This is a genomic window from Nonomuraea recticatena (genome assembly GCF_039533245.1).
Lineage (GTDB): Bacteria > Actinomycetota > Actinomycetes > Streptosporangiales > Streptosporangiaceae > Nonomuraea > Nonomuraea roseola.
Map to the genome: position 1 here is coordinate 54,536 of NZ_BAAATE010000026.1, position 56,615 is coordinate 111,150.

The 56,615-nt window shown below is 70.8% G+C and carries 49 protein-coding genes and 1 tRNA gene (1 of these 50 cut by a window edge); 21 read left to right on the forward strand and 29 right to left on the reverse strand.

The features are described from left to right. The first annotated feature begins 82 nt into the window (after positions 1-82). Positions 83-925, forward strand: a complete 843-nt coding sequence (locus ABFX50_RS36330; RefSeq protein WP_346152944.1) for an SMI1/KNR4 family protein — start codon at positions 83-85, stop codon at positions 923-925. A gap of 126 nt (positions 926-1,051) precedes the next feature. Here the strand turns inward: ABFX50_RS36330 and ABFX50_RS36335 are convergent, their stop codons facing one another. From ABFX50_RS36335 to ABFX50_RS36365, 7 genes are read right to left on the reverse strand one after another with little or no spacing between them, the layout of a single operon-like run. Beyond that, positions 1,052-2,200 (reverse strand): M6 family metalloprotease domain-containing protein, encoded by a 1,149-nt coding sequence (locus ABFX50_RS36335; RefSeq protein WP_346152946.1) that lies wholly within the window; start codon positions 2,198-2,200, stop codon positions 1,052-1,054. A 10-nt stretch (positions 2,201-2,210) separates the two neighbouring features. Further along, positions 2,211-3,446: an alpha/beta fold hydrolase gene (locus tag ABFX50_RS36340; protein ID WP_346152948.1), complete on the reverse strand. Its 1,236-nt coding sequence runs from the start codon at positions 3,444-3,446 to the stop codon at positions 2,211-2,213. 29 nt (positions 3,447-3,475) lie between these two features. Next, positions 3,476-4,474 (reverse strand): ABC transporter ATP-binding protein, encoded by a 999-nt coding sequence (locus ABFX50_RS36345; protein WP_346152951.1) that lies wholly within the window; start codon positions 4,472-4,474, stop codon positions 3,476-3,478. Then, entirely contained in the window at positions 4,471-5,268 is a 798-nt protein-coding gene (locus ABFX50_RS36350; protein WP_346152952.1) for an ABC transporter ATP-binding protein, read from the reverse strand. The genes ABFX50_RS36345 and ABFX50_RS36350 overlap by 4 nt, the downstream gene beginning before the upstream one ends. Then, complete coding sequence (locus ABFX50_RS36355) at positions 5,265-6,260, reverse strand: ABC transporter permease (RefSeq protein WP_346152954.1); 996 nt, start codon at positions 6,258-6,260, stop codon at positions 5,265-5,267. Before ABFX50_RS36355 ends, ABFX50_RS36350 begins: the two co-directional genes overlap by 4 nt. Next, positions 6,257-7,180, reverse strand: coding sequence for an ABC transporter permease (locus ABFX50_RS36360; protein ID WP_346152956.1), 924 nt, complete (start codon positions 7,178-7,180; stop codon positions 6,257-6,259). Before ABFX50_RS36360 ends, ABFX50_RS36355 begins: the two co-directional genes overlap by 4 nt. Continuing rightward, entirely contained in the window at positions 7,177-8,850 is a 1,674-nt protein-coding gene (locus ABFX50_RS36365; protein WP_346152958.1) for an ABC transporter substrate-binding protein, read from the reverse strand. Before ABFX50_RS36365 ends, ABFX50_RS36360 begins: the two co-directional genes overlap by 4 nt. Positions 8,851-8,981: 131 nt before the next feature. Between ABFX50_RS36365 and ABFX50_RS36370 the strand changes: the two genes are divergently transcribed. Next, positions 8,982-9,914, forward strand: a complete 933-nt coding sequence (locus ABFX50_RS36370; protein WP_346152960.1) for a LysR family transcriptional regulator — start codon at positions 8,982-8,984, stop codon at positions 9,912-9,914. 179 nt (positions 9,915-10,093) lie between these two features. Here ABFX50_RS36370 and ABFX50_RS36375 read toward each other — a convergent pair whose 3' ends face one another. Further along, positions 10,094-10,486 (reverse strand): hypothetical protein, encoded by a 393-nt coding sequence (locus ABFX50_RS36375; RefSeq protein WP_346152962.1) that lies wholly within the window; start codon positions 10,484-10,486, stop codon positions 10,094-10,096. A 404-nt stretch (positions 10,487-10,890) separates the two neighbouring features. After that, on the reverse strand, positions 10,891-11,172 hold the full coding sequence (locus ABFX50_RS36380; protein WP_346152964.1) for a GntR family transcriptional regulator: 282 nt from the start codon (positions 11,170-11,172) through the stop codon (positions 10,891-10,893). 118 nt (positions 11,173-11,290) lie between these two features. On the opposite strand from ABFX50_RS36380, the gene ABFX50_RS36385 reads away from it, so the two are divergent. Then, positions 11,291-11,578: a hypothetical protein gene (locus tag ABFX50_RS36385; RefSeq protein ID WP_346152966.1), complete on the forward strand. Its 288-nt coding sequence runs from the start codon at positions 11,291-11,293 to the stop codon at positions 11,576-11,578. 357 nt (positions 11,579-11,935) lie between these two features. Here ABFX50_RS36385 and ABFX50_RS36390 read toward each other — a convergent pair whose 3' ends face one another. Next, positions 11,936-12,538, reverse strand: coding sequence for a DUF2314 domain-containing protein (locus ABFX50_RS36390; protein ID WP_346152967.1), 603 nt, complete (start codon positions 12,536-12,538; stop codon positions 11,936-11,938). Next, a complete protein-coding gene (locus ABFX50_RS51505) occupies positions 12,535-12,840 on the reverse strand; it encodes a PadR family transcriptional regulator (RefSeq protein WP_379505885.1) in 306 nt (101 codons plus the stop codon). The genes ABFX50_RS36390 and ABFX50_RS51505 overlap by 4 nt, the downstream gene beginning before the upstream one ends. A gap of 758 nt (positions 12,841-13,598) precedes the next feature. On the opposite strand from ABFX50_RS51505, the gene ABFX50_RS36395 reads away from it, so the two are divergent. Beyond that, on the forward strand, positions 13,599-13,991 hold the full coding sequence (locus tag ABFX50_RS36395) for a hypothetical protein (RefSeq protein WP_346152969.1): 393 nt from the start codon (positions 13,599-13,601) through the stop codon (positions 13,989-13,991). 243 nt (positions 13,992-14,234) lie between these two features. Here ABFX50_RS36395 and ABFX50_RS36400 read toward each other — a convergent pair whose 3' ends face one another. Further along, positions 14,235-15,134, reverse strand: coding sequence for a GntR family transcriptional regulator (locus tag ABFX50_RS36400; RefSeq protein WP_346152971.1), 900 nt, complete (start codon positions 15,132-15,134; stop codon positions 14,235-14,237). A 145-nt stretch (positions 15,135-15,279) separates the two neighbouring features. Between ABFX50_RS36400 and ABFX50_RS36405 the strand changes: the two genes are divergently transcribed. Genes ABFX50_RS36405 through ABFX50_RS36415 form a run of 3 tightly spaced genes read left to right on the forward strand, consistent with a single transcriptional unit; the run spans position 15,280 to position 18,052 of the window. Beyond that, the gene (locus ABFX50_RS36405; RefSeq protein WP_346152973.1) at positions 15,280-16,713 is read left to right on the forward strand and encodes a replication initiator; all 1,434 of its coding nucleotides are present in this window, start codon (positions 15,280-15,282) and stop codon (positions 16,711-16,713) included. Beyond that, the gene (locus ABFX50_RS36410; RefSeq protein ID WP_346152975.1) at positions 16,710-16,910 is read left to right on the forward strand and encodes a helix-turn-helix domain-containing protein; all 201 of its coding nucleotides are present in this window, start codon (positions 16,710-16,712) and stop codon (positions 16,908-16,910) included. The genes ABFX50_RS36405 and ABFX50_RS36410 overlap by 4 nt, the downstream gene beginning before the upstream one ends. Next, complete coding sequence (locus tag ABFX50_RS36415; protein WP_346152977.1) at positions 16,907-18,052, forward strand: site-specific integrase; 1,146 nt, start codon at positions 16,907-16,909, stop codon at positions 18,050-18,052. Before ABFX50_RS36410 ends, ABFX50_RS36415 begins: the two co-directional genes overlap by 4 nt. A 75-nt stretch (positions 18,053-18,127) precedes the next feature. On the opposite strand, the gene ABFX50_RS36420 is transcribed toward ABFX50_RS36415, so the two are convergent. Then, positions 18,128-18,204, reverse strand: a tRNA-Pro gene (locus ABFX50_RS36420). Positions 18,205-18,527: 323 nt separating this feature from the next. On the opposite strand from ABFX50_RS36420, the gene ABFX50_RS36425 reads away from it, so the two are divergent. Next, positions 18,528-20,261, forward strand: coding sequence for a GMC oxidoreductase (locus ABFX50_RS36425; protein ID WP_346152979.1), 1,734 nt, complete (start codon positions 18,528-18,530; stop codon positions 20,259-20,261). On the opposite strand, the gene ABFX50_RS36430 is transcribed toward ABFX50_RS36425, so the two are convergent. Further along, positions 20,251-22,188 carry an alpha-amylase family glycosyl hydrolase gene (locus ABFX50_RS36430; protein WP_346152981.1) on the reverse strand — a complete coding sequence of 646 codons (1,938 nt, stop codon included), beginning with the start codon at positions 22,186-22,188 and terminating at the stop codon, positions 20,251-20,253. The two genes, ABFX50_RS36425 and ABFX50_RS36430, sit on opposite strands and share 11 nt — an antisense overlap. Before the next feature lie 87 nt (positions 22,189-22,275). Between ABFX50_RS36430 and fxsT the strand changes: the two genes are divergently transcribed. From fxsT to ABFX50_RS36445, 3 genes are read left to right on the forward strand one after another with little or no spacing between them, the layout of a single operon-like run. Next, a complete protein-coding gene (gene fxsT, locus ABFX50_RS36435; RefSeq protein WP_346152983.1) occupies positions 22,276-25,374 on the forward strand; it encodes an FxSxx-COOH system tetratricopeptide repeat protein in 3,099 nt (1,032 codons plus the stop codon). 28 nt (positions 25,375-25,402) lie between these two features. After that, on the forward strand, positions 25,403-26,116 hold the full coding sequence (locus ABFX50_RS36440; protein ID WP_346152985.1) for a DUF72 domain-containing protein: 714 nt from the start codon (positions 25,403-25,405) through the stop codon (positions 26,114-26,116). Positions 26,117-26,127: 11 nt separating this feature from the next. Beyond that, the gene (locus ABFX50_RS36445) at positions 26,128-27,093 is read left to right on the forward strand and encodes a magnesium transporter CorA family protein (protein ID WP_346152987.1); all 966 of its coding nucleotides are present in this window, start codon (positions 26,128-26,130) and stop codon (positions 27,091-27,093) included. Here ABFX50_RS36445 and thrS read toward each other — a convergent pair. After that, positions 27,071-28,270, reverse strand: a complete 1,200-nt coding sequence (gene thrS / locus ABFX50_RS36450) for a threonine--tRNA ligase (protein ID WP_346152989.1) — start codon at positions 28,268-28,270, stop codon at positions 27,071-27,073. The genes ABFX50_RS36445 and thrS overlap by 23 nt on opposite strands. A gap of 121 nt (positions 28,271-28,391) precedes the next feature. Continuing rightward, the gene (locus ABFX50_RS36455; RefSeq protein ID WP_346152991.1) at positions 28,392-28,856 is read right to left on the reverse strand and encodes an adenylyltransferase/cytidyltransferase family protein; all 465 of its coding nucleotides are present in this window, start codon (positions 28,854-28,856) and stop codon (positions 28,392-28,394) included. Between the two features lie 94 nt (positions 28,857-28,950). On the opposite strand from ABFX50_RS36455, the gene ABFX50_RS36460 reads away from it, so the two are divergent. Together ABFX50_RS36460 and ABFX50_RS36465 are read left to right on the forward strand one after the other, a co-directional pair. Beyond that, complete coding sequence (locus tag ABFX50_RS36460) at positions 28,951-29,679, forward strand: DUF1206 domain-containing protein (RefSeq protein ID WP_183659520.1); 729 nt, start codon at positions 28,951-28,953, stop codon at positions 29,677-29,679. Between the two features lie 98 nt (positions 29,680-29,777). Beyond that, a complete protein-coding gene (locus ABFX50_RS36465; protein WP_346152993.1) occupies positions 29,778-30,200 on the forward strand; it encodes an ATP-binding protein in 423 nt (140 codons plus the stop codon). Here ABFX50_RS36465 and ABFX50_RS36470 read toward each other — a convergent pair. Beyond that, entirely contained in the window at positions 30,197-31,099 is a 903-nt protein-coding gene (locus ABFX50_RS36470) for a helix-turn-helix transcriptional regulator (RefSeq protein WP_346152994.1), read from the reverse strand. The two genes, ABFX50_RS36465 and ABFX50_RS36470, sit on opposite strands and share 4 nt — an antisense overlap. A 153-nt stretch (positions 31,100-31,252) precedes the next feature. Between ABFX50_RS36470 and ABFX50_RS36475 the strand changes: the two genes are divergently transcribed. Beyond that, entirely contained in the window at positions 31,253-31,822 is a 570-nt protein-coding gene (locus ABFX50_RS36475) for a hypothetical protein (RefSeq protein ID WP_346152996.1), read from the forward strand. A 16-nt stretch (positions 31,823-31,838) separates the two neighbouring features. Here the strand turns inward: ABFX50_RS36475 and ABFX50_RS36480 are convergent, their stop codons facing one another. The 7 genes from ABFX50_RS36480 to ABFX50_RS36510 all read right to left on the reverse strand — a co-directional run bounded on the left by ABFX50_RS36480 (position 31,839) and on the right by ABFX50_RS36510 (position 40,842). Beyond that, positions 31,839-33,353 carry a class I adenylate-forming enzyme family protein gene (locus ABFX50_RS36480; protein ID WP_346152998.1) on the reverse strand — a complete coding sequence of 505 codons (1,515 nt, stop codon included), beginning with the start codon at positions 33,351-33,353 and terminating at the stop codon, positions 31,839-31,841. Beyond that, the gene (locus ABFX50_RS36485; RefSeq protein ID WP_346153000.1) at positions 33,350-34,576 is read right to left on the reverse strand and encodes a cytochrome P450 family protein; all 1,227 of its coding nucleotides are present in this window, start codon (positions 34,574-34,576) and stop codon (positions 33,350-33,352) included. Before ABFX50_RS36485 ends, ABFX50_RS36480 begins: the two co-directional genes overlap by 4 nt. Positions 34,577-34,578: 2 nt before the next feature. Continuing rightward, positions 34,579-35,670 (reverse strand): NAD(P)/FAD-dependent oxidoreductase, encoded by a 1,092-nt coding sequence (locus tag ABFX50_RS36490; RefSeq protein WP_346153002.1) that lies wholly within the window; start codon positions 35,668-35,670, stop codon positions 34,579-34,581. Beyond that, positions 35,667-36,614: a cucumopine synthase-related protein gene (locus ABFX50_RS36495; protein WP_346153004.1), complete on the reverse strand. Its 948-nt coding sequence runs from the start codon at positions 36,612-36,614 to the stop codon at positions 35,667-35,669. Before ABFX50_RS36495 ends, ABFX50_RS36490 begins: the two co-directional genes overlap by 4 nt. A gap of 75 nt (positions 36,615-36,689) precedes the next feature. Further along, entirely contained in the window at positions 36,690-37,958 is a 1,269-nt protein-coding gene (locus ABFX50_RS36500) for a M20/M25/M40 family metallo-hydrolase (RefSeq protein ID WP_346153006.1), read from the reverse strand. Position 37,959: 1 nt separating this feature from the next. After that, positions 37,960-39,765: a S9 family peptidase gene (locus tag ABFX50_RS36505; protein WP_346153008.1), complete on the reverse strand. Its 1,806-nt coding sequence runs from the start codon at positions 39,763-39,765 to the stop codon at positions 37,960-37,962. A 3-nt stretch (positions 39,766-39,768) separates the two neighbouring features. Beyond that, entirely contained in the window at positions 39,769-40,842 is a 1,074-nt protein-coding gene (locus tag ABFX50_RS36510) for a C39 family peptidase (protein ID WP_346153010.1), read from the reverse strand. 201 nt (positions 40,843-41,043) lie between these two features. Between ABFX50_RS36510 and ABFX50_RS36515 the strand changes: the two genes are divergently transcribed. Beyond that, a complete protein-coding gene (locus ABFX50_RS36515) occupies positions 41,044-42,393 on the forward strand; it encodes a hypothetical protein (protein ID WP_346153012.1) in 1,350 nt (449 codons plus the stop codon). 427 nt (positions 42,394-42,820) lie between these two features. Here ABFX50_RS36515 and ABFX50_RS36520 read toward each other — a convergent pair whose 3' ends face one another. The 4 genes from ABFX50_RS36520 to ABFX50_RS36535 form a co-directional block, all read right to left on the reverse strand. Next, positions 42,821-43,759 (reverse strand): hypothetical protein, encoded by a 939-nt coding sequence (locus ABFX50_RS36520; protein ID WP_346153014.1) that lies wholly within the window; start codon positions 43,757-43,759, stop codon positions 42,821-42,823. Between the two features lie 376 nt (positions 43,760-44,135). Continuing rightward, a complete protein-coding gene (locus ABFX50_RS36525; protein WP_346153015.1) occupies positions 44,136-44,774 on the reverse strand; it encodes a DUF6461 domain-containing protein in 639 nt (212 codons plus the stop codon). 37 nt (positions 44,775-44,811) lie between these two features. After that, a complete protein-coding gene (locus ABFX50_RS36530) occupies positions 44,812-44,967 on the reverse strand; it encodes a hypothetical protein (RefSeq protein ID WP_346153017.1) in 156 nt (51 codons plus the stop codon). A 9-nt stretch (positions 44,968-44,976) separates the two neighbouring features. After that, positions 44,977-45,660: a GntR family transcriptional regulator gene (locus ABFX50_RS36535; protein WP_346153018.1), complete on the reverse strand. Its 684-nt coding sequence runs from the start codon at positions 45,658-45,660 to the stop codon at positions 44,977-44,979. Between the two features lie 116 nt (positions 45,661-45,776). Here ABFX50_RS36535 and ABFX50_RS36540 point away from each other — a divergent pair, with 116 nt between their 5' ends. The 6 genes from ABFX50_RS36540 (at position 45,777) to meaB (ending at position 55,492) form a co-directional block, all read left to right on the forward strand. Next, positions 45,777-47,609, forward strand: a complete 1,833-nt coding sequence (locus ABFX50_RS36540; protein ID WP_428834719.1) for a CASTOR/POLLUX-related putative ion channel — start codon at positions 45,777-45,779, stop codon at positions 47,607-47,609. A 188-nt stretch (positions 47,610-47,797) separates the two neighbouring features. Beyond that, positions 47,798-48,736: an S-methyl-5-thioribose-1-phosphate isomerase gene (mtnA, locus tag ABFX50_RS36545; protein WP_346153022.1), complete on the forward strand. Its 939-nt coding sequence runs from the start codon at positions 47,798-47,800 to the stop codon at positions 48,734-48,736. Between the two features lie 85 nt (positions 48,737-48,821). Then, entirely contained in the window at positions 48,822-50,693 is a 1,872-nt protein-coding gene (locus tag ABFX50_RS36550) for a peptidoglycan-binding protein (protein WP_346153023.1), read from the forward strand. A gap of 67 nt (positions 50,694-50,760) precedes the next feature. Beyond that, positions 50,761-52,410 (forward strand): methylmalonyl-CoA mutase subunit beta, encoded by a 1,650-nt coding sequence (locus ABFX50_RS36555; RefSeq protein WP_346153025.1) that lies wholly within the window; start codon positions 50,761-50,763, stop codon positions 52,408-52,410. Further along, entirely contained in the window at positions 52,407-54,536 is a 2,130-nt protein-coding gene (gene scpA / locus ABFX50_RS36560; RefSeq protein WP_346153027.1) for a methylmalonyl-CoA mutase, read from the forward strand. Before ABFX50_RS36555 ends, scpA begins: the two co-directional genes overlap by 4 nt. After that, positions 54,533-55,492 carry a methylmalonyl Co-A mutase-associated GTPase MeaB gene (gene meaB / locus ABFX50_RS36565; protein ID WP_346121297.1) on the forward strand — a complete coding sequence of 320 codons (960 nt, stop codon included), beginning with the start codon at positions 54,533-54,535 and terminating at the stop codon, positions 55,490-55,492. The genes scpA and meaB overlap by 4 nt, the downstream gene beginning before the upstream one ends. On the opposite strand, the gene ABFX50_RS36570 is transcribed toward meaB, so the two are convergent. After that, positions 55,479-56,615, reverse strand: partial view of a CehA/McbA family metallohydrolase gene (locus ABFX50_RS36570; protein ID WP_346153029.1) — the 3' portion only. The gene runs 894 nt beyond the window's last position; only the last 1,137 of its 2,031 coding nucleotides appear in the window; its start codon lies beyond the right edge, outside the window — the gene reads right to left on this strand; it ends in the stop codon at positions 55,479-55,481. The two genes, meaB and ABFX50_RS36570, sit on opposite strands and share 14 nt — an antisense overlap.

Consider the following 56,615-nt stretch of genomic DNA (forward strand, 5'->3'; position numbering starts at 1 on the left):
GCGCGACAGGGCGTCGACCGCCTCGTCCGCCCTGGGCCGCGGCCGATCTCGGACGCGTGCGGCCTCGGTAGACTCGCGGGCCATGACGACGATCGACGACCTGGTCGCTCTCGTCCCGCCGCCCACCGAACCGGTCGACGCGCGAGGCGACTGGCATGAGGTCGAAGCGGCTCTCGGACTCGCGCTGCCCGCCGACTTCAAGGCGCTCATCGAGCGATACGGGCTCGGCCAGTTCGTCGACCACATCACGCCGCTCACCCCGTTCGGCGCCCACGGCCTGCTGATCGAGCGCGCTCAGGGACTGCTCGGCAGAGAGCGGCCCTTCCGCGAGAAGTATCCGGCCGAATGTCCTTACCCCTTCTATCCCGAGCCCGGCGGACTGCTGGAATGGGCCGGCACCGACAACGGCGACGCGCTGTGCTGGCTGACCGAGGGAGAGCCCGACGACTGGCGCGTCGTGGTCTGGAATCCACGCGCCGTCGCCTACGACGAGCACGAGGCAGGCGCGGCGCGCTTCCTCCACGGCTGGTTGGGCGGGCGGATCTCCACGCGGATCCTGTCCGACGAGTTCAGGCAGGCGGGGCTGTGGTTCGAGCCGTTCCGCGTCCGCGAGCACGTCACCCTGACGCTGTCGGACAGCGCGCTGCCGTACGACGAACGGCTGCGGATCCTGCGCGAGGCGCTCGCGCCCACGGAGCACAGAGGCGGCTACGAGGACGAGGACGGCGACCGGCAGGACCACTTCGCCGCCACGCACCTCGGGTGGCGCCTGACCTACGCGTCGGACTTCGACCACCAGATCCTGGCCGCCTTTCCGCCCGAGGACGAGCAGCGGGCCAGGGTCACGCTGTACGACACCGCTCGCCGTATGGGCTGCAGGGTACTGTCGGCCACCACGCGCCTCGGAGAGCCTGTCTGGACCTAGCGGCGCCTGCTGGGCGTCATGGCGGCCGATCCAGAAGCTCGGGCGTAGCGGCCACCCGGCCAGCGAGATGATCGACAGATTGAGTCGTGGCAAGTGCGGAGAGTCGCCCCACGTGGGTGACAGGGGTTACGCACGAAGCCGCTCGACACGCACGACGTCGCCCCTGACCTCGACGCGCACCTTCGCCGACCCGTCGGTGAAGACCTCGCCCGAGCCGTAGGCGCCGTCGTCGAGGGCGTGGCAACCGGCCGAGGGGATGGCGTCGGGCTTGGCGTCCATCACGCGGATGGGCCCCTCTCCCGTGGCTACCGCCGAGTCGATCTTGTAGATCACCATCCCGCCCGAGCACGCGCTTCCCTTTCGCGACTCGATCGCGTAAGCGCTCGTCTCGCCGGTCTTGACCACGACGAGCTTGCGCCCGCCAGGCCGCTCGACGGGGGTGAGCCGGTAGCTTCCGCCGGAGGCGGGCACGCACGCCACCTGGCCGTCGGAGATCCAGCCGAGCTTCCACGCGTGCCACGCGAAGGGCTGCGGCGACGGGCCGCTGATCAGCCCCATCACGTCCCAGCCGCCGACGAAGCGGTGATAGTCCGGTCCGGCGAAGGAGTAGAGGTCGGGCAGGCCGAAGATGTGGCCGGTCTCGTGCGCGAGCACCTTGTGCCCCCAGCGCCACATGTCCTGGCCGAACGTGACGCCCCACTTCACCTCGGCGCCGTCGGCGACCACGCCGCTCTGGGCCGGGTCCCACAGGTAGGTCGGCGAGAAGGTCACCGCCGCTGCGTTCCGTGAAGGGACGATGTAGACGATGTCGTAGAGAGAGAAGTCCACGTCGGCGTCGGCCGCGGCCACCGCCTGCCGGACGTAGAGCCGGTGCTGTTCGTAGCTGATGCCCCTCTCGAAGCCGTAGGTGGTGCTGTCCTGCGGCATTCTGAACCACTTGCGCACGGGGGTGATGCTCAGCCGCGCCTTGCCGTACGAAGCGGCGGCGAGCCACTGCTGGGCGGGCGCGAAGTGATCGGCGTACTGCGCGGTGCCGCTCTCGGCGGGCGCGTCGGGGAAGTCGACGAACAGCATGACGGACCTGATCCGGCCGGTCGCGGCGCGGAACTGCCGGTGGTCGGTGTCGTGGCCCTCGTCGGTCCAGCCGGTACGGCCGGGCAGAGCGCAATCCGCGGCGCGGGCCTCGGTGGCTTGGGGCTCGGCGCCGTGGGCGGACGCGGGGAGGGCGAGGACGGACGCGGCGAGCGCGGTCGCCAGCACTAATGGACGCAGCATCGGAGGCCTTTCAGATCGCTAGTTCCATGAGACGGGCGAGCACCCGCTCGCCCGAGGCGGTGACCCCGTCGTGCTCCCACTCGTTGGTGACCCAGGCGCGCACGTTGCCGACGGCCTGGACGGTCTCCAGCGACAGGCCGGCGTCGACGTACATGTCGTCGTGGTAGACCACGGCTGCGACCGGCACCTGGTTGGTGGCCAACCGGTCGAGGTCGTAGAGCGCGGGCCAGTCATCCACACGGGCGAGCTGGTCGGCGGCCTCGGCGAAGGGGCGCAGCGCCGCCACCTCCTCGAACATCCAGGGGTAGATCATCTCTCCGGTGAACAGCAGCGAGTCGGCGGCACGGCCGAAGTGGGGGAAGTCGGCCAGGGCCCGCTCGGCCGCCCAGGCGGTGGGCTTGGCGCCCTGGCCGTAGATGCTCTCCTGCAGCACCGCGAAGAGCGGGTTGCCGGTGAAGCCAGTGAGCTGCATGACCTGGTAGAGGAAGTCGTGCGACAGCTCGTCGCCGTCGAAGGCGTCCTCGACCAGCCAGTGCACCCGTTCGAACCCGTTTCCCATGCCGAAGGCCAGGCCGAGCGTCCTGAACCTGTGCGGGGTGAGCAGGTCGCCGTCGGGCAACCTGACCCCGCCCTCGTGCAGCCGGTCGAGGATGCGCCTGACCCGGCCGGTGTCGGCGGGATAGCGGGAGTAGTACTGCCTGACCTTGGCCGCGACCCTCGGGTAGGTACAGGCGTAGACCTCGTCGGCGGTGGCGGTCAGGCCGGGCAGCCCGCCTGTGACGTAGCAGGCCTTCAGCGCCTCGGGCGCCGTCGACAGGTATGTCATCGTCAGGAAGCCGCCGTAGCTCTGGCCCAGTGTCTCCCACCGCTCGACGCCGAGCCGCCGGCGGATCAGCTCGCAGTCGGCCACGATCGAGTCGGCCCTGAAGTGCCGCAGGTACCCGGCCAGGTCGCCGACCCGCTCAGGGGTGCGCGGGGTGGCAGGGGTACTGCGTCCCGTGCCGCGCTGGTCGAGCAGCAGCACCCGGTGCGTCCTGAGCGCGTGACCGAGCCAGCCGTCCGCGCCCAGCGGCCTGGGCGAGCGACCACCTGGACCGCCCTGCAGGTAGAGCAGCCATGGCAGGTTCTCCCCTGCCCGCGCGGCGTCGGCCACCTCGCGGGCGAACACCTCGATCGAAGGGCCGCCGGGATCGGTGTGGTCGAGCGGGACGGGGAAGACGTGGTCGGCCAGGTGAAGCCTGGTCACGGGGCTCCTTTCGCCGGTTGCGGACCCGCTCATCGGGCTCCGTCGCGGGAGAGATCGACAGAGGTGTCGAGGGGGAAATGACAGGCGACCCGATGGCCGGGCGCGCCTTCTGCCAGCGCGGGCCGCTCCAGCGCGCATCTCTCGGCCGCTCTCGGGCACCGGGTGCGGAAAGGGCAGCCGCTGGGCGGGTTCGCAGGGCTGGGCAGGTCACCGGAGAGCACGACGCGGGGCCTGGCCCGCTCGATCCTCGGGTCGGGGATCGGTACCGCGGCCAGCAGCGCGGCCGTGTACGGGTGGGCCGGATGAGCGAACAGCTCGTCACGGTCGGCGATCTCCACGACCGTGCCGAGGTACATCACCGCGATCCTGCCGCACACCTGGCGCACGGCGCCGAGGTCGTGGGCGATGAACACGTAGCTGAGCTCGAACTCCTCCTGCAGGTCGCGCAGCAGGTTGAGGATCTGTGCCTGTACGGAGACGTCGAGTGCGGACACCGGCTCGTCGCAGACGACCAGCTTCGGGTGAAGGGCCAGCGCGCGGGCGATGCCGATCCGCTGGGCCTGGCCGCCGGAGAACTGGTGGGGCAGCCGTTCGGCGTGCTCCGGGCGCAGCCCCACCCGTCGCAGCAGCTCGGCGATCTGGCCTGGCTCGGGCTTGAGGCCCTGGTAACGGAAGGGCGCCGACAGGATCGTTTCGACGGTCATGCGGGGGTTCAGAGAGGAGAACGGATCCTGAAAGATCATCTGTAGGTCGCGGCGGACCGGGCGCAGGGTGGCCTCGCCCATCGTGGTGATGTCGCGCCCGTCGAAGCGGATCGTGCCTCCGGTCGGATCGGCCAGCCGGGTGATCAGCCTGGCCGTGCTCGACTTGCCGCAGCCGGACTCGCCGACCAGGCCGAGCGTCTCGCCCCGCCGTACGGTCAGGGAGACGCCGTCGACCGCGGTCAGGTGGCCGGTGACGCGGCGGGTCAGTGGGTGGCGTATGGGGAAGCGCTTGACCAGGCCTTCGGCTTCCAGCAGGGGGGTCACAGGGTCTCCAGACGGTCGGGCACGGGCCGGTCGATCCTGGGGACGGCGGCCAGCAGGCGGCGGGTGTACGGCTCACGCGGGTCCTCGAACAGCGCGTGCACCTCGCCCCGTTCGACGGCCCGCCCGCCGTACATGACGACGACCTCGTCGGCCGTCCCCGCGACCACGCCGAGGTCGTGCGTGATCAGCAGGACGGCGGTGCCGTACTCCGCGCGCAGCGTGTCGAGCAGAGCGAGAATCTGCGCCTGCACGGTCACGTCGAGCGCGGTCGTCGGCTCGTCGGCGATGATCAGCTCGGGCTCCAGGCACAGTGCCATCGCGATCATCACGCGCTGCCGCATGCCCCCGGAGAACTGGTGCGGGTAGTCGCGGGCGCGCCGCTCCGCTTCGGGGATCCCGACGCGATCCAGCATCCGGACCACGGTCGCCCGCGCCTGCTTCCTGCTGGTACGGCGGTGCGCCCGGTAGGCCTCGGCGATCTGGAAGCCGACCGGGTAGTAGGGGTTGAGCGACGACAGCGGATCCTGGAAGATCATCGCCAGCCGGTCGCCGCGCAGCCTGCGGACGGCCCGCCGGTCGCTCCCGAGTAGTTCCTGGCCGTCGAACCAGATCTCACCGCTGGTCGTGGCGCCGTTGAGCAGCCCCATGACGGCGAGGCTGGTCACCGACTTGCCGCAGCCCGACTCGCCGACCAGGCCGAGCACGCGTCCTCGTTCCAGGCTGAAGGACAGGCCGTCCACGGCCCTGGTCTCGCCGAAGGAGACCCTGAGGTCCTTGACGTCGAGCAGTGTCATGAGGTCCCCAGCCTGATCCGCGGGTCGAGCACCGCGTAGAGCAGGTCCACGATCACGTTCGCGAAGACGATGAAGGCCGCGGCGAACAGCGTCACGCCGAGGATCACCGGCTGGTCCGAGCTGTTGATCGCGTCGGCGGCCAGCTTGCCCACACCGGGCAGGCCGAACACCGACTCGGTGATCAGCGCGCCACCGAGCAGCGCGCCGAGGTCCATGCCGAAGACGGTCACGATCGGGGTGAGCGTGGGCCGCAGCGCGTGGCGCCGTACGACGGTGCGTTCGGGCAGGCCCTTGGCCCGGGCGGTGCGGACGAAGTTCTGGTTCAGCGCGCCGATCAGCTCCGTGCGCGTCAGCCGGGCGTACATGCCCGCGTAGAGCGCGGCCAGCGCGATCCACGGCATCAGCATCGAGGCGAACCAGCCGGCCGGATCCTCCAGCAGGCCGACCGCCCTCGGATAGGGCAGGACTTCGAACACCACGACGAGGAGGTACTGCAGGACGAGCGCGGTGAGGTAGATCGGCAGAGAGATGCCGCCGAGCGCCGCGCCCATCGCCGTCCTGTCCCACCACGAGCCCTTGCGCAGCGCGGCGAGCACACCTGCGCCGACGCCGACGAGCAGCCACAGCACGGCGGCGCCGACCGCGATGGACGCGCTCACCGGCAGTCTGCTGACCAGGAGTTCCTGCACGGGCACGTTGGTCTGGAAGCTGAAGCCGAGACAGGGAAAGGGGCACTCGACCGCGGTCGGTCCCGTGCCGTAGGTGCGCCCGGCGAAGATGCCCCGCACATACGAGGCGAACTGCTCGGGGATCGGCGTGTCGAGGCCGAGCTGGCCGCGGATCTGCTCGATCCGCTCGGGGGTGCAGGCCTTGCCGCACGCCTTCTGCGCGGGGTCGTCCGGCGCGATATAGAAGATCGTGAAGGTGAGCGCGCAGATGACCAGCAGGATCGCGGCGGCCGCGCCGAGCCGTTTGAGAAGATAGACGATCATCGGAGGTCTCCGAGCGCGTCGCCGACCACGTTGAACGCCAGCACGGTGACCAGCAAGAACAGGCCGGGGACGAGGAAGTAGACAGGATCGGCCGCGTACCAGGGCACGGCCGAGGCGATCATCTGGCCCCACGAGGGCGTCGGCGGGCGCACCCCGACCCCCAGGAAGGACAGGCCCGCCTCGGTGGCGATGTAACCGGGGATCGACAGCGTCGCCACGACCAGGATCGGCCCGGTGAGGTTGGGCAGGACCTCCCTGAACAGGATCGCCCTCCGGGTCGCCCCCAGCACCCTCGCGGCCTCGACGAACTCCCTGCCCGCCAGCGCCATGGCCTGGCCGCGGACGATCCTGCCGATGTACGGCCAGCCGAACAGGCCGAGTACGGCGACCAGCATCAGCTCCCTGTTGCCGTCGGGGGCGACGGACATGAGGGCGATCATGAAGATCAGGCTCGGAAAGGACATCAGCAGGTCCATCAGGCGGCCGATCACCATGTCGGCCCAACCGCCCTGGAATCCGGCGACGAGGCCGAGCACGGTGCCGATCGTGGTGGCCAGCAGGGTGGCCAGCAGGGAGATCAGCAGTGAGAGGCGGGCGCCCCAGACGACGCGGGCGAGCACGTCGCGGCCCGTGGCGGGTTCGACGCCGAGCGGGTGTTCGGCGCTGATACCGCCCCACGGACCCTTCGGCAGGCCACCCAAGGCGGGGTCGATCGCCTCGGGGTGGAACTCGGTGGGCGACTGACCGGTGAGGGCGGTGATCAGGGGAGCGCCGAGGGCCATGAGCACGAGCAGCGCGATGACCGTGACACCGGCGGTGGCGGCGCGGTCGGCCAGGATGCGCCGGGCGAGCTGGCGGGCCGGTGAGACGGCGACGGCGGGTTCGGCCACCGGTATGTCGGCCGCCCGGATGAGCGTCATCGGGCACTCTTGAGGCCGACCGTGGCGAGGTCGACCCGCCCGACGAAGGCGACGTGCCCGTAGGCGCCGGTCACGTTCCCCCCGGTGAGGAAGGCCGATTTGTCCCACAGGAACGGCACGACCGGCGCGTCCCGCATGATCCGGGTGGCCAGTTCGCCGTAGGCGGTCGCGGCGGCGGCGGCGTCCGTCATCGCGGCGATCTCGTCGAAGCGCTTGTTGACCTCGGTCGAGTCGTAGTGTGCCCGGTTCTGGTTGCCCTGCTTGACGATGAACCGTCCGTCGAGAACGTTCGGCAGGTATGTCGAGGCTCCCGTCCAGTCCGGCGTCCAGCCGTCGATGACCAGGTCATGCTGGTGACTGGCGTTGCCGACCGTGCTCCAGAACGCCGACGAGCTGATCTCATTGATCTTCACCCGAATGCCGGCCCGGCCGAGCGAGGCCTGGATCGCCTCGCCCTGCGCCTTGCCGCCGGGCGTGGCAGGGGCGTCGAGGACGAGGTCGATGCCGGAGGCGAACCCCGCCTCGGCGAGCAGCGCTTTGGCCTTGGCCACGTTGGCAGGGTACGGATCCTCCTTGCGGTGGCCAGGGATCGCCGGCGGCAGGAGGGTGGTCGCGATGTCACCCGCGATGGGCCCGCCGCGCACGGTGCGCAGCGCCTCCTTGTCCAGCGCGTAGGCGATCGCCTGCCGTACCTTCACCTGGTCGAGCGGCTTCCTGCTGGTGTTGAGCGAGAGGAATCTCGTGTTGATCGACTCGCCGGTGACCAGGCGTTCCTTGAGCGCCGGGTTGGTGAGCACCTGGGCGACGGAGGCGGCGCCGATCGGCTCGAACTGCACGGCGTCGGCGTCCTCGCCCTGTCCCGCGATCATCCGCTGGTCGATCACGGCGGGATCGAGGTTGAGGTCGATGACGATGCGGTCGGGAAGTCCCTTGCGCACGGTGTCGGTCGAACGGTCCCAGTGCTCGTTGCGGACGAGTTCGATCCGCTTCTTCGGTTCGAACTTCTCGATCTTGTATGGTCCCGAGGAGAAGGGGCGGTTGTCGTAGGCGACGCCGGCCTCCTTGTCCTTGGGCACGGGCGCGAAGAACGGCATCGAGACGGCCGAGCCGAAGTCGGCGACCGGCCTGTTCAGCCGGAACACGATCGTCCGGTCGTCGGGTGTCTCGATCGACTTCAGGCCCTCTCCGTTGAGCGGGCCCTTGTACGTGTCGCCGCCCCGCAGCCACATCCGCGCGTACGGCGGGCCCTCGGGGAACTCGGGGGCGAAGGTGCGCTCGACGCCGTACTTGATGTCCTTGCTGGTGATCGGGCGCCCGTCTTCGAACTTCACGCCCTCCTTGAGGGTGAAGGTCCAGGTCCTGGCCCCATCGGTGGGAGTGCCGAGATCGGTCGCCAGGTCGGGGACGATTTCGCCGCCCGCGGGACCGGGCGCCGCGGCGTTGGTGGTGAGCGTGCGGTAGATCAGCCTGCCGACGTCCATCGACGAGGTGACGTAGTTGCGCGCCGGGTCCAGATGCTCGAGGTCAATGCTGGCCAAGACGTGCAGCACGCCGGCCTTCGCGCCAGCCGTGCCCTGCGGAGCCGAAGCCGTACCGCCGCCCTGACCGCAGCCGCTTGCGACACCGGCGAGACCGATCATGAGCGCGACCAGGGCACGTTTTCCTGACATGTCGCTCCACCTTCCGTTGCGCGTCACTGCCATATGAAATGGCACACATCGTTATGGGCCTCCCGAGTGGGTCGATAGTCATCCATCCGTTCACCAGGACGAAAGCTCCTATTTCCCCATAACATTGGGTTATGGACCTGGAGATTCGGCACCTGCGCGTCATCTGCGCCATCGCCGAGTCCGGCAGCCTGACGCGAGCAGCCAAGACGCTGCGGCTGTCCCAGCCCGGCCTCACCGCGCAGCTGCGCCGCATCGAGACCATGCTCGGCGGCACGTTGTTCGAGCGGGCCCCGCAGGGCGTGCGGCCCACCGCGTTCGGCGAACTCGTGCTGGCCAGATCACGAGCCGTCCTGCCCGCCATCGACGACCTGGTCTTCGGGCTCCGCGCGCCCGCCCCGAACAGGGCGCTGCGGATCGGCACGGTGAACGCGCCGCTGCTGGCCGGGCTCCTGACGTGGCTCGACGCCGCCCAGCCCGAGGCTGTGGTCACCACCGTCACCCGCGGAGCGTCGACCAGGCTCGTCGAACTGGTCGAGGCCGCCCAGCTCGAGCTCGCGGTCGTGGGCGACTGCCCCGGCTTCGAGCTCGCGGCCCGCCCCAGCGTCGTCATGCAGCCGGTGGCCACCGAACCGGTCTTCGCGATGATGGCCGTCGGCCACCCGCTCGCGGAAAAGACCGAGGTCACCCTCGCGGAGCTGGCCGCCGAAGACTGGATCGCGCCACCGCCCGACGACGACCGGATCAGGGAGTACTGGGCGACGATCTTCCATGACGCGGGGCTCACCATGCGGGTTCGGCACGAGGTGGAGGGGCCGGTCCTGCTCGACCTCGTGCTCGCGGGGCGGGGAGTCAGCCTGTGCCAGGCGACCTCCCGCCAGTTGCCCGGTCTTGCGATCAAGCCGATCGCCGGCAACCCCCTCTGGTACCGGCACCTGCTCGCGTGGCACCGCGACGGACCTTTCACCGCGGAAGCCGCCGAGGTCATCGAGCACGCCCGGCGCGCCTACGACGAGGCGAGCAGGCGCAACGACGCCTACACCGCGTGGCGGTGGCCCCGTTCCTGATCAGGTCCTGCGGCGTCCCGCCCGTACCGGCATGTGCGGGGGCTTCCGACGTGGGTCACGGGGCGGAGCGCTCGGGCTGGTCAGAACCTTGATCGTTGGCAGGTGGTCGTCCGTCAGCGGGAGACCCAGCCGACACCCCGATCGTGCTGCTCTTTCGTGTGTCCTACCAGAGGTGTGTCCTACCAGAGGGTGGACGGGCCCGCGACGACCCAGCCGGCGTCGGTGGGCTTGACCCAGAAGCCCAATGACACCTCGATCATCCGCGCGCGGTAGGTGACCTCGACGTAGCAATGGCTGCCGGTGTGGCCCCAGTTGAAACCTCCGAGATCGAGTTCGCAGAGCCAAGACAGGTCCTGCTCCCACTCGTCGGCAGCACGGCTGCCACTCGCCTCGTCCGCATCGGCGCTCGCTCCAACCGAGCCGGACCATAGCGACTTGAGCACATGCCGGACCGACGAGTGATCGACGAGCTGTTCGGCCTCAGGGATCTTCCCAGCTCGGAGCAGGCTGAAGTAACGGCGAACGACCGCTTCGACGTCGGTCTTGGCAGGGCGCTCCGTCCAGATCCTCACCGCGAGATCATAAAGGTCGGATGAGGCCACTGAGCGGGCGGTGGGGGCTGGCGTGGGGCGGTCTGCGGCGCTTCCCCGAGCACCCCTGATCCCACGCCGGCCCCGTGACCTGCGACTTCAGGACATCGGGCAGCGTGCCGCCCATCACCGCAAGCCGGACACCCACCGGGTGGCTCCCCGTTTGGCTCCCGAAGATCGAAAAAGGGGCTCCGGAGAATCTCCGAAACCCCTGCCGACCAGCGATAATCTGGTCGGGACGACAGGATTTGAACCTGCGACCCCTTGGCCCCCAGGCACATCATGGAAGGGCGGGATCATGGACGATTCCCGCCCTGACCTGGGCGCATGGTCCATGGTGATCCACCGTCGTCCGGTCCTGTCCGGGGTGATTGTCACTCAGTTAGTCACGCAGTATCCGTGCCCTTCGCATGCTCGGACTCGATCTCCTGACGTTCTTCGGGGGTTGTCACGAAGCTGCCCATGCCGGGCTCCGTACGGATCAAGCCGTCTGCCCGGAGTGCCCGCATGACCTTCTGGCCGGTGGCGTTGGCGATGCCGAACTCTTCAATAAGGTCGATCAGAGACGGGATTCGCTCCCCAGCCTCGTACTCACCCGAGCGTATGCGCTCCGCGATGATCGCGTGCACCTGCCGCCACCTGGGTTGATTCGCCTTCAACTCCACCATTCGAGCAACGTTAGGTAGCTACCGCGCGCCATGGCGATGGACAGCGCGCTAGGTGCGCTATAGCGCGCTATAGCTTTATTGGCTTAAGATGCGGGCATGACCGCTTCGGAGACCAGTCGTGATCAAGCTTGACGGCTGCCTGAGCCCACACGTGGCCATGCCACAGCGCAACCGTGTGCCCGTGGACTGGCGACTGCCCTGCGCTGGGCTTGAGCGGGTGCGGACGCTGCTCTGGACGTGCGCGTGCCGGGCGACCATCTACGAGCTGTGTACGGGCGGCGGGCAAGCGTTCATCCGCCGCACAACCCAGCTTGAAGGCGAGTTCGACGTGCACGAAACGTCACCGATGTCGATCAGCGAAGCTCGGGCGCTCTGGGCAGATCTGCTGTGCGGGGTCGCCCGATAGGGGGGTGTGGCGGTGTGGGTTCTGGAGGGACGGCATCGCCACACCCACCCTCTCCTGATCTTCCCGTCTGCCGTCGTCCCACCGCGAAGCGGCAGCGGGCCGGGAACGGAGGGTCAAGCCTGGCTTCACTCACTCTCGCCGCCGCCTTCTCGGCTGCTCGTCATCCGGCCTGCACGGCCAGGCTTGAGCCGGAGGAGCCGGTCTGCTGGGCTCTGCCTGGGCGACGGCAGACGGGACGATCAGCCTCTCGGCCACCCACTATCTCTATCTCGACGACTGGACGTTGATCATCCCGGAGCCGGAATCCCCGCCGGAGGCAGGGCTTACTTGTCGGAGTTGAGCGGCTGGCGCCTTGTCTCACGCGGACGCCGACGGCAGAGCGTCAGGGGAACGATGATCATCCTGTACGTCCCAGTCGATATCGATGACATGCTCTCTCTTGAATCTGATCTTGTCGCCATGAGTCAATCGTGGGATGCCGATTGGCTGATTTATGAGTCTGCCGGTCACGTGTCGCTTCTTGATCTCGTCAACCTCGACCCACATCCGCTCGCCCCACCCGTCCTTCATGCGGAACATCAGCTTGACTCTGATCCCCGGAGCGATCGCCTGCTTTTCTTCCTCTGAAGGAATCCAGAAACTGTCAGGGTGCTCGCGGTTCAGCTTGACGCCTGAACCCAGGTTCCATCGATCGATGATCCGACCGGTCGCCGCCCACATCAGACGTTCCCAAACGCCTTCTATCAAAGCCACTTCGATCTGCTCGCAGACCCAGAACGGCCGTTCGACCCGAGGCACAGCGCTCAGCTCTGCAAGCAACTCTTGCCGCCGGGGATCATCTCGGGGGAACGCGAGAACGATCAGGCGTAGCAAGAGACGAGGGGCGAAGCCGAAGACCGCGAGGGCCACGACGAGGGCCGGCCACGAGACGATGGCATCTAGTAGTTCCGCGATCATCATGCGAGCTCCCCGAGGAGCGATCTGAATCTCACGTCGCTGCGAGCTTGTGAGAGAAGAGCTCCGAGCTCACTGACGCCCTGGTCGGTCAGCTTGTAGTACCGGCGTGGCGGTCGCTTACCTAGCCCTTCTGCCTCCTCCCAGCCATCTTCAAGCCATCCCTCATCCAGCATTCGGTGAAGGATCGGATAAAGCACTCCCGATCGCACCCCCGCCCGTTTCGACAGCTCGTAACCCCACTGGCGACCCTGGATGTCCTCCATGAGTGCCAATGCCACTTGGATCAGCGCATGCGTCCTTCTCATAGCTCGTAGTCTACATAGGGTAGATTACGACGCACAATCAACACGTCGGGGCCGTGAGGCGAGGAGCCACTCCGCCGGCATGCCACGTGACGTCCGGCTCGACAAAGAGGATTTGGGCTACGATCTACCCCTGGATTGCTGCGTTGAGCCCGGTAGAACCGGGTCTGGGAATGTGGTGGTGTGGGCTGTCCTATCTGCTCATGTTCATCGGCTTGCGGTTCACAAAGGCTGAGGAGGATGGATTGGAGACGCCTATGCACAAGATCATTCGATGGGTAACTCCTGCTGCGTTGGTCTTTTCGGGAATTTTCGGCAACCTCGCCGCCACCGCAGTACCAGGCTGAGCGCAGCACTCATAAGATCCTTAAGGGGAAGCCGTGACCGATAGGCCGATTGACCCGTCTCTGCCAAGTGATCAAGTCTTGCTCGAACGAACCAAGCAACGCGTCGCGCAGGCTGTGGAGCGCGCCTTGGCTCGCGGAGCGCTCGTACCCGGGGCTGACGGCATCGTCCACATAAAGAACGCTGAACTGGATGAGTGCGACAATCTCTGGGTTGACGGCGTTCGTATCGACTGAATCACCCCAGGTCATCCAGGTCCAGCCAAGGCTGGAACTGGGCGATAGCAACTAGGCAAACGGTTCGAGTCGCCCCTGCGACACAATGATCTCGTGAAGCGATTCGATGCAGCAGGAGCCGACCTGGTCCCTGGCCAACGGGTCCGAGTCCGAGTGACCCAGCAGCACTCATGGGGTGTCATGGTGGAGATCCTCGGTCACGAGAGCATCAGTGCATCGATCGATGGTGCGGCGATCGATAGCCCCTCCGGCGCCGGCCGGGCGTGGCTTGGCGAGTATCCGGCTGTCGGGACGGAGGTGGACGCCGTGGTGCAAGAGATCCGTCGATGGAGTCCACTGGCGTGGGTGCGTCTGACGATTCGATCTCAGGATCTTCACAGCTTTCAATGGCTGTGCGACTTCTGCGGCACGCCCACCGTCCTCAGTCCGGGAGGCGATGGCGTGGTCATGGATGTCAGGAGCGCTGACGGCCCTGGCAGCCACGCCATCGCCACGCACCGAGAATGTCTGAGAAGCCGTCTCCATGAGTCGAGCAGCGAGCACGCGCGTGTCGACTCGGTGGGTCGTCGATGAGCGATGGCTGGATTGAGGGCCGCGTAGCGGTGGGGGCCGGCGGCGGTACGGCGCTCAGGTCGCTATCTGGACTCAGCAGTCTGAATGGTCTGTGCTAATTGATCGTCACGCCGCCGTGGAGCGGGGGCGGTGCGCGCCGGGACCGGCCCCAAGGCCGCACGCCCGGCGCGCAGCCGCCCGGAGCGGGCGGCGGCGTGGCGAGCGGAGCGAGCCCTTGAACCCAGTAAAGAAACTCTGAGCCGCCTACAGCGCGAGCACGATCGGGCCGTCCGGGCTCATCTCCGGCCATCCGCTCTGCTCGTTGGCCGAGGTGGGGGAGTGGTCGGTGGCGGCTTCGCTGATGGTGGTGGTCTCGAACTCTTCGGCTGCGGCTTTGATCTCGGTGGCTTCCAGCGGCTGGCCGTCGCGGCTGAGCATGATGCGGCGGATCAGCAGGATGGGCGCTCCAACTTCCAGGCGCAGGCGTAGGCGTTCGGTCTCGTACGGCATGCGGGCGGTGACGGTGGTGAACCACTCGATCGGGCCCCGGTCGGCCTGGATGAGCTCGTAGAACGGTTCGTGTCTGGGTTGGACGCGGCCGTTCTTCTTCACCGGTGGGGGGATGACGTCGGCGTTGGTGTAGGAGTTGACCTCGATGAAGCGCTTCTTGACGTGCATCCACAGGTTGAGCCGGTGCACGACCTTGTGGCCCAGGCGGGTGCCGAGCATCGCGGCGATCTCACGGTTGGCCGGGATGGTGAGGGAGCGGCCGTAGATCTCGCCGCCTTGGCCGTCGTCTTCGCCGGGGAGGGGCAGACGCAACCACCCCCAGGACTGGTTGATCTCGTTGAAGCTCAGGTCGACCAGGTCCAGGCGCGGTTCGGTGCCGAGCAGGATGAGGAAGCGGTCGGGGATGGTGCGGACGAAGGTGCCGCGTCCGCGCACGATGGTGACCAGTCCTTCGAGGACCAGGGTTTTGAGGGCCTGGCGGACGGTGGGGCGGGAGACGCTGTAGCGGCTGGCGAGCTGGGTCTCGCTGGGCAGGGGGCTGCCGGGGGTGTAGTGGCCGTCCAGGATGTCGGCGCGCAGGGCTGAGGCGATGACGCGCCAGATGGAGTCGTCGGTGGGTCCGGGTGGCTCGTCGGGAATGTCGTCGAGTTCCATGCATTTCCTTCCGCTCGTCTCTCCACTTGTACTACAGGCTGACGTACCATCAAAGCATGACACAACTTGTAGTACATGCTGAAGCACTGGAGCGGCCTAGACGAGAGGACGGTGATGCGCCATGACAGCCCCACAACCCGACTGGATGTCCGACTTAGCGCGCCTGATCAACGACCCCGCATACGCCCGATGGCAACGCATGGTCGCCGCAACCGGCGGCTGCGCCCGTCCCGTCCACCTGAGCGGCGGCTCGGAAATCGTCCACGCAGATACCGGCGAGATCCTGCACGACTACCAGTCCGCCGACGGACCCGGCGGGCACCTGCTCAAAGCCTGCGGCAACCGCCGCGCCTCGGCCTGCGCGGCCTGCTCGCAGGTCTACCAGGCCGACACCTTCCACCTCATCCGCGCGGGCCTGTCCGGCGGCAAAGGCGTCCCCGAGACGGTCAGCGGCCACCCTCGGGTGTTCGTCACCCTGACCGCCCCCTCGTTCGGGCCTGTCCACTCCCACCGCGACGGTCGCGCCTGTCGCCCTCGCAAGCCCGGCATGCTGTGTGATCATGGGCGGCCGGTCGGCTGCCGCACCCACCACCACCCGCAGGATGACCGACTCGGTCAGCCGATCTGCCCCGGCTGCTACGACTATCGAGGGGCGGTGCTGTGGCAGGCACACGCGGGCGCACTGTGGCACCGCTTCACCCTGACCCTCCGCCAACAGCTCGCAGCCGACGCGGGCATGAGCCGACGCGCCTTCGCCCAGCGGGTGCGCGTCTCCTTCGCCAAGGTCGCCGAGTACCAGCGGCGCGGCCTGGTCCACTTCCACGCCATCATCCGCCTCGACGGACCTGACGGACCGGATCAGTCACCGCCGGACTGGGCTGATCACCATCTGCTGGTGCGAGCGGTTCCCGTCGCCGCCCGAGCCGTCGAGCTGCTGTCGCCCGCCAGCGAGCTGGGCCGATGGACGCTCGCGTGGGGTGACCAGCTCGACATCCGCCCCATCCTGCTCGACCCCCGCGCCGACGGGCTCAGCGAACGCGCGGTGGCGGGCTACATCGCCAAGTACGCCACCAAGGGTGCCGAAGCCTCCGGCACCGTCGATCACCGTTTGTCCTGCTCGGCCTGCCGTGGGCGGGGCCGGATGAGCGTGATGGCCGCCTGCGGGTTATGCCACGGAACCGGTCTCAAACCCGGCCTGCACCTGGACGCGCTCCCGGTCAGCGAGCACGCCCGCACCATGATCCGCACCTGCTGGGACCTCGGTGCCCGACCCGAGTTCAAGGCACTGCGGCTGCGGCCATGGGCGCACATGCTCGGCTTCCGCGGCCACTTCTCCAGCAAGAGCCGCGCCTACTCCCTCACCCTCGGCGACCTGCGAAGCGCACGCACCCGTCACCGCGCCGCCCAAGCCCGCCAGCAACACGGCCTGCCCGCCTCCGACGACGCCACCACCCTCGTCCTCGGCCACTGGCGGTTCGCCGGAATCGGCTACACCCCCGGCGAAGCGATCATCGCCGAACACATCCGCCAGCGCGTCCAGACCGCCCGCCGCATCGCAGCGGAACGGGAGGAGCCATGAGCGCGCCCATCCTGATCCACTCGCGGCGGCTCTACCGCGTGTGCGACGCCATGCGAATTCTCAGCCTCAGCCGCAGCGTGATCTACGAACTGATCCGATCGGGCCGTCTGCGCTCGGTCACTCAGGGCCGCACCCGGCTGATCCCGGCCTCGGCCATCGACGACTACATCGCCCTACTCGAACGGGAGGCATCATGACCGCACGACGTAGCAGGGGAGACGGCGGCCTGCACTGGGACGAGCAACGGCAGCGCTGGATCGCCTCGGTGACGGTCGGCTACACCCCGGCCGGAAAGCGCATCGTCAAGAAGGCCAGCGGCAAGACCAAGACCGAAGCCAAGGCCAAACTGAAGGAGATCATCCGCGATCATGATGACGGTCTGGCCAGCGGTCCTGCTCACTACACGGTCGCCGAGGCCGTGACGAGCTGGCTCACCTACGGTCTCCACGGCCGCGACCCCAACACGGTGGCCAACTACCGCACGCTCTGCGAGAAGCACGTCATCCCCGATCTGGGCGCGCGAAAGCTGCGGGAGCTGAGCGCCGAGGACGTCGACAGGTGGCTGATCGGCAAGGCCAAGGTGCTGAGCACCCGCACGGTGCGGCTCCTGCACTCCTGCCTCAATCGGGCGGTGAAGTTCGCCCAGGCGCGTGACAAGGTCAAGCGCAACGTCGTCGGCCTGTCCGAGGTCCCCGAAGGGAAGGAAGGGCGGCCGTCCAAGTCGCTGACTCTGGACCAGGCGGTGGCCGTCGTGCAGGCGGCGGAGGGGACCAGGATGTACGCCTACGTCGTCCTCTCGCTGCTGATCGGCGCTCGGACGGAGGAACTGCGAGCGCTGGTCTGGGAGGAGGTGGATCTCGTCGGTGCCCCGGACAAGGACATCCCGCCGTGGATCGCCGTGTGGCGGTCGGTGCGTGCGGGTGGTGACACCAAGACCCGGCGCTCACGACGCTCTCTGGCGCTGCCCAAGCGGTGCGTGGAGGCGCTCGAAGCACACCGGGCGCAGCAGCAGAGGGACAAGGCTGAGGCGGGCAAGAAGTGGAAAGATCACGACCTCGTCTTCGCCTCACTCGTCGGCACGCCACTCGACGCGCACAACGTGCGGCGGGCCTTCCGGAAGATCATCAAAGATGCGGGTCTACGCGCCTACTACTGGACCCCGCGCGAGATGCGGCACAGCTTCGTCTCGCTGCTCTCGGACTCCGGCGTCCCGCTGGAGGAGATCGCGCGGCTCGTCGGCCACAGCGGGACGGCCGTCACCGAGGCGGTCTACCGCAAGCAGATCCGCCCCGTCCTGCTCGGTGGAGCTGGGGTGATGGACGAGATCTTCACCCGGTAGTCACTCAGTTAGTCACTCAGGAATGCGAAAAGGTGCCACCCTTACGAGTGACACCCTCATCGACCAGCGAATATCTGGTCGGGACGACAGGATTTGAACCTGCGACCCCTTGACCCCCAGTCAAGTGCGCTACCAAGCTGCGCTACGTCCCGCCAAGCTTCCGTGGAACCTTTGTGGAGGTGTTCCGCGGCGGCCTTGCGTGGAAAACACTATCACGATCGGCGGGCCGTTCTGTGCCATCTCGTGCCGGGGCAGCGGGAGATGCTCCGCTGCCCCGGCCGCCCTCGCCGGTCCCCGTCGCTGTTGGGGCGGGATGACGAGCCGCGCCTCCCCAAGGCGCCCCGTGTCACTGCCGGCTCGCGCTCCCGCCCGGTTCCCAGCATTCCCTTCCCCGGTTGTCAGGACCTTGCATTCATTCGCAAGCGGTCTATAAGTCGCATGCGGTGAGATCACCCCCAACGCGGGAGGTATGGCGATGGGGACTCTCACGATCGTGCTGCGCGGCGGCAGCGTCAGGCCGGATGCCAGGCTGTCGGTGCGCAGCGGTCTCGACGGCTGGCAGGAGGATGTTCCCTGCGAGTACGTCAGCGGCGCCGACGAGTGGCGGGTGCAGCTCCAGGGCGAGGGCCCTGTGGAGTTCAAGTTCCGCTGCGACGGCTCATGGGAGCGCGGCCCCAACAGGGTCGTCGAGAACGAGCACGTGGCCACCATGGTGGGCAGGCGGTACGAGCTGTTCGAGGAGCCCGACGACATCCCCGTGGCCGACTCGCTGGCCGCCCGCGCGCACTTCCCTCCGGTCGGCACCGACCAGGACTTCGACTACATCGTGGTCGGCAGCGGCGTCGGCGGCGGCACGCTGGCGCACAGGCTGATGGTCGAGAGCGGCGGCGCCGCCAGGGTGCTGGTGCTGGAGGCGGGCGGCTACCTGTTCCCCACGCACGTGGGCAACCTGCCCAGGCGGCACGGCCCGTACGTCAACCGCAGCGTGTGGGAGCTGTGGAACCAGTTCAAGGTCAGGCGTTACAGCTCCGAGCAGCCGCTCGACCTGGCCCAGGCGTTCTGTCTCGGCGGCAGGTCGGTGTTCTGGGGAGCGCTGGTGCCGCGGATGGCGCCCGCCGAGTTCGCGGGGTGGCCTCAGGAGGTCAGGCAGGACCTCGAGGGCGGCTGGTACGACATGGCCGAGGACCTGCTCAACGGCAGCGCCATGCCGAAGGACACCCTCTGCGGAACAGTGGGGGCCATGCTCGGGCAGGAGCTGCCCGACCTGGCCGGCGACCAGGCGATGCTGGCCGCCGAGCACGCCTCGGGCAACGGCCTCGGCATTCCCTCCGGCATCTTCTCCACGGCCGCGTTGCTCATGGAGGACAGGCTCAGGGCGGGCTGGGACGAGCGCCTGCACGTCAACCTGCACCACCAGGTCTGCGGCTTCGCCTTCGACGGTGACGCGGTGACCGCCGTCGACGCCTTCGACCTGGTGGCCGGCGTGCAGCGCAGGTTCAGGCTGGCCGAGGGCGGCAGGGTGATCCTGTCCGCCGGCACGATGGGCACCCCCGTGCTGGCCCGCGCCGCGGGCCTCTCGCACGAGCTGGCCGGGCGCGGCATCACCGACCACCCCACCTATTACTGGAAGTTCTCCGTCAAGGACGGATCTCCCGGCTACAGCGCCGAGGACGCCGCGAAGGTCCTGCTCAGGGGTACGGCAGGCGACATCCCCTTCAACGCCGTGGTCGAGATGGGCGTGAACCTCAACCAGTACCACGTGGACGAGGACCTCGCCCTGGACGAGGCCGACATGCCGTGCGAGGTGGTCTTCTTCACCGCCGTGCCCCTGGAGGAGCGCAACAGGGTGGAGGTGCGCGGTGAGGGCAGGCGCGCCCGCCCGCACCTCGTCATGGCGCACGTCGAGGTCGAGGGCCTGGCCGAGGCCTTGGAGCGGATCGGGGCCGCGGTGATGGACGCCGTCGGCGGCACCCCGCTGCACCCGCTGCCGGTGCGCTCGGAGCTCGGCGCGGTCGGCCACGAGGTCGGCACCATGCGGATGGGGGTCGACGCCGCCACCGGCGTCGTCGACCCCGACCTCAGGGTGTACGGCAGGCGCAACCTCTACGTCTGCGACCTGTCGGTCTTCCCGACCTCGCCCGCCGCCAACCCCTCGCTCACGCTCGCCGCCCTCGCGATGCGCCTGGCCGCCGGACTGGTCAACGGTTGACGGCCACCAGCACCGACAGCGGCGGCAGGTCCTGGATCTCCACGTAGCGGGCGCCGTCGGGCGAGGGCAGCACCGGCACCGTCGAACCCACGGGGTGCTTGGTGGCCCCGCCCACCTCGGCGGTGTTGGCCACCACGGTGAAAGCCGTCGCGGTCGCGTTGAGGCCGGCGTCGACGTGCAGCCTCGCCGTGCGTGACTCGGTGGCGCTGGGGTTGACCACGCACAGGGCCTCGTCGCCCGCCAGGATGCGCGACCAGCCGACCACCTCGCCGGCGGCCGGCGCGGTGAAGGAGCCGTCGGCCCTGCCGAGCGCGCGCAGGTACTGGCGTCCCGCCGACAGCACCGGATGCGCCGCACGGGCCCTCAGCAGCATGCGCACCCGCTGGTAGACCTCGTTGTCCTGGTCGAAGACATGGTGGCCTGAGGTGCCGAAGGGCCCGAAGCCCGGCGTCGAGGGGTCGGGCGCGTGCCCGCCGAGCTCGCGCGGATGCTCGGGCCCGAACATCGCCTCTCGCAGGTAGATGTCGCCGGCCAGGTCCCTGACGCCCCACCCCGGCAGCCACCCGCGCTCCTCCGGCTCGGGCCCGGTGAGGCCCTGCTCCATGCCGTAGTAGAGGCAGGGGATGCCGAGCAGGAACAGCAGGAGCCCCGCCCCCACGACGGTCCGCTCGGGCGAGGACTCGGCCATGCCGAAGCGCAGCTGGGGGGCGATGGCGAGGTTGTCATGGTCGTCGAGCATGGAGACGTACCTGCTGCCGAGCGCCCTGTGGCTGAGGTCGAGCGGCAGCGTGAAGCGGCCGAACAGCTCCTCGGGCGCGGCCCTGCCCTCCGCCACGGCGCGCAGCGTCGCCCTGGTCTCGCCGGTCTCCAGCACGGCTGACAGGTCCTGCCCCACCAGCTTCAGGTACTTCTCCTGGATGGTGTCGCCGCCGCCGACCTCGCCGACGATGAGGAAGTTCTTCTTGCCCAGGCGCTCGGCGTACTCCCTGATCGCCCCGCAGAAGGCGCGGGCGTGCTCCAGGGGGACGTGCTTGAGCGTGTCCACGCGCAGCCCGTCGAGGTCGGCGAGGGCGATCCAGTAGCTGTAGATCTCGATCATGGTCTGCAGGCGCGTCCCCATGTCGAGGTCGCGGCTGAACCAGTCGGCGCGGCGGTAGGGCGCGTCGGGGTCCTCGTCCCCGCCGGGCCCGAAGCTGCCGCCGTCGCCGCCCGCCCTGGTGTAGGACTCGGGGCTCTGTAACTCCTCGGGCCACACGCCGTGGTCGGGGCCTGTCGGGACGATCCCGCGCGGCAGCCTGCCGCCCTTCCCGTCGCGCCAGGCCCCGAAGTCGTACGGCGGGCCCGCCCTGTACGGCGGGCGCACCACGTCCTGTCCGTCGAGGTCGTAGTCCCAGTTCTCGCCCGAGTGGTTGAGCAGCACGTCGAGGATGACCCTGATGCCGCGCCGGTGCGCCTGCCGTACGAGCGCGACCAGGTCGGCGCGGGTGCCGAGGCGCGGATCCACCTCCATGAAGTCCTGGACGGCGTAGCCGTGGTAGTCGTCGGGCTCGGCGGGCCCGCCCTCGACGCCGGCCACGGGACGCTGCTTCCACACCGGGCCGATCCACAGGGCCGTCACGCCCAGATCGTCCAGATATTCCAGTCTCGAAGCGACCCCTGACAGCGTGCCGCCCTGGTAGCGTTCCCGTCCTGATCTGGCCCACCGGTCCCAGCGCCAGCCCTGCGGCCTGGCGGCCCACAGGTCGGACCTGTCCAGGAGCGGGCGCTCGCCTTCCCTGCCGTCGCTGAACCTGTCAGGGAGCAGGAAGTAGATCACCTCGTCCCGCCAGTCCGAGGGGGAGGGGTGGTAGCCCTGCCGCTCCGGCCACGGAGCCCCCTGGACACGGCGCGGCGCGGGTTGGCCGACGATCTCCTCGACGGTCGCCATGAGGGGCGCACCTCCAGATTCGCTTGGTTTGAGCCCAATGTGTGACGCGTTACAGTCGCTTGCAAGCATGTAGAAGGGAAGCGCAGCATGGAAGCCCGCGTGGAGATCGGGATCCTCGGCACACTCGAGGTCCTGGTCGACGGCGCGCCTGTCGCGTTAGGCGGGCACCAGAGGGCCGCCATCCTCGCGGTGCTGCTGCTCAACCACGGCGACGTGCTGAGCGCCGACCAGCTCATCGACCAGATCTGGGCGGGCAGGCCGCCGCGCAGCGCGACCAACACCCTGCACGCGCACGTCTCGCGGCTGCGCAGGACGCTCGGCGGCAACGCGTTGCTGCAGTCGCACGGGCCCGGCTACCGGCTGGTCATCGATCCCGAGCTGGTCGACGCCCACAGGTTCGAGCGCCTGGTCACCAGGGGCAGGGACGAACTGGCCAAGCAGGACTGGAGCGAGGCGGTCGCCGTCCTCGACAGCGCGCTGTCGCTGTGGCGAGGCCCCGCGCTCGCCGACTTCAGCGCCGACCCGTGGGCGCAGTTCGACGCAATCAGGCTGGAGGAGCTGCGCTACGCCGCCGAGGAGGGCCGCACCGACGCCGAACTGGCCCTCGGCAGGCACGCCGAGGTGCTGCCCAGGCTGGAGCAGCGGGTGGCCCGCCACCCGCTGCGCGAGCGCTCGGCCGCCCAGCTGATCACCGCGCTCTACCGGTGCGGACGGCAGGGCGACGCACTCAACGTCTACGACAGGGTGCGCAAGGTTCTGGCCGAGGAGCTCGGCGTCGATCCCGCGCCCACCCTGCAGGCCCTGCACCAGGCGGTGCTCACCCACGACCCCTCGCTGATGGCCGAGACGGTCAGCGCGAGGCCCGCCAGGCCCGCGCCCCGAAGGAGGGTCAGCAACCTGCCCGCCCGCAACCGCGTCTTCTGCGGGCGCGAGGAGCTGCTGGCCGAGCTGGGCGAGGCGCTGTCGTCGGGCCACCCGGTCGCCCTGTACGGCATGGCGGGCGTCGGCAAGACGCAGGTCGCCGTCGAGTACGCGCACCGGCACGCCGCCGACTACGACGTGGTGTGGCGCGCCTCGGCCGCCGAGCCGCTGGCTCTCGCGGGCACGATGGAGGACCTCGCGCTGCGGCTGGGCGTGCGCGAGCGGGCCGACAGGGCAGAGCTGGCCGGCGCGCTGCGCGACAGGCTCGCGGGGATGGACAGGTGGCTGCTCATCCTCGACGACGCCGAGGACGCCTCCTCGCTGCAGGCGCTGGTGCCCGACGGCGGCGAGGGGCACGTGATCGTCACCTCGCGCAACCCCGCGTGGGGCCAGCACGCCGTACCACTGCGCATCGACCCGTTCTCCCGCGAGGAGTCCGTCGCCTTCCTCGAGCGCCGTCTCGGCCCGCAGGCCGGCTCGAGCGGCGCGCCCGAGCTGGCCGACCAGCTGGGTGATCTGCCGTTCGCGCTGGAGCAGGCCGCCGCCTACAGCGAGCAGACCGGCATGACCTTCGAGGAGTACACCGACCTGTTCAGGCGCAGGGCCGACAGGCTCCTGACCCGCGCCGCCGAGCGGGACGAGACCTTCGCCACCTCCTGGCAGCTGGCCTTCGAGCGGGTGCGCTCGGCCTCGCCTGCCGCCACCGAGCTGCTCTACCTGTGCGCGTCGCTGGGCGGCGACGGGCTGTCGCTGCACCTGCTGCGCGGCCTGACCGGCGTGCTGCCGCCCGCGCTCGAGGCGGCAGTGGCCGACGAGGTGGGCCTGCAGGACGCCATCGCCCATCTGCTGCGCCACTCCCTCGTCGATCGCGACAGGGGACGGCTGCGCATGCACAAGATGGTCGGCGCCGCCGCCGTCGCCACCCTGTCGCCCGAGGCGCGCAGGCAGTGGCTGATGAGCGGCATCCGCCTGGTGGAGGCCACCGCCCCCGCCGACCCCGACAACCCGACGCACTGGCCGCACTGGGACGAGGTGCTGCCCAGCCTCATCCACCTGGCCGCGCAGGCCGAGAGCGTCGGCACCGTGCCGCTGGCGCTGCCGCAGCTGCTGTGCGGGGCCGGCCGCTACCTGACCACCAGGGCCTCCTTCGAACGGGCGGCCAGGCTGTTCGAGACGTCGCTGACGCTGCTGCGCCGCGCGGGCGGCTCCGACGCCGACCTGGCGGCCGTCCTGACCGAGCAGGGCAAGCTGCTGGAGGTGGTCGGCGACCTCGAGGGCGCCATAGCGGCCCAGGAACAGGCGCTCACGCTGGCGGAGGGGGCCTTCGGCCCCGACCACCCCGGCGTCGCCTACGTGCTCAAGCGCCTCGGCGACGTGCTGGTCTGCCAGCGCCGCCTGCCTGAGGCCAGGCGGATACTCGAGCGCGGCCACGGCATCCTGGCCTCCCGCGACGACGCCGACGGCAGGGAGCTGGCCAGGATCGGCCGCGACCTGGGCTTCGCCGCCTGGCTCGCCGGTGACCTGACCTCGGCCCAGCAGTGGCTGACCCGCTCACTGACGGCCTCGCGCAGCCTGCTCGACCCCGGCCACCCCGACGTCGCGCACTCCCTGTCGGGCCTCGGCCTGGTGCTGCAGGACGCGGGACGCCGCGAGGAGGCCATCAAGCTGCAGGAGCAGGCGCTGTCGCTGCTGGTTGCCGTCTACGGCGAGGAGCACCCCGAGGTGGCCCACACCCTCGACAAGCTGGGCTACGCGCTGCGCCTGGTGGGCCGCTACGACGAGGCGCGGCTGAGCCACGAGCGGGCGCTGGCCATCCTGGAGGCCTGCTACAGCCCCGGCCACGGCGAGGTCGGCATGCCGCTCACCAACCTGGGCCTGGTCTACCAGGAGATCGGCGACCACGATCTGGCCCAGGAGCACCAGGAGCGCGCCATGGGCGTCTTCTCCGCCGTCTTCGGCCCCGACCACCCGCACGCCCAGCTCGGCGCGCGCAGGCTCGGCATGGCCAGGCTCCTCGGCGGGCGCGTGGTCGAGGCCAGGGAGCTGCTGGAGAGCGCCGTGACCGGCACCGAGCGGGCGCTCGGGCCCGGCCATCCCGACGTCGGGCGGGCCCTGCTCGACCTGGCCGCCGTGCACGAGCGGCTGGCCGACATGCAGGCGGCGAGGGAGTGCCGCTCGCGCGCCGAGCGCATCCTGAGCGCCGCCTACGGCCCCGGCGCCCTGCGCGGCGGCGGCTCCCCCTCCCTGCCCGCGGGAGCCGGTTGACGCCTGCCTGCTGGGTAGGGGGAGCGGCATGGCGACGCACGTGGGGACCTCCGGCTGGCAGTACAAGGACTGGCGCGGCGTGCTGTACCCCGAAGGGGTGCCCCAGCGGCTCTGGCTCGAGACCTACGCCGAGACCTTCCCCACCGTGGAGAGCAACAACGCCTTCTACCGCCTGCCCTCGCGGGAGACCTTCGAGGGCTGGGCCGAGCGCACCCCCGGCGACTTCGTGATGGCGGTCAAGGCCAGCAGGTTCCTCACCCACATCAAGCGCATGAGCGATCCGGAGGAGCCGGTCGAGCGGCTGATGAACGCCGTCGCCGGGCTGAAGGACAAGCTCGGCCCGATCCTGCTGCAGCTGCCTCCGACGCTGCGCGCCGACCCCGCCAAACTGGAGCGCTGTCTCGCCTGCTTCCCCGACGGCACGAGGGTGGCGGTGGAGTTCAGGCACGTCTCGTGGTGGACAGGCGAGGTCAGGGCGGTGCTGGAGAAGCGGGGCGCGGCGCTGTGCTGGGCCGACCGCCTAGGCCGCGCCCAGAACCCGCTGTGGCGCACGACCACGTGGGGATACGTGCGCCTGCACGAGGGCAGGGCGACGCCCCGACCTGGCTACGGCGAGGCCGCGCTCCGCTCGTGGGCCCGCCGGGTGCGCGAGGCCGGATGGGGCGAGAGCTACGTGTACTTCAACAACGATCCAGGAGGGGCCGCCGTCAGGAACGCCCAGCGATTCGCCGCCCTCGTCTAGGGTTGGCGTCCATGGTGCGCACCCGTTTGTACCGCGATGGGGTCCTGGTGAACGAGGGGTTCCCCATCGCGGACGTCTCCGACCACGTCTCCGATCCCGGCAACGTCGTCTGGTTCGACCTGTGCTCACCCACCACGGGCGACCTGGAGACGATCGCGGAGGAGCTCGGCCTGCACAAGCTGGCGGTGGAGGACGTCTTCCAGCACCACCAGCGGCCCAAGGTTGACCTGTACGACAGCCACCTGTTCATCACCGTCTACTGGCTGCACCTCGAGGACAGCAGGCTGCACCCCGTCGAGATCAACGTCTTCGCCACCCGCAACGCGCTGGTCACCGTCAGGGAGAGCGAGCACTTCGACGTCGACAGGGTCGTCGCGCGCTGGGACGCCAACGCCGACCTGGCCAAGTACGGCGTCTCCTTCCTGCTGCACGGCCTGCTCGACCACGTCGTCGACGCCCACTTCGACCTGGTGGAGCACCTCGACGAGCTCGTCGAGGACCTGGAGGAGCAGTTGTTCGAGGAGCGGCCGATGACCAAGGAGGACGCCAGGCGGATGTTCACCCTGCGCAAGAACATGGTCGGGCTGCGCAAGGCGGCCTCCCCGATGCGCGAGGTGGTCAACACGCTGATCAGGCGCGACGTGCACATGGTCGTGCCCGCTATGGCGCCCTACTACCAGGACCTCTACGACCACGTGCTGCGGGTGGCCGAGTGGACCGAAACCCTGCGCGACCTGCTCAGCAACCTGCGCGAGACCCACATGTCCCAGCAGGGCTTCAGGCTCAACGAGATCATGAAGTCGCTGACCAGCTGGGCGGCGATCATCGCCGTGCCGACGATGATCACCGGCTACTACGGGCAGAACGTGCCGTACCCGGGGTTCGGCACGAGCCTGGGCTTCTGGTCCTCGACGATCGTCATCCTCACCGCCTCAGGGCTGCTCTATCTGGCCTTCAAAAGGAGGGGCTGGCTCTAGCCGCCATCCAGGCCAGCACCTGGGCGATCGGCCTGGCCTCCTGCCTGCCCTCGTCGCGCGAGCGCAGCGCCGCCTCGCCGTTCGCGGCCTCGGAGGGGCCGACGACCAGCTGGAAGGGCACCAGCCTGTTCGCCCTGATCCTGGCGCCGAGGGTGCCCTGGTGCGGAGCGGCCATCGAGGCCCGCAGCCCGGCCGCCACGCATCGCCGCAGCAGCCGCTCGGCGGCGGGCGCCTCGGCGTCGGTGAGCGGCAGCACCACCGCCTGGACGGGGGCCAGCCAGGAGGGGAAGGCGCCCCCGTAGAGCTCCACCAGGTGCGCGACGAGGCGTTCGAGGCTGCCGACCAGGCTGCGGTGCACCATGACAGGACGGTGCTCGCGCTGGTCGGAGCCGACGAAGGCCAGCTCGAAACGGCCCGGCTGGAACAGGTCGACCTGCACGGTGGACAGGGTGGACTCGCGGCCCTGCGGATCGGCGATCTGGATGTCGATCTTCGGCCCGTAGAAGGAGCCCTCGCCGCGCTCCTCGTCGTAGGCGCGGCCCCTCGCGCGCAGGGCCTCGCGCAGCACCGACTCGGCGCCGGCCCACATGGCCGGGTCGTCGACGTACTTGGCGCCCTCGCCGCGCAGCGACAGGCGGTAGCGGACGGGCACGACGCCGAGCCGGTCGTGGGCGGCCTCGATCAGGTCGAGCACGGCGCCCACCTCGTCGGCCGCCCTGTCGGGAGGGCAGAAGACGTGGCCGTCGTTGAGCTGGATGGCCCGCACTCTGGACAGGCCGCCGAGCACGCCGGACAGCTCGCCCCTGTACATGCCGCCGAGCTCGGCCAGCCGCAGCGGGAGCTCCCGATAGCTGTGCGGGCGGGAGGCGAACATCAGCGCGTGGTGCGGGCACAGGCTCGGCCGCAGCACGAACCGCTCACCGCCGACCTCCATCGCCGGGAACATGTCGTCGCTGTAGTGCGCCCAGTGGCCCGATCTCTCGTACAGCTCCTGCTTGCCGAGCACCGGCGAGTTGACGTGCTGGTAGCCGTTGCGGCGTTCGAGCTCGCGCACGTAGTCCTCGATCGCCCCGCGCATGGCGGCGCCCGCGGGCAGCCAGAAGGGCAGACCCGAGCCGATCATGGGGTGGGTGTCGAACAGGTCGAGCTCGCGGCCGAGCCTGCGGTGGTCGTTCATGGAAACCCTCCGGAAGACGAGGGCGAACGGCCAGTGACCCCGGGCGTTCGCCCGGGGAGCATGGATCAGCGCGCCGGGAACGTGTCCGGCGTCGTCGTCACGAAAGCGCGCTGCATGACGGTCATCCTAGCCCGGCGTTGACGATCCGTGTCGTCGAACGGCCCGGGATCATCTCCAGCTCCCAGCACTGGGCACCCAGCAGCGCGGCGGCCGCGCACCTGCCGCCCGCGTGCGGGTCACCCGCGGTGTGGGCCAGCGCGCCCGGCCGCATCGGCGCGAGCAGGTCGATGTAGTCCTCGGGGCCGTGCGCCTCGGGCGGGCCGCTGACGATGAAGACCCCCGACACGCAGCGCAGCGCCGCCAGCACCTCCGCCCGCTCGGCGGCCGTGTTCAGCGGCCTGCTCGGTCCCTTCCACGCGCGCACGCGCGGATCGTCCTCGACGCCGATCACGAGCGGCAGGCCGCGCTCGGCCACCGAGCTCAGGTAGCGGACATGCCCCACGTGCAGGATGTCGAAGACCCCCGTCACGACCGCCGTTCCCGGCTGTTCGCACGGCTTCACCCAGACGGCCTCCAGGCTGCTCACGCCCAGGTTCCCCTTCCAGTCGCCTCATCCGATCGCAGCGTACTCGGTCGCCCGCGCTGGTTTACGACCCGCCTGCCGGTGCAGAGAGGTCTTCATGATTCTTACCAGGCTGGGGTACGCGGCCAGGGGCGTGCTGTATCTACTGATCGGGATCGTGGCCCTGCAGGTGGCCTTCGGAGAGGGCGGCGAGGCCGACAAGAGCGGCGCGATCCGCATCGTCGCCGCGCAGCCCTTCGGCACCGTGGTGCTGTGGATCATGACTTTGGGGCTGGCGGCGCTGACCGTGTGGCAGACCCGCGAGACCTTCTCCAGCAGGGGCAGGGCGCGCGACAGGATCGAGTCGGGCCTTCGTGCGGCCTTCTACGCGCTGCTCGTGGTCTCCCTGCTCGGCCTGCTGCTGCGCGGCAAGCCGGCCGCCTCCACCGACTCGCAGTCGCAGGACGCCACCAAGGCCCTGCTCGACCTGCCAGGCGGGCAGGTGCTCGTCGCGATCGCCGCCCTCGGGCTGATCGCACTCGGGGTCCACTGGATCCACGAGGGCTGGACGAAGAAGTTCATGAAGGACATGACAGGCGGCGGCGAGACGGTCCGCAGGCTCGGCCAGGCAGGGTACATCGCGCGCGGCGTCGTCGCCATCGCCGCGGGGATCCTCGTGGGGCAGGCCGCGATCACCTACGACTCCGACAAGGCGGTCGGCATCGACGGCGCGCTCAAGTCGCTCGCCGACACCCCGGCGGGTCCGTGGCTGCTGGTGGCGGTGGCCCTGGGGCTGGTGTTGTTCGCGGCGTACTGCGTGGCGGAGGCCCGATGGCACAGGGTCTGATCTGGTTCCATCGGAAAGGGCATTCCTACCTTTTCGTGACCCCTCCTCCTCCCCTGGTGCCGCGTCCTTAGAAGGTCGCCGGAATCGGGGAGGTCGCCGTGGAGCCGCCGGAATACGACAGTTGGACCCTTCAAGGAGCACCCGACCAGGTCGCCAGGGCCCGCCGCCTGGTGACAGCCGCACTCGGACCCAGCCACCCCCTTCACGACGACAGCGTGCTGCTGACCAGCGAGCTGGCCACCAACGCGGTCGTGCACTCAGCCGCCCGCGACGGCGGGACCTTCACCGTGAGCGTCCTGTCGTCGCAGTCGAGGGTGCGCGTGTGCGTCACCGACGGCGGCTCGGAGGCGCCGCCGTGCGCCTGCCGTACCTCGCTGACCTCGCAGGGCGGGCGGGGACTGCCGCTGCTGGAGGCGCTCAGCCACCGCTGGGGTTTCACCAGGCAGAACGGGGTGAACACCGTCTGGTTCGAGCTGGTGCTCGTCACCGTGCCCGCAGGGTGGGCGGCGGCGGGCGTCTAGAGGCCGATCCTGCACAGGCCCTCGGCGAGGGCCTTCGTGGTCACCCTGGTGCGGCTGTCGCAGCCCAGCTTGGCGAAGATGTGCTCGAGGTGGGTGGTGACCGTACGGACGCTCAGCACCAGGGCGGCGGCGATCTGCGGGTTGGAGTCGCCCGCCGCCACCCTGGTCAGGACGTCCACCTCCCTGCCCGTCAGCTCGTACGGCAGGCAGCAGGCCCGCTCGGCCACCACCGCCCCCTGCAGCGCGCCGTGCGAGCCGACGCCCGCGCGCAGCATCCGCACCTCCCGCCACCTGCCGTTCCCGTCCTGCCACAGCCCGCGCCTGCTGAGCTCGCGGGAGTCGAGGAAGTCTCTGGCACAGGCGGCCATGGAGCGGTCCTCGGCCAGCACCCGCGACCTCTCGGCGCCCGCGACGTCGCGCACCACACCCGCGCGGTCGAAGGCCACGGCGGCGAACCCCTTCGGCAGCCCCACGGGGTCGATCACGCACCTGGTCAGGTCGGTGACGTGGGCCAGCGTCGGTGAGAGCGCGGCCAGGAGCGCCGGCGCGTGCGGGGGGAAGTCGGCGGCCGACAGGTGCAGCAGCCCCGTGTAGCGGCCCTCGGCCAGCCGCAGCGGCGTGGTCAGCCCCCGCCGCCATCCGTAGGAGGCCAGCAGCGCCCCCTCCATCGCGTACGGCCCGCGGCCGGCCTCCAGCGGCGGTTCGCTCGGCGCGGGCGCGACCGTCAGCCCGTCGGAGACCAGGCTCGTGTGCCGCCCCGTGACCGGGTCGAAGGCGACGAACTCGTAGGCGTCCAGGGGGATCACCCGGCGCAGGGCGCGCATCGCGCCGTGCGCCCCCTTGCGACCCGCCACCTGGAAGCCGACCTCGGCGCAGGCGCTCAACGTGATCTGGTCCACCGCGACATCATCTCGCATCGGCGCGCCGGCCCAAGGCCCCCGGCGTCCCCGGGGTGGAAGAAGATCGTCTGGCCCGATTGCCTCCCGCGCCGGGCTCGTGGCAGGTTGGTGACCCATGAGCCGAGACGCGGCGGTCCGCCGGTGAGGAACAGGATGGCGGGGTGGCTGACCGAGGTGTTCGCCCCCCAGGTGCTGGTGATCGCCATGCCGCCGGTGGTCGGGCTGCTCGCCCAGGGCTGGAGGGGCGCGGCATGGGGCCTGCTGGCCTCGGCGCTGTGCGGCGGCGTCCCCGCCACCGTCATCGCGCTGGGCGTGCGCTCGGGACGGCTCGACTCCCGTCACCTGGTCGACAGGGCCCGCCGTACGGGGCCGCTGCTCGCGGCGGTCGGCGCGGTGCTCGTCGCACTGGTCCTGCTGGTCGCGCTCGGCGCGCCCACGCTGCTCGTCGCCACCGTCACCGCGATGCTGGCCGCGCTCGCGGTGACCGTCCCTGTGACCCTGCGATGGAAGATCTCCTTCCACGCCGCGGTGTCGGCGGGGACCGTGGTGGTGCTCGCGCACGTGCTGCCGCCCGTGGCGACCGTCCTGACGGGTGGGGCGCTGGTGGCGCTGGTCTGCTGGGCCCGCGTCCGCCTCGCCCACCACACGGCCGCCCAGGTCGCCGCGGGCGCCCTGGTGGGCGTGGCGACGACCTGGGGAACGCTGGCGGCCTTCGGGGTGTAGGAGCCCGGACGCCCGCTCACGTGACAGCGGCCGTCCGCTCCTCGCGCGCCTCCTCCTCGACCAGCCGGTAGCGGGAGCGCAGCCCCGCCTTGTCGGGCTTGCCGCCGGGCGTGCGGGGCAACTCGTCGACCAGCCACAGGCGCCGCGGCTCGCACGGCGCGCCGAGCTCGCGGCGGACCAGCGCGCGCAGCGCCTCGAGGTCCACCTCGTGGCCGTCCCTGCGCACCACCACGCCGGCCGGCACCTGCCCGCTCCCGTCCGGCAGGGCGAAGACGGCCGCGTCCGCCACGGCGGGATGGCCGGTCAGGACGTTCTCGATCGGGCGGGCGTAGACGCCGGGCGCCAGCCGCTCCTCCACCCGGTCGACCAGGAACAGGTAGCCCTCGGCGTCGAGGCGGCCGAGGTCGCCGGTGCGCAGCCAGCCGTCGCGCAGCGCCCTGGCGGTGCGCACCGCGTCGCCCACGTATCCGGTCATGAGCTGCGGCGAGCGCACCCAGACCTCCCCGACCTCGCCCGTGGGCAGGTCGGCGCCGTCCTGGTCGCGCACGCGCACCTCCACGCCCCGCACCGGCCTTCCCACGGAGGACAGCAGTTCGGGACGCAGGTGGGCGTCGGGCTGAAGGGCGGAGACGAAGCCGCCCTCGGTCAGCCCGTAGCACTGCAGCGCCATGGGCCCGATCGCCTCGATCGCCTCCGCGCTTCTCGCCGCCACGGCAGGCGCCCCGCCGTAGATCACCAGGCGAAGCTGGTCCGCTCCCGAGGCCCTCGCCGTGGCGAGCGCGCCGGCGAGGGCGTAGAGCTCGAACGGCCTGCCGGACATCATGTGGGTGACGCGCTCCCTGACGGCCACCTCGGCCTCGCGGCCGAGCTCGGAGTCGCTCAGCAGTACGGCGGTGCCGCCCGTGCTCAGCGTCCACAGCGCCATCTGGTTGGGCAGGAAGTGGCCGGGCGGCACCTGGAAGCGCCAGGGCGCGGGGCCGAACATCGACCTGGCCGCGGCCAGCTGGGCCGCCTCGGCGCGCTCGCTGTAGGCGACGGGCTTGCACTCGCCGGTGGTGCCGTTGGTGAACGTCACCGACGACAGCGCGTCTGGCGCTCTGCCCTGCGCCTCGACCAGGCCGCAGTGCGGCGTGCCGAACAGGTCGGCGTCGAGCCGGTACTCGATGGGCAGATGGCAGGCGTCGAGCAGCTCGTCGGCGTCGTCCTGGCGGCACGGCTCGTGCAGCAGGACCGAGCCGCCGAGCGCGCGCAGCGTCTCGGCCGCCACCCGCGTGGGAAGCCCCGGCAGCAGCTTGACGACGGGGCAGCCGAGCGCGAGCGTCACGAGCCTGGCGACGGTCGACTCGGGCTGCCTGCCGTACATGACGGCGATCGGGTCGCCCTGCCGCACGCCCCTGGCGTGCAGCGCGGACACCGCGCCCGCCACCATCGCCAGCACGTCGTCGCCGGTCAGGCGGCGAGGCCCGCACACCAGCACCTCGCGAGGTCCCGCCGCGCGCACCCCTTGGAGCAGGCTCGATCCGAGGCTCATCCCGCCCTCCTTCCGAGCAGCACGGGCAGGTTCCTGGCGCTGTTGCCCAGCACCGTGCCGAGCGGCCGCCGGCCCTCGCCCCTGTCGGCGAGCGTCAGGTCGGGGAAGGCCTCGAACAGCGTGGCCAGCGCCACCTCCGCCTCCAGCCTGGCCAGCGGCGCGCCCAGGCAGAAGTGCGGGCCGTGCCCGAAGGACAGGTGGCTGGGCGGGGGAGCGGTCACGTCGAACCGCTCGGCCCGCTCGCCGTACTCGTCGGGGTCGCGGCCCGCCGAGGCGAAGCAGCCCAGCACCGCCTCGCCCTTGCGCAGCATGACCCCTTCGATCTCGAGGTCCCTGACGGCGTAGCGCATCGGGAAGTGCGCGATCGGGGAGTCCCATCGCAGGGTCTCCTCGACCGCGGCGCTCCACGGCCGCGCCCCCGAGCGGACCATGGCGAGCTGGTCGGGATGGGTCAGCAGGACACGCGCCCCGTTGGTGATGAGGTTGACCGTCGTCACGTGCCCGGCGATGAACAGCAGCTCGACGGTGTCGAGGAGCTCGTACTCGGTGAGCCGCTCGCCGTCCTGCTCCCTGGTCACGATCAGATCGGTGATCAGGTCCTCGCCGGGGGTGCGCCGCCGCACCTCGATGACCTCCTCCAGCAGGTCGTACAGCTCGGCGCGTGAGGAGCTGACGTCGTCGGGCCCGTCGCCGACCCTGGCCGCCACGTCGGTGAGCTCGTGGAGCCTGTCGCGCAGCGACTCGGGAACGCCCATCAGCTCGGAGATGACGTCGCGCGGCAGCGGGTAGGCGTACTCGAGCCGCAGGTCGACAGGTCCGGGCGGCAGCGTCGCCAGGTGGTCGACCAGCCCGGCCGCGAGCTCGGCGATCCTGGGCCGCAGCCCCTGCACCCGCCTGGCGGTGAACGACCTGGACAGCGGAGAGCGCAGCCTGAGGTGCTCCTCGCCCTCCGCGTTCAGCATCGACCGGTCCGAGGCGATCTTGCTGATCGCGGTGTTCGGCGGGGCGGCGGCCCTCGCCTCCGGATCCCAGTGGCGGACGTCCCTGGACAGGTCGGGGTGGGCCAGCACGGCCGCCAGGGTGGCGTGCCTGGTGGCCGCCCACGCGCGCACCCCCTCCACCTCGACGGGGACCAGCGCTCCCGCCTCCCGTAGCCGCGCGCTGTCGGCATGCACGTCATGACTGGCGGGATCGAGCACGAACGCGGTGCGTTCGGTCTCCATGCTCACCTCACCCTCTCCGGCGTGGCCGACAGCGCGGCCGCGTCGAGTCCTGGATCCTTGCCGAGGTAGAGGTCACGGACCAGCTCACCGGCCGCGGGAGCGTTGCACAGGCCGTGCCCGGAGAAGCCCGCCGCGTACAGGAACGCGGGAGGGCCTGGGCGGTGGCCGATGAACGCGGTGCGGTCGGGACTGGCGTCGCGGACGCCCGTGACCGCCGTGTGCAGCTCCACCCCGGCCATGCTCGGATAGACGGCGGCGAGCCTGTCGGCCACGCGGGCGCGCCAGGCCTGCCGGTCGGCGTCCGGATAGCCCATGCCGATCAGCAGCCGGTCCCCGCGCAGCCTGACCAGCAGGCCGCTGGCGGCGTGCAGCGTGACGGGGATGTCGGGCGCGGTAGGCAGCCTGTCGGTCGTCAGCAGCTCCTGGACGACGGGCTCGGTGAGCGGCAGGTCGACGCCCGCCGAGCGGGTCAGCTCCGCCGACCATGCGCCCGCGGCGCACACGACGGCCTCCGCCGTGATCACGCCGTCGGCGGTTCGCACCGTGCCGGTCTCCGCGTCGACGGCCGTGACGGGCGTGCCGGTGCGAAGGTCCGCGCCGGCCCGCCTGGCCGCCTGCGCGTAACCGCCGACGATCGCGGCGGTGTCCGAGATGTAGGCATCCGGCGACCAGGCGGCGGCCAGCAGCGGCAGGTCGTCGCCGACGAGCTGGTTGAGCGCCCGTGCCTCGTCGGCGCCGACCAGTTCGACCTCGACGCCCGCGGCCCGCTGCGCGGGCAGGTCGGCCTCGATGGCCGCGACCTGCTCGCGCTCGGTGAACAGCACCAGGTAACCGACCTGCCGCAGCGGCAGGTCGAGGCCGGGCCGTTCGGGAAAGTCGTGGTAGGCCGCGAGGCTGCGCACGGCCAGCGCCGAGCTCACCGGGTTGCCCGCGAAGTAGGAGCGCACCACGTCGGCCGTGGCCCGCGACGCGCCCGATCCGAGCGCGTCGCGTTCCAGCAGCAGGGTCTCGACCCCCGCCTCCGCGAGGTGGAAGGCGATCGACAGGCCGATCACCCCGCCGCCGACGACCACGACCTGCGCGTCCGCGCTCATGCGGGTGCGCTCACGCGGCGCAGGTGGTCGCCCAGCTGCCAGGGGAACAGGTGGAGGTTCCACCCGCCCAGGCAGTTGAGATAGAGCGTCATGTGCGCCATGAGCGCGGCGAAGTCGTCCCTGTTGTCGATCCTGTCGATGCAGTCGAGGGTCCTTCTGGTGAAGTACCAGACCTTCTCCAGACCGCAGTAGGCGAGGAACTCGGCGGGTGTCGAGGTGAGGATGCGGGCCATCTGGCGCAGCGAATCCAGCGGCACGTCCTCGTAGGCGGCCCGCACCAGCCCGCCGTAGGCGGCGTAGCCCAGCGGACGGGTCTCGCCGTTGACGAACAGCAGGGTGGTCAGGACCGTCTCGTAGCTGCCCGCGCACGAGGGGATGCGACCCTCGTGCAGGTCGACGAGCTCCTGTGGCGCCTCCAGCCAGATCCGCTCGGTCTCGGCGTGCAGATCACCGATCAGCGCGTCGGCCTCGGGATCCGTCACGGTCAGGCGCGGCAGGCTGTGGCCGTTGTTCTCGCCCGCGCGGCGCACTTCGGCGATGACGGGCTTCTTGGTCGTGTACACCGCCTCCCACACCGCCCTTCCGGCCTCCGCGAGCGAGTCCACGTCGTCGGGGACGACGCGGCCGATCGGGATGGCCGGCATGGGTTCGGTGAGCTCCCCGTACTTGATGCCGAGGTGCTGGAGGCGGGAGGCGAAGATGGTGCCGTCCGGCTCGTAGCGCCTGTCCTCCACCTTGTAGGTGGCTGCCTGGTACAGCAGGCTGTGGACAGGGGCCACATGGTAGAGGTGATGGCCCGCCACGAGGGCGTGCCCCTGAAGGCTGCGGTACGGCATGGCGTCCCACAGGCTCTGCGCCAGAGCGGCGTTGCGGTCATCCAGCTCGGCGGTCACGGCGATGCCCAGTGCGGGCCAGCCGATCTCTACACGTTTTGGAGTAGTCACAGTATGTGATGCTATCACCACGTTCTGTATTCAATTGGGCGAGATGTCCGATTTTCCGTGGAGGAGGGCAGCTCGTTACGGATGGGTGAGCAGCCGGGTCAGCACCCTGGTGCCGAACTCCAGGCCCTCCACCGGCACGCGCTCGTCCTTGCCGTGGAACATGCCGAAGTAGTCGAGGTCGGGCCTCAGCATCAGCGGCGCGAAGCCGTACCCCTCGATCCCGATCCTGGCGAACGACTTGGCGTCCGTGCCGCCGCTCATCACGTACGGCACCGGCCTGGCCAGCGGGTCCTCGGCCACGAGCGCCGCGCCGAGCTCGTCGAAGAAGGAGGAGGGGTAGAGCGCGGAGGGCGCGTCCTCGAGGTTGACGAACTCACGGGTGATCTTGGGGCCGAGCAGCTCGTCGATGGTCGACAGGAACTCCTCCTGCAGCCCGGGCAGGTAACGCCCGTCGACGTGCGCCTCGGCGCTGGAGGGCACGACGTTGACCTTGTAGCCCGCCGACAGCATCGTCGGGTTGGCCGAGTTGCGGATCTGCCCCTCGAACAGAGTGCCGAGCGCGCCGAGCCTGTCGGCCTCGTCGTCGAGCCGCTCCAGGTCGATCGGCTGGCCGGTGATCTCCGACAGGCTGCGCAGGAGCGCGGCGACCGACGGCGTCAGCCGTACCGGCCACTGGTGGGATGCCACCCGCGACAGCGCGTGCGCCAGCGTGGCGACCGGGTTGTCGACGGCGGGCCTGGAGCCGTGACCCGCCACGCCGTGGGCGGTGAGCTTCATCCACGAGGTGCCGCGCTCGCCCACCGCGATCGGGTAGACGCGCGAGGGGCCCGAGGTGACGCTGAACCCGCCCGACTCGCTGATCGCCTGGGTGACGCCGTCGAACAGGTCGCGGTGCTCGGTGACGGCGTGACGCGAACCGTAGTCGCCGGTCGCCTCCTCGTCGGCCAGGAAGGCCAGCACCAGGTCACGCTTGGGCCGCAGCCCCCTGGCCCGCATGCCGAGCACGGTGGCGAGGGTCATCGCGCACGAGCCCTTCATGTCGACCGCGCCCCTGCCGTACACGCAGTCGTCGACGATCTCACCGGAGAAGGGGTGCAGCTCCCACTCGGCGGGGTCGGCGGGCACCACGTCGAGGTGGCCGTGGATGAGCAGGGCGTCGGAGGAGTCGCCCTCGAACCTGGCCACGACCGTGGTGCGGTGCGGCGCGGACTCGAAGACCTCGGGCTGAAGCCCCGCGTCGGCCAGCAGCGTGGCGACGTACTCAGCGGCGGGACGCTCGCCCGAGCCCGGGTTGGTGGTGTCGAATCTGATCAGATCGGAGCAGATCTCGGCAACGCTCTTCACATCATCCCCAGAAAATTTTCTCGTAGAAGGCCAATTCGGCTTCGAGGACCGCGACGATAGTCTCCTGCCTTCGCCAGCCGTGCTGCTCGCCGGGAAACGTCAGCAACGCGCACTCTTTGCCGTGTCTGTCCAGCTCGCTGACGAAACGCTCCGCCTGGCCGACGTCGACGATCGCGTCCTCCAGGCCGTGCAGCATCAGGCAGGGGCCCGAGGCCCGGTGGGCGTGCAGCAGCGGCGACCTGTCGAGGTAGCGCCGCCGCGTCTCGGGGAGCGGCCCGACAAGTCCTTCGAGGTAGTGCGACTCGAAGTCGTGCGTCTCCGCGGCCCAGCTCTCCGGGTCGGTGATCGCGTAGTGGGCCACCCCGGCGGCGAAGACGTCGCTGGAGGTCAGGGCGGCGACCGTGGTCCAGCCGCCCGCGCTGCCACCCCTGATCGCCAGCCGGGCGGCGTCGGCGGCGCCCGTGGCGACCAGCCCGCGCGCGACCCTGGCGCAGTCCTGCACGTCCACGACGCCCCACTGGTGGCGCAGGCGCTCGCGGTAGGCCCTGCCGTACCCGGTGGAGCCGCCGTAGTTGACCTGGGCGACCCCGATGCCCCTGCTGGTGAAGTAGGCGATCTCGAGGTCGAGCGCCAGCGGGTAGGAGCCGGTCGGCCCGCCGTGCGCGAACATCACGTAGGGCGCGGGCCCCGCCTGCCCCGCGGGCGGCCACACCAGGGCGTGGACGCCCTCGATCGTCACCGCCTCGGGCGTGGGCAGCAGGTGCGCGGGCGGCAGCGTCCTCGGCTCCGACAGCGGCGTGCGCGCGCCGCTGTCCAGATCGACCAGCGTCACCTCGAACGGCGTGTACGGCGAGGCGGACACCCCCGCCACCCTGCCGCCCGCGTACGACAGCGACGCCAGCCACGCCGTCGCCTCGCCGCCCAGGTCTCTGAGCTCCCCGCCCTCCAGCACGCCGAGCCTGCGCTCGCCCGGCGGCCCGTGCACCAGCGCGACACGCGAGCCGCTCACCGCGAACCACGTCTGGCCCGGCTTCCACGGCGCGTCGCCGAACTCCCGGTTCAGCGGGGTGAGGTTGCGCGTGGGCGAGCCGTCGAGCGGCACGAGATGGAGGTTCCACCAGCCGGTCGGGTCGGTGAGCGCGTAGAGCGCTCCGTCGTCGCGCCACTCGGCCTGGATGACCGACTCGGCGGGCCCGCCGGCCACGACCCGGTACGGCCCCGCGCTCCCGGACGGCAGGAGCGGGGCCACGCACAGCTCCGTGCCGTCCCACGGCATGTTCGGGTGGTCCCAGCCGATCCAGGCCACCTGGTCACCGCCGGGGGACAGGCGCGGGTTGACCAGGAAGCGCTGGGCTTCGACGATCACCCGCACGTCGCCGCCCGACAGCGGGACGGCCACCAGCTCTCTGCGACGGCCGCTCTGGCGGACCGCCCAGACCTCCTCGCGCCCCGGCGGCAGGTACAGGTCGCCGTAGGCGCACTCGCTCTCGGGGGTGAGGGCGCGCGGCCCTTCCGCGCCGAGCAGGTAGACGCGCCGGTCGGACCACTCGGTGAACACCAGGCCGCCGTCCGGCAGCGGGCGCCAGGCCCGGCCGCCGTACTCCACGAGCCTGTTGCGCGCGTTCCACCCCTCGGGCAGCGCGTCGGCGCGCGAGCCGTCGGGGAGCCTGCGCACCACGCACCTGCGCCCGCCCTCGGCGGGGCGTGGCTCGTCCCACCACACCTCGACCCCCGCGGGGGTCCGCACCGCCTCGACCCAGCCGGGCCGCTCGTCCACCCGCGCCACATCGGCCGGTTCAATGCTCATGACTCACCAGTTGCCGTCGGACTCGGGGAGGGGGACCTCCGGAGGGTGAAGGACGTAGACGATGCCCCCGCTTCCCGCGCCCCGCAGCCAGACGTTCTCGAACGCCGCCCTCGGGTAGATCCGCCGGACCCCTTCGGTCGCAGGGTCGTTGGCGATCACGTCGCCCTGCGCGGTGAACCCGGCCACGACCATGATGTGACCGGTCGTGGAGTAGCCGGCCCCCGGCAGCTCGTGCTCCCTGAACGACTGCGAGGTGATGACGGGGATCCCCGCGGCGACGAAGGACTCCAGCTCCGCCAGGGAGCGCAGGCGCGTCACGAAGCCGGTCAGGCCGTAGCGCCCGGCGTAGGCGACACTGAAGGGCCAGTTGCCGCACCCCTGGTAGCTGTGGTCGTAGGTGTCGCGGGCGGCGTGGTCGACGGCGGGGCACGGATCGGCGGGCTCGACCCACGCCAGCTCCGCGGCCGAGGGCCCCCTGCCCCAGAAGCCGAGCACCATCGTCACCGACGAGGGGCTGCACCAGGAACCGCCGCCGCCGTCCCACTGCGGGTAGTGGCCCGCGTGCACGCGCTGCGACAGCGCCGGCACGGCCAGCTCGACGCCGCTCGCCTTGCCGGGAGGCGTGGAGCGCACAGGGCCTGGCGGGGCCGAGGCCATCACGCTGACCGAGCCGACGCTCGCGCCGACGCCGTACAGGGTGATCCTCACCTGGAAGGCGAGCAGGGGACGCCTGGCGAGCAGGGTGTCGACGGCGACGTCGCCGTCCTCGTCGCCCTGGCCAGGCAGCGACGTGCGGTGGATGTCGGCGCAGGTCTCCGCCCACCTGCCCATGACGTACCAGCGGGTGCGGCGGCCGTCGGCGGTCCTGCCCCGCAGCTCGACCTCCAGCCAGCTGCCCGGTGGCGTGCGCGCCGTCCACGAGGGCACCAGCTCCGCCGCGGGGAAGCCGAGCTCGATCTCCTCGCTGGTCCATCTGGTGTAGTCCCAGACGGCCGCGCCATGGCCGAAGGGGTCGTGATAGCCGCGGGAGCCGCGCTCGCCCGGCGTGATCGGCTGGAGGGCGACACGGGATATCACCTGGCCGATTGTGGTGGAGGCCGGACGCAGGCGCATCGGATGGTTTACGTACTCGGTTCTGTCGGAGTCGATCTCTATCGTCGCCGCCATGACGAACGCGGTGCCCCCCACTCCTGCCCTTGAACGCTTACCGCTCCCCGCCTCGGGGGGCACGCCCCATCACCCGCGCTCCGCCGCCCGCGCGGCCGTCGAGGCGACCGCGTGAGCGCGTGGGAGTCGGTGCGGGCCGTGCTCGCCACCGACGGCGTCACCCGCCTCGCCGCCTGCGTGGCGGCGCTCGACGACGCGGGCCGCCGCGAGGTGGCCGCCGCGCTGCCCGGCCACATCTCCGCCGCCCGCGCCCAGGCGGAGGCCAGGCTCCAGGCCAGGGAGCGGACCCGCCGCGACTCCGTCGAACGGCGCTCGCAGGAGCGCTGGGCGCTGTTCCAGCGCGAGGCCGACAGGCGAGGCTGGACACAGGAGCGCCGCGACCACGAGTGGGAGGCGCACTGGCGGCCCGGTCGGCGGCTCTGGCACGAGGAAGAGGAATGGGGCGACGAGGTCGCCTGGATGGAGCTCATGCGGGTCGCAGGAGCCGGCACGCTCGGCGGGCCCGCCGCGGTCGTGGCCTGGCTCAACAGGCGCGACCTCGAACCGTGGACCGAACAGGCCGACGACCTCGAACCCCTGCTCCAGGTGCTGTCGGTCAGGCCCGCCGCGTGGCAGGCCGACGTCGCCGCCAGGCTGGTCAGGCGCGCCCGCAACGCCCGCAACCGCAACCTGCGCCTGGCGTTGGAGCTGCTGCGCGCCAACGGCGTCACCCCACCCGAGCACGACCCCCTGGTCGTCGCCTGGGCCTCGGGCGCCCCGACCGCGCGGGCGCTGCGCGATGACCCCCTGCTTCCCGTCCTGCTGCCACGCCTCTTCGAGGCCGAGGGAGTGGGCAGGGCGCTGCGGCACGAGAAGGCCGCACCCCTGACCGCGGGCACCTGGCTGGCCACGCTCCGCGTGCTGGAGAGCGAGGGCACGGTCAGCCGCGAGATGCTGCTCGACGGCTGCCTCCGCCGCTTCCTGCGCGGTGGCACCGCCATCGACCTGCGCTTCTTCGCCCGCCTGCACGACCTGATCGAACCCGCCTACGACGAGGTGGCCGCCCGCGCCCGCGACTACGTGCGCCTGCTGCCCTCGGCGCCAGGCCCTGTCGCCGAGCTGGCGCTCAGGCACCTGCGCCGCCTCGGCGACCTGCCCGAGGGCGACGTCGCCGAGGCGCTGGGCGCCCTGCTGTCCCGACCCGAGCGCAAGCTGGCCACGGCGGGGCTGCGGTGGCTGGACGAGGCCGCCGACGAGCTCGACGACCTCGACGCTCTCGCGCCCGCGCTGGGGCTGGCGTTCGCGTGCGGCTCGTGGGACGTGCAGTGCAGGGCGGCCAGGACGGCGGTCAGGCACAGCGACCGCTTCTCTCCCATGGGCGCCGAGGCCGTCCGCGAGGCGCTCCCTCTGCTGCCCGCCTCCGTGGCGGGATCCGTGGCGGCGGCCTTCGGCGACCAGGCCCTCGCCACGGCGGGCGGCTGACGCCTCAGCTCCTGCGCAGGTCGCCGCTCTGCTCGACGAGGCCGAGCCCAGGCACGTCGCGCCGGCACCTCACCCGCAGAGCCGGGCCCGGCGGCGAGCCAAGCATGACCACACACCGAGGTACGGCCCGGACGGCGACGCCTCACAGCGGATCGATGCCGCCGCCCGGGGTGGACACCAGGCCCGACCGCCACGGCGAGGCCGCGCAGCTCACCGCGACCTCGCCGGGGTGGTTGATGCTGTGGGGCGCCTACGGCAGGACCTTCAAGCGTTTCAGGCGACGGGCGAGCGGTGCCGGGAGGAATCGGAGCGCCGCTCTACCGGTCCGAGGTTGCTCAACACTGCCCGGTCTGTGACGAAACCACGGAACGCCTTTGGCCGGTGTGGGCGGCTGATCCGGCTGGCGGCCGGGGTCTGAAGGCTGCGATCAGTCTTCGCGCGCGTAAGCGTAGAGCGTCACGGCGGTGATGAACGCCACCTCGATCCCCAGCACCTTGTCCAGAATGGTGAAGCCTGAAATGTCTGACGGAACCAGGACCTGACGCAGGGAAATGACCGCCAGCAGAGCGGCCGCCAGCTCCAAGGGACTGGTGTTCTTGCTCTGTTGGCGCAGCGCGAGGGCGAGTACGAGCAGGACAGGGGTCGCCAGGATGGCGTACACGAAGGCGAGCGCGTTCGGGCGGCGGGCGAGGTCGACCTGGATGGCCGTGTCCAGGCGTAGCCGGTGAACCACGTTGCTGTCGGGCCGGGTGCCTTCGACCTTGCCTCCGGTGTCCACGTAGTAGCTGTGCGCGTTGTCGCCCAGGCGCGGGAGCGTCCAGTCGCTCAGGTTGTCGTCAAGTTTGATGGTGGAGATGAAGAGCATGAGCGTCCGCGGCGACATCCGCTTCGTCCCGTCGGGCAGCGGTGGCAGTTCGACGCCGTCGGAGACGGTGATCTCGATCTGGAACCTGGCGGAGTAGCGGTCGTGCGGGTAGGCGGTCATGGAGCCCGTGAGCGGCACCTTGAAATCCGGCAGCGGCGCGAACACGGCGTACATGTCACGCAAGCGGATCTGAGTGGAAACCGTCTGCGTGGTGATGCCCGATCTGGCGACGCCAGTGGCGCCCGACCAGACTCTCATCGTCCCGAGAGCCTCTTCGTCCACGTCGGGTAGCCGCAGCCGCAGGTCCGCACTGACGGTCGCCTGACGTGCGCGCAGGTCGATGTCGCGAACGCTCAAGAAAACTGTGCCGTCAGAGGACAATTGCGCGCCGATCTGGCTGTTAGGCCCGCCCAGCTCGTCGCCGCCTCTCATCGGGAAAACGGCGGCCCAGATGGCTAGGAGAAATACGGCTGAGGCCGCTAATGCGAGCGTCACGCGCACTGATCACTCCACTGGGGTCTGCGGCTCATTCGAATGGGGGTAATCGGCGATCAGGTACGCCTTGTCGACCAGTGTGAGCCAGACCGGGTTGCACCGCCATGCATCGGAACGGTGGATGGCCCGGAACTCCTCAAGCTACGGCGAGGGGCAAAGGAGCGTGCCGGTCACCCTTCGCCACTTAGCTGCCACGTTCCACCACAGCGCGCGGCGGGCGCGCAGCTGCCGGGCCCGGACGACCAGGTCGAGTTCGGCCAGCAGCGCGGCGTCCAACTCCTCCAGTTCGTCGGCGAGCTCGATGATGTGCTGCTGATGGCTGCTGTCCCAGTCGGTGTCGGGAACGCCGAATCTCCGCCAGGGTCGGCGTCATCTTCCCCCGCTAGGTGTCGGCGATCGGGCCTGCGAGCAGCGGCCCGTCCAGCAGACCGGCGGTGAACGTCACGCCGGTGAGTCGGGCCGCCAGCGCGAATGCCCGCGCCAGGCCGTGCTGCGCCAGGTCGTCAAGCCTGGCTTCCCACTCGTCGTCGTCCTCAGTGTCATCAGGGGGCAGGCCGACCTCGCGCATGAGGTGGTTGAGCCGGTCCTTGTCGGCGCCATAGCGATCGTCCGGCGTCACCAGCCCGAAGCTGGTGATCACGGTGCCGTCCACCGCGTAGGCGAAGTGGTCATCCGCGTAGTCGTGCCGCATGACGGACACGACCTCCGAGCCCGCCGACAGCCGCGCCAGCCTCTCGTCGATCACCGCCGACCAGCCCGACGGCTCGACCGCCACACACCAGTCGCCCGCCGCCGCCACCCCGACGTAACCGCCGCCTTCTCCGCCACCCGTCACCATGACGAAGTCGCCGACCTCCGAGGTCAGCTCAGCGAAGCTCATCTCCCTCCCCGCTCCGGAGCAGAAACGGCGCAGCGCCTCGGCGGGATCTCGCCCGCGGATGAAGGCCACGGAGTAGATATCGTCGAGGGGACAGTCCTGCCCCTGCAGCCATCGGAACGGGGTGAGGGGATCGGTCGTCATGCCGCCAGATCGTGGCAGGCACCACCGACAGAAACCGTCAGGGCCGGTATGTCCCGAAGCGCCAGACCGCGACGGGACGGCCCATGCGGTCGTGGGCGAGGTAGACGACGCCCTGACCCCCCTCGCCCAGGCGGCCCGCAAGCCGGAACTCGCCCAGCTCCAGCGGATCGTCAGGGGTGAGGGGGACCAACACATCGCCACATTAGCGAGCCCTGCGCCGGGAATGCGTGGCTTGGACGGGGTCGATGTTCTCCACCGACCAGCCGCGCGCCACGGCCAGGGAGTCCTGCCTGCCGTCGGCGACGTGCCGCAGCGCGTGCTCGGCCGCCCTGCCGGGGTCGCCCGCCGCGATGGCCTCGTACAGCTCGGCGTGTTCCTCGCTCTGCCGTCCGGGGTCGCGGTCGGAGGTGAGCCTGAAGAGCCGGTGCAGGCGCGCGTCCAGCGGACGCATCAGGTCGGCCAGCAGCGCGTTGCCCGAGATGGCCACCAGCTCGTGGTGGAAGTCGGCGTTGGCGGCGGCGATCGCCGCCCTGTCGTCGCGCGCGATCGCCTCACGGGCACGTTCCATGCATGCGCGCAGCCTGGCAAGACCCTCGGCGTCGGCGCGCTCGGCGGCCAGGCGCGCGGCCAGCGCCTCGAGGCTCTCGCGGACGTCGAACAGGTCGCGCACGTCGTCGGGGGTGAACGGGCTGACCAGCGCGCCCCTGCCCGGCACCAGCACCACCAGTCCCTCGGCCGCCAGCAGGCGCAGCGCCTCTCGCAGCGGGATGCGCGAGACCTCGAGCTCGGCGGCCAGATCGCGCTCGATCAGCCGTTCGCCAGGACGCAGCTCCACCTCGACGATGCGGCGCTTGAGCCTTTCGTAGGCCAGGTTCGCGGTGGTCACGGAACAAGGGTACGGGCGCCCGTGACAATGATTTTTCGTCGCCAGAAAGCACCTGTACCTTTTGCCGTTGGCCGAGGTTCATTCACGGGGAGGTAAGCGTGTCTCTGCGCGAGCGCATGCGTTACTGGTTCGACAACACGATGTCCAGGGGAACCGCCTCGCTCATAGGGTGGCTCGCACTGGTCTCGGTGGGTTTAGTGCTGGTGGTGGCGGGCCTGACCGCCTGGCTGACCGACGAGCCCGAGGGGGCGGGGTTCGGTGAGGTGCTCTGGCTGTCGCTGATGCACGCGATGACCCCGAGCAAGGTCGCCAGCGACAAGGGCAGCACCGCCTTCCTCGCCGTGATGTTCGTCGGCTCGCTGGCCGGCATCTTCATCGTCAGCATCCTGGTCGGCCTGCTGTCCAACGGTCTCAAGCAGAAGATCGACCGGCTGCGCCGGGGCCGGTCGAGGATCGCCGAGAGCGGTCACACCGTCGTGCTCGGCTGGTCCGACCAGGTCTTCACCATCATCGGGGAGCTGGTGAAGGCGCACGCCAGCCAGCGGGGCTCGGTCATCGCCGTGCTGGCCGACCGCGACAAGCTCGACATGGAGGAGGAGATCAGGGAGCACATCGGCGACACCGGCAGGACCAGGCTGGTCTGCCGCACGGGACGGCCCACCGAGCCAGGCGACCTGAGGCTGATGAACCTCGACAAGGCGCGCTCCATCGTCGTGCTCTCTCCTGACGGCGAGGACCCCGACGCGCACGTCATCAAGATCCTGCTGGCCCTCGCCAAGCGCGCGGGCGACCACCCGCCCGTCGTCGCCTCGCTCACCTCCAGCCGCAACCTGGCCGCCGCCCGCCTCGCGGGAGGAAGCCAGGTCCACCTCGTCGACTCCGACGACACCGCCTCCAGGTTGATCGTGCAGTCCTCCAGGCAGTCGGGCATGTCCGTGGTCTGCATGGACCTGCTCAACTTCGACGACGGCGAGATCTACCTGCGCTCCGACGCCGCCCTGACGGGCCGCTCGTACGGCGAAGCGCTGCACGCCTACCAGACGGCCACCGTCATCGGCCTGCGCAGGGCGGGGGGCGTGGTGCTCAACCCGCCCATGGACACCGTCATCACCGCCGAGGACGAGGTCGTCGTCATCGCCCACGACGACTCTCTCATCCACCTGGCCCAGGGGGAGGCCTCCTTCTCCGAGAAGGACATCACGGTCGCGCCCGCCACGTCCCTGGAACCCGAGCGCACGCTGGTCCTCAACTGGAACGCCCGCGCCGAGCACATCGTCCGCTACCTTGACGGCTACGTCGCGCCGGGCTCGGTGCTGGAGATCGCGGCGGGCCACCCCAAGGCGGGCACGGGCCTCGACGGCCTGCGCAACCTCACCGTGAACGTCAAGGAGTGCGACACCACCGACAGGTACGCGCTCGAGGCGCTCGGCGTCGGCCTCTACCAGCACGTGATCGTTCTGTCCGACGACAGGTTCAAGCCCCAGCACGCCGACACCCGCACGCTCATGACCCTCCTGCAGCTGCGGGACATGCAGACGGTGGCGGGGGAGCGCTACTCGATCGTCAGCGAGATGCACGACGAGAACAACCGCTCGCTGGCCGAGGTCACCGAGGCCGACGACATCGTCATCAGCGACACCGTGATCGGCCTGCTGCTGGCCCAGCTCGCCGAGAACAGGCACCTGGCCGACGTCTTCAGCTACCTGTTCGACTCGCGCGGATCGGAGATCTACCCCAGGCCCGCCTCGTCCTACGTCACGAAGGACGTTCCGGTCTCCTTCTCGACGGTCATCGAGTCGGCCAGGCGCAGGGGCGAGACGGCGATCGGCTACCGCCTCGCCTCGGGCGTCAACCAGCCGCCGCACTACGGGGTCGTGCTGAACCCGAGCAAGTCGCAGCCTCTGACGCTCGGCGAGGGCGACTCGGTGATCGTGCTGTCCGAGCGCTGACGGCCGGGCGACGCCGGGCGCGACCGTCGCGGGACCACGGGCGCGCTGACCGTCGCGGCACGGTCGGCGCGCTGACCGCCGAGGCACTTCCGGCCCGCTGGCCGCCGGGGTCAGGTCCCCGGCGTGCTGACCGTCGCCCTACTCCGCGCGCGCTGACCGCAGCGGGACGAGGCGGTAGCGTGCGCGGTGTGAGGACGATCGACTGGGTCGACGGAGCCATCGAGCTCGTCGACCAGACGCTGCTGCCGGACGAGCTGGTCATGCTGCGCATCACCACCGTGGACGCGCTCATCGAGGCCATCCAGCGCCTCGCCGTACGGGGGGCTCCCGCCCTGGGGGTGGCGGCGGCGTTCGGCGTCGCGCTGGCCGACGGCGACAGGAAGGCGATCGCGCGCCTGCGCGAGGCCAGGCCCACCGCCGTCAACCTGGCGTGGGGCGTCGACCAGGCCGCCGCGCACCTGGAGGAGGGCAGGCAGGCGGTGCTGGCCAGAGCCGAACGGCTGCGCGACGAGGACATCGCCGCCTGCGTGGCCATGGGCGGGCGCGGCGCCGACCTGATAGAGGGCGACAGCCTGCGCGTCATGACCATCTGCAACACCGGCGCGCTCGCGGCCGTGGAACGCGGCACGGCGCTGGGCGTCATCCAGACCCTGCACGAGCGCGGCAGGCTGGCCGAGGTGCTGGCGCTGGAGACCAGGCCGCTGCTGCAGGGCGCGCGGCTCACCGCATGGGAGCTGGACAGGATGGGCGCGCCGTACCGGCTGATCGCCGACTCCGCGGGCCCCTCCCTGCTGGCCAGGGGAGGGATCGACGCGGTGCTGATCGGGGCGGACAGGATCGCCGCCAACGGCGACACGGCCAACAAGGTCGGCTCCTACTCCCTCGCGCTGGGCGCGGAGCGCGCGGGCGTGCCGTTCTTCGTGGTCGCCCCCGAGACGACCATCGACCTCTCCACCCCCTCGGGCGAGCACATCGAGATCGAGGACAGGGCGGAGGAGGAGATCGTGAGCGTGCGAGGCGTACGGCTGGCGCCTGCGGGCACGCGGGCCCTGAACCCCGCGTTCGACGTGACGCCCCACGACCTGATCACCGCGATCATCACCGACCGGCGAGTGTTCCGGCCGTAACCAGACCAATAATCAATAATTCCGGGATCTGTCCGTACACTCCGCGTTACGCTCGGTCGTCACCATCCCCGTCCTGGAGTTCGCCGTGGCCATCGATCTCGTCTCGCGCCGCGCCTGGCGTGCCCGTCCCCCCGGCGGCAGCTACACCCAGCTCGACTCCACCAGGGGAGTCAAGGTCCACTACACAGGCGGCAGGGTCGACCCCGCCATCGTGCGCGACCACGCCAAGTGCGTCGCCCTGGTGCAGTCGATCCAGAACTTCCACATGGACGGCAACGGCTGGATCGACATCGGCTACTGCGTGGATGAGGAGACGGAGATCCTCACCCAGCAGGGCTGGAAGTCCTACCGTGAGCTCCAGGTGGGCGATCTCACGCTCACGCTCAACCATGAGCTGGGCGTCTCGCAGTGGCAGCCGGTCCTGGAGGTGTGCGTCTTCCCGAGCAGGGAGCGGGAGATGGTGAGGATGGAGGGCGTCAGCCACTCCTCGCTCACCACGCCGCAACACCGCTGGCCGGTGGAGCGTTTCCGCAGGCGTACAGGGACCACGCGGCAGAAGGGGCCCGACGGTAGGTGGCTCCCCACGGGCGCGGCTCCCCGCTCGGTCACCGAGCGTGAGCGTCTCTGGGTGACAACGGAGACACTCGGTTACTGGGATCGCATCCCGATCGCGGCTCCCTGTGCGGATCTACCGGTCGAGGCCAAGTGGTCCGACGCGTTCGTCGAGCTCGTCGCCTGGTTCTGGACCGAAGGGCACATCAAGCGCCTTCGCGGCGCGCGCCCGTCCACCAGCGTGGCGGTCTATCAGTCGATGTCCTCCGATCCAGGCCATGTCGCGCGGATCAGGGCGGCGCTGAGTGCGGTGTTCGGCCCACCGGTCGAGGCGTTTCCTCGCCTTGGCGTCCAGACCGACGGCGTGCCCAGGTGGCGTGAATGCCGCAACCGTCATCTGGCGGAGTTCCGCCTCTCGGCGGACGCGGGGCGGCTTCTGCTCGAGGTCGCGCCTGACCGGGTCCCGGCCCAGGAGTTCCTGCTCTCGCTGACCAGGGCGCAGTTGTCCCTGTTCATCGAGGTCTCCCTGGCCGCCGACAATGCGGGCGAGGACGCGCTGGCGCAGAAGAGCAGGGCCGCCGCCGAGGCCTTCATGTTCGCCGTGCTCCTGTCGGGTAGCGGGGCCTCCCTTCGGATGCGTCCGCCGACCGACAGCTGTCCCAGCGAGATGTGGCAGGTCAACATACGGCGCAAGCAGCACTTCGCCCCTCGTTCCGCGGCGCTGCGGGGCTCGACGTTCTCCATCACGCGGGAAATCTACACGGGCGAGATCTGGTGTCCGCGTACCGAGAACCAGAGCTGGCTGGCCCGCCGTCAGGGCAGCGTGTACTTCACCGGCAACACGTATATTGCCTGTCCGCATCGGAAGGTGTTCGAGGGGCGGGGGCTGCATCATCTGCCCGCCGCCAACGGCGCGGGCCTCAACTCCGGCCACTACGCGGTGCTCGGGCTGGTCGGCAACGCGGGGCTGACGGTGCCGCCCGACGGCGTGCTGCACGCCGTCCTCGACGCCATCCAGCACCTGCGCGACAAGGGCGGGGCGGGGCGCGAGATCAAGGGGCACCGCGACGGGTTCAACACCGACTGCCCTGGTGACCGTCTCTACGCCTGGATCAGGCGCGGCGCGCCCAGACCTGGCGGGCAGGAGCCGCCGACGCCGCCGCAGCCGCAGGCCCCCGCCTTCCCCGGCAGGCTGCTGAAGTTCCCTCCCGTGATGCACGGAGAGGACGTCCGCACGTGGCAGAAGCAGATGAAGAAGCGGGGCTGGAGCCTCGGCGTCGACGGCGCCTACGGGGCCGACTCGCGCGACGTGTGCCGCAGGTTCCAGCGCAACCAGGGCATTCCCGACGACGGGATCGTGGGTCCCACCACCTGGCGCCTGAGCTGGGAGGCGCCGCTGCCCTGAGCCGCGGCCGCGCGCGAGACACCCCCCGGAGCAATGTTCTGGTATGGCTCCGCTTACCATCCAAGGCATGAGACTGGCCGCGGACTTTCCGTCGACTACCCGCGACGACTGGCGGGCTCTGGCGCTCGGCGTGCTGCGCAGGTCCGGCGTGGACGCCGATCCCGAGGCCGCGCTGGCCACCGACACCTACGACGGCGTGCGCCTCGCCCCCCTCTACGACGCGGGCGACCTGCCCGAGCTGCGCGGCCCCAGGCCCGCGCACCGGGGCTGGGACGTGCGGCAGCGCCATGCCGTCCCCGACAACGAGGCGGTGCTCGCCGACCTGGAGAACGGCGTCACCTCGCTGTGGCTGGCGCTCGCCCCGCGAGATCTCGAGCGGACGCTGCGCGGCGTCCACCTCGACCTGGCGCCCGTGGTGCTGGAGGCGGGGGAGCGCACCGCGGAGGCCGCCGCCGTGCTGCTCAGCCTCGGCGCCGGCGTGAGGGGCAACCTGGGTGCGGGGCTCGGCGACCACGCCGTGGCGCTGGCCAGGCGGTGCGCGGCCGAGCACGAGGGGCTGAGGGCCATCGTCGTGGACGGCCTGCCCTACCACGACGCGGGCGGCGCCGACGTGCAGGAGCTCGGCTGCACCCTCGCCGTCGGGGTGGCCCATCTGCGGGCGCTGACCGCGGCTGGGCTGTCGGTGGAGCAGGCGCTCGGCCAGCTGGAGTTCCGCTACGCCGCCACCGCCGACCAGTTCGCCACCATCGCCAAGCTGCGCGCGGCGCGGCTGCTGTGGGCGCGGGTGGCGGAGGTCTGCGGGGGAGCCGGCGAGCAGGTGCAGCACGCGGTGACCAGCTCGGCGATGATGACGGCGCGCGACCCCCACGTGAACCTGCTGAGGACCACCCTCGCCTGCTTCGCGGCGGGCGTGGGAGGGGCCGACGCGGTGACGGTCCAGCCCTTCGACGCCGCGCTGGGCGCGCCGGACGGCCTCGCGCGGCGGCTGGCCCGCAACACCCAGGCGCTGCTGCTGGAGGAGGCGGGCGTGGGGCAGGTCGCCGATCCCGCGGGCGGCTCCTGGTACGTCGAGCGGCTGACGGCCGAGCTGGCCGAGCGGGCCTGGTCGTGGTTCCAGGAGATCGAGGCGGTCGGCGGCATCCTGGCGGCCTCGGGGCTGGTGTCGGCGCGCATCGCGGCGACGCGGGCCAGGCGCGAGGACGACATCGCCCACCGGCGCCTGCCGATCACGGGCGTGAGCGAGTTCCCCAACCCCGGCGAGCGCCCGGTGCGCCGCCCGGCCGGCGGCAGGGTGGAGCGCTACGCCAGGCCGTACGAGGAGCTGCGCGACCTCGCCGACGCCCAGCCCGAACGGCCGGCGGTGTTCCTTGCCACCATCGGGCCGGTCGCCGCGCACACCGCGAGGGCGGCCTTCGCGGCCAACCTCTTCCACGCGGGCGGCCTGCGCACCCTCACCTCGGGCCCCGGCACCGACCCCGAGGCGATCGCGAGCGCCTTCGCCGCCAGCGGCGCGGCCGTGGCCTGCCTGTGCTCCAGCGACCAGCTGTACGCCGAGCACGCCACCCCCGTGGCGCAGGCGCTCAGACGCGCGGGAGCGAGAAAGGTCTGGCTGGCGGGGAAGGGAACCCACGAGGGCGTCGACGCGCGCCTGTACGCGGGCTGCGACGCGCTGGAAGTCCTCCGCACGACCTTCGACGACCTGGGAGTGGCTCGATGATCCCGGACTTCACGAACATCCCCCTGTCCTCGCCCTCCGCCTCCACGGGCGCCCAGGACGGCGAGCCGTGGGAGACGCCCGAGGGCATCGCGGTCAAGCCGGTCTACACGGCCGCCGATCTCGAAGGTCTCGACTTCCTCGGCACGTATCCGGGGGCGGTGCCGTACCTGCGCGGGCCGTACCCGACGATGTACGTCAACCAGCCGTGGACGATCAGGCAGTACGCGGGCTTCTCCACCGCCGAGGAGTCGAACGCCTTCTACCGGCGCAACCTCGCGGCCGGTCAGAAGGGCCTGTCGGTCGCCTTCGACCTGGCCACGCACCGCGGCTACGACTCCGACCATCCACGTGTGGCGGGCGACGTCGGCATGGCGGGGGTGGCGATCGACTCCATCTACGACATGCGGCAGCTGTTCGACGGCATCCCCCTCGACCGCATGTCGGTGTCGATGACCATGAACGGCGCGGTGCTGCCCATCCTCGCGCTCTACATCGTGGCCGCCGAGGAGCAGGGCGTCTCCTCCGAGCAGCTGACGGGGACCATCCAGAACGACATCCTCAAGGAGTTCATGGTCCGCAACACCTACATCTACCCGCCAGGGCCCTCGATGCGGATCATCTCCGACATCTTCGCCTACACCAGCGAGCACATGCCGAAGTTCAACTCCATCTCGATCTCCGGGTACCACATCCAGGAGGCGGGGGCCACGTGCGACCTGGAGCTGGCCTACACGCTGGCCGACGGCGTGGAGTACCTGCGGGCGGGCGTGAACGCCGGGCTCGACCTCGACAGGTTCGCCCCCAGGCTGTCGTTCTTCTGGTGCATCGGGATGAACTTCTTCATGGAGGTCGCCAAGCTGCGCGCCGCCCGCCTGCTGTGGTCGCGGCTGGTGTCGGGGTTCGGCGCGAAGAACCCCAAGTCGCTGTCGCTGCGCACCCACTCGCAGACCTCTGGCTGGTCGCTGACGGCCCAGGACGTCTACAACAACGTCGTGCGCACCTGCGTCGAGGCGATGGCGGCCACCCAGGGTCACACCCAGTCGCTGCACACCAACGCGCTCGACGAGGCGCTGGCGCTGCCCACCGACTTCTCCGCCCGCATCGCCCGCAACACCCAGCTGCTGCTGCAGCAGGAGTCGGGCACCACGCGCGTCATCGACCCGTGGGGCGGCTCCTACTACGTCGAGCGTCTCACCCACGACCTGGCCGAGAAGGCGTGGCAGCACATCGAGGAGGTCGAGGCGGCCGGCGGCATGGCCCGCGCGATCGACGCGGGGCTGCCCAAGCTGCGCATCGAGGAGGCCGCCGCCCGCACCCAGGCGCGCATCGACTCGGGCAGGCAGCCGGTCATCGGGGTCAACAAGTACCGGCCGGTCGCCGACGAGCCCATCGAGGTGCTCAAGGTCGACAACAGCGCGGTGCGGGCCCAGCAGCTCGACAAGCTGCGCCGCCTGCGCGCCGACAGGGATCCGCAGGCCGTACGGCAGGCGCTGGAGAACCTCACCAAGGGCGCGGCGGGCGGCGACAACCTCCTCGCGCTCGCCGTGGAGGCGGCCCGCGCCAAGGCCACGGTCGGCGAGATCTCCGACGCGCTGGAGAAGGTGTTCGGCCGGCACGCGGGGCAGATCCGTACCATCTCCGGGGTGTATCGCGAGGAGGCCGGCCCGGTGAAGGGCATCGAGCAGGTACGGCAGGCGTGCGCGGCCTTCGCCGAGGCCGAGGGCAGGCGCCCGCGCATCCTGGTGGCCAAGATGGGCCAGGACGGGCACGACCGCGGCCAGAAGGTGATCGCCACCGCCTTCGCCGACCTCGGCTTCGACGTGGACGTCGGCCCGCTGTTCCAGACGCCCGAAGAGGTGGCGCGGCAGGCGGTGGAGGCCGACGTGCACATCGTCGGAGTCTCCTCGCTGGCCGCGGGTCACCTCACGCTCGTTCCCTCGCTGCGCGAGGCGCTGGCCGAGCTGGGCGCGGACGACGTCATGGTCGTCGTCGGCGGCGTGATCCCGCCCGGCGACTTCGAGGAGCTGCGCGCGGCGGGCGCCTCCGCGATCTTCCCGCCGGGCACGGTGATCGCCGACGCCGCCCTCGACCTGGTGCGCGAGCTGTCCTCGCGGTTGGGCCATTGAGAGCGCTCGACGACTACGTCAGCGGCGTGAAGTCGGGCTCCCGCGCCTGGATCGCCCGCGCGATCACGCTGGTCGAGTCGACCAGGGCCGACCACGCCGAGCTGGCCCAGCGGCTGCTCGTCGAGCTCACCCCGCTGGCGGGCCAGGCCCGCAGGGCGGGGATCTCGGGCGTGCCCGGGGTGGGCAAGTCCACCTTCATCGACGCGCTCGGCACCCTGCTGACCGATCGCGGCCACCGGGTGGCGGTGCTGGCCGTCGACCCGTCCTCGACGCGCACGGGCGGCAGCATCCTCGGCGACAAGACGCGCATGTCGCGCCTGGCGGCCGACCCGAACGCCTTCATCCGCCCCTCGCCCACCTCGGGCACGCTGGGCGGCGTCGCCAAGGCCACCAGGGAGGCGATGGTCGTCGTCGAGGCCGCCGGCTACGACACCGTGCTCGTCGAGACCGTCGGCGTCGGCCAGTCGGAGATCGCGGTGGCCGACATGGTCGACACCTTCCTGCTGCTCAGCCTGGCCCGCACCGGCGACCAGCTGCAGGGCATCAAGAAGGGCGTGCTGGAGCTCGCCGACGTCATCGCGGTCAACAAGGCCGACGGCGAGTTCGAGGTGGCCGCGAGGAAGGCGGCGAGAGAGCTGGCCGGCGCGCTGCGCATGCTGCGCTCCGAAGGCCCTCCGCCGCCCGTGCTGACCTGCAGCGGGCTGACGGGGGCGGGCATCGAGCAGGTGTGGGCGCAGGTGCTGGCTCACCAGGACAGGATCGACCTGGCCGAGAGGCGCCGCCGCCAGCAGGTGGGATGGACCTGGACGCTGGTGCGCGACCGGCTGCTGGACGAGCTGCGCGGCGACCCCGACGTGGCGGCGATCGCAGGGGAGGTCGAGCGCGAGGTGCTCGACGGCTCCCTCACCCCTTCCCTGGCGGCCGACCGCCTGCTGTCGGCCTTCAAGCGCCGCTGAGCCTGGCGCGGTAGACCTCGCGGGCCCGCTCGAGGAGCGCGAGATGGTCGTCGAGCTGGCCGGGGGCGTGCAGGACCGCGTGCCCGCGCACCAGACCCTCCAGCGCCTCCAGCCATTCCAGGCACCACAGCACGTCCTCGCGCCGCGCCACCCGCCTCCCCTCCACGTCGAGGTGGACCGGGCTGGTCAGCGCGTAGGTCAGGCCCGTCATCGACTCGGGCGAAGGCCCGCCCACCGCCTCCGCCAGGACGTAGGTGGCCTCGCCAGGCTCCAGCGAGGCGCTCACCACGGGTCCCTCGGAGACCGCGACGACGCCGTCGGCCGTCCGCAGGCGCAGCTCTTCCACCGTCGGCCCCTCGGTGCGCGCGGTGACCTCCACCCTGGCGCCGCGCTCCAGGTCGAGCACGGCTCCCGGCCCGTGTCCCTCGACCGACAGCTCCAGCCACGGGCCGGTGGTGGCGAAGGTCCTGCCCCGCCGTACGGCCTCGGCGAAGGAGTCGGCGCTCAGCGGGCCGTCCACGCGGGCGTAGACGCGCGCCCACCCGGGCGGGCTGGACTGGCGGTCGAGGCGGGTGAAGGAGAGCATCGTGTCCGTCCCCGCGGTGACGGCCAGGCGGTTGCCCGCGCCGAGCAGGCGACGGTAGACGACGGCGGTGGCGGCGATGTCGGCGTGGGTGAGCACGTCGAGGCTGTCGACCAGGCCGAGTGCGGCGTCGGCGACCAGCTCGCGCGCCGCGCAGTTGCGGGCGACGGGGCGCATGAGCCGCTTGGGCGGGTCGCTCTCGGCCACGGGCTGGCCGAAGGGGTGGCTGTAGCCGAGCAGCGCCCCCGACCGGCGCAGCTCGCGCAGCGCCTCGGCGTTGGGCGGCCAGTCGGCCTCGCCCGCGAACCCGGTGTGGAAGCGTTCGGGCGGCTTGGCCTGGCCGAAGGCGTAGACGTGGCCGAGCAGGTCGTTGCGGTACTCCAGGCCCATCCGCGCCACGTGCGTGGCGTCCGACCACGGCAGGTCGGCGCCCATCCACTGCTCGAGCGCGTCGCGGTCGTAGACGCGCGAGCCCGAGACGTTGCCGGCCAGCAGGTTGAGCACGTGCAGGTCCTCGCCGAGCTGGACGGCCGCCGCCTC

Bases quoted from the DNA above. Each gene is read 5' to 3' on its own strand.
- ABFX50_RS36330 (WP_346152944.1), top strand. From the start codon at position 83: ATGACGACGATCGACGACCTGGTCGCTCTCGTCCCGCCGCCCACCGAA.
- ABFX50_RS36335 (WP_346152946.1), bottom strand. From the start codon at position 2,200: ATGCTGCGTCCATTAGTGCTGGCGACCGCGCTCGCCGCGTCCGTCCTC.
- ABFX50_RS36350 (WP_346152952.1), bottom strand. From the start codon at position 5,268: ATGACACTGCTCGACGTCAAGGACCTCAGGGTCTCCTTCGGCGAGACC.
- ABFX50_RS36355 (WP_346152954.1), bottom strand. From the start codon at position 6,260: ATGATCGTCTATCTTCTCAAACGGCTCGGCGCGGCCGCCGCGATCCTG.
- ABFX50_RS36360 (WP_346152956.1), bottom strand. From the start codon at position 7,180: ATGACGCTCATCCGGGCGGCCGACATACCGGTGGCCGAACCCGCCGTC.
- ABFX50_RS36365 (WP_346152958.1), bottom strand. From the start codon at position 8,850: ATGTCAGGAAAACGTGCCCTGGTCGCGCTCATGATCGGTCTCGCCGGT.
- ABFX50_RS36370 (WP_346152960.1), top strand. From the start codon at position 8,982: ATGGACCTGGAGATTCGGCACCTGCGCGTCATCTGCGCCATCGCCGAG.
- ABFX50_RS36380 (WP_346152964.1), bottom strand. From the start codon at position 11,172: ATGGTGGAGTTGAAGGCGAATCAACCCAGGTGGCGGCAGGTGCACGCG.
- ABFX50_RS36390 (WP_346152967.1), bottom strand. From the start codon at position 12,538: ATGATGATCGCGGAACTACTAGATGCCATCGTCTCGTGGCCGGCCCTC.
- ABFX50_RS51505 (WP_379505885.1), bottom strand. From the start codon at position 12,840: ATGAGAAGGACGCATGCGCTGATCCAAGTGGCATTGGCACTCATGGAG.
- ABFX50_RS36395 (WP_346152969.1), top strand. From the start codon at position 13,599: ATGGTGGAGATCCTCGGTCACGAGAGCATCAGTGCATCGATCGATGGT.
- ABFX50_RS36400 (WP_346152971.1), bottom strand. From the start codon at position 15,134: ATGGAACTCGACGACATTCCCGACGAGCCACCCGGACCCACCGACGAC.
- ABFX50_RS36405 (WP_346152973.1), top strand. From the start codon at position 15,280: ATGTCCGACTTAGCGCGCCTGATCAACGACCCCGCATACGCCCGATGG.
- ABFX50_RS36410 (WP_346152975.1), top strand. From the start codon at position 16,710: ATGAGCGCGCCCATCCTGATCCACTCGCGGCGGCTCTACCGCGTGTGC.
- ABFX50_RS36415 (WP_346152977.1), top strand. From the start codon at position 16,907: ATGACCGCACGACGTAGCAGGGGAGACGGCGGCCTGCACTGGGACGAG.
- ABFX50_RS36425 (WP_346152979.1), top strand. From the start codon at position 18,528: ATGGGGACTCTCACGATCGTGCTGCGCGGCGGCAGCGTCAGGCCGGAT.
- ABFX50_RS36430 (WP_346152981.1), bottom strand. From the start codon at position 22,188: ATGGCGACCGTCGAGGAGATCGTCGGCCAACCCGCGCCGCGCCGTGTC.
- fxsT (WP_346152983.1), top strand. From the start codon at position 22,276: ATGGAAGCCCGCGTGGAGATCGGGATCCTCGGCACACTCGAGGTCCTG.
- ABFX50_RS36440 (WP_346152985.1), top strand. From the start codon at position 25,403: ATGGCGACGCACGTGGGGACCTCCGGCTGGCAGTACAAGGACTGGCGC.
- ABFX50_RS36445 (WP_346152987.1), top strand. From the start codon at position 26,128: ATGGTGCGCACCCGTTTGTACCGCGATGGGGTCCTGGTGAACGAGGGG.
- thrS (WP_346152989.1), bottom strand. From the start codon at position 28,270: ATGAACGACCACCGCAGGCTCGGCCGCGAGCTCGACCTGTTCGACACC.
- ABFX50_RS36460 (WP_183659520.1), top strand. From the start codon at position 28,951: ATGATTCTTACCAGGCTGGGGTACGCGGCCAGGGGCGTGCTGTATCTA.
- ABFX50_RS36475 (WP_346152996.1), top strand. From the start codon at position 31,253: ATGGCGGGGTGGCTGACCGAGGTGTTCGCCCCCCAGGTGCTGGTGATC.
- ABFX50_RS36480 (WP_346152998.1), bottom strand. From the start codon at position 33,353: ATGAGCCTCGGATCGAGCCTGCTCCAAGGGGTGCGCGCGGCGGGACCT.
- ABFX50_RS36485 (WP_346153000.1), bottom strand. From the start codon at position 34,576: ATGGAGACCGAACGCACCGCGTTCGTGCTCGATCCCGCCAGTCATGAC.
- ABFX50_RS36490 (WP_346153002.1), bottom strand. From the start codon at position 35,670: ATGAGCGCGGACGCGCAGGTCGTGGTCGTCGGCGGCGGGGTGATCGGC.
- ABFX50_RS36505 (WP_346153008.1), bottom strand. From the start codon at position 39,765: ATGAGCATTGAACCGGCCGATGTGGCGCGGGTGGACGAGCGGCCCGGC.
- ABFX50_RS36525 (WP_346153015.1), bottom strand. From the start codon at position 44,774: ATGACGACCGATCCCCTCACCCCGTTCCGATGGCTGCAGGGGCAGGAC.
- ABFX50_RS36540 (WP_428834719.1), top strand. From the start codon at position 45,777: ATGCGTTACTGGTTCGACAACACGATGTCCAGGGGAACCGCCTCGCTC.
- ABFX50_RS36555 (WP_346153025.1), top strand. From the start codon at position 50,761: ATGAGACTGGCCGCGGACTTTCCGTCGACTACCCGCGACGACTGGCGG.
- scpA (WP_346153027.1), top strand. From the start codon at position 52,407: ATGATCCCGGACTTCACGAACATCCCCCTGTCCTCGCCCTCCGCCTCC.